Source organism: Anaerosacchariphilus polymeriproducens (assembly GCF_003363435.1).
GTDB lineage: Bacteria > Bacillota > Clostridia > Lachnospirales > Lachnospiraceae > Anaerosacchariphilus > Anaerosacchariphilus polymeriproducens.
The window spans coordinates 57,672-106,774 of sequence record NZ_QRCT01000048.1 but is presented as its reverse complement, the minus strand read 5'-3'; the positions used below and the strand labels follow the sequence as shown (position 1 = coordinate 106,774).

Below are 49,103 nucleotides of genomic sequence, written 5' to 3'. Positions count from 1 at the left end.
ATGTAAGCAAGTGGGAACCTGTAGTTGATGCTTATGGAGATTTAAAAGAGTTTATATGTAGTTGTGGAAGAGGAAGTAAAGAAGCATCAAATTATTGCCCTAATTGCGGAACAAAAATGGATAATTCTAATATTGAAAAAGAAATCAAAGAAGCTATTATCAATGCATTAAATTAGAATTCGGGAGGGATAAAGATGTACGATATTAAAATAGAATTTACGGATGGAACGGAAAAGATAGTGGAGAATGTGGAAGATTGTGAATTAAATTTTAAAACACGTTGTTTCAGCATTGAGAAGGGTGATGACAGGTATTTCGTTCCATGTGAAAACGTTAAATATATAGGCAAGATTTAGAGAGTGAGGTGTAATAGTATGGACACAAATAAAATTTTTACAAAACCAGAAAGACCATTCTTAGTTGTTTCACACTTTGATAGAAGCGAAGAAATAAACATTGCGTGGTGCGAAGACTTAGAAGATGTAAAAGAACACATTAATGGTTATAAAGCCGATTTTAAAGATTTTGTGGTTGATGATATTATTGAGATTGGTTCATGTAGAAGATATTTAGATAGTGAGGTGTAATATGACAGCAAAGGAATACTTATACCAGTTAAAGGATATAGATGACTTAATAAACAGCAATCAGGAGGAAGTGGACAGGCTTAGAGCGTTAGCCACTAACATATCTGTTACATATTCAGACGAGCCACACGGAAGCGGGACAAGTGACAAGGTAGGGAATACAGTAGTAAAGATTGCAGACCTTGAAAATGAGATAAACGACCTGATAGACGAATTAATAGACTTAAAGAGAGAATCAATAAGCATCATAAAGCAGATAAAGGGCATAAGGGAAAGAACAATATTGATTAAGCGGTACATAAATAATAAGACACTGGAACAATCAGCGGTTGAGATGGGAATAAGTTATACATGGACGAAACAATTGCATGGAATAGCGTTATTGGAATTTGATAAGCTAATGAAAGTTAGTGTACGAAAGTGACCATGAGTGTCTTGAAGTGCAATGATATACGTGAGATAATGATAGAGTAATAATAAAACATGCAAGATGTTCCCGAAAAACAGAAAAGCATTTCATATTATTCTTACATCCTCCCTAAAAAGGCTATGCGTTAAAAGCGTGTAGTCTTTTTTATTGGTGTGAGACGCTTTGTTGTGTCGGGTTAAATAAACATTCAAAAAATGTCGAAGGTGGGATAGTGACGGATGTTAAAAGAAATAGAATTTGAAATAAAGAAAGACAGTCGAGGATTTATATTAATACGTAAGGATGGAGAATACTCAATGCATGCACATTTGAAGAACAAGAACACATGCAGGACACTAATACACTTGATACATAATAGGCTTCTCCCTAGAAGTAAGTATTTACAGGGAAGTTGTAAAAGGTTATTGACGGATGAAGAATATAGTCATCTTAAGGAAAAGAAACAACAGTATATAAATATTAATAAAGGAGTCGTGAGAAAATGAATATAGGTGTATTTTTAATATATGTTGTAGTTTATGCGATTATGTGTCTTTTGATGTTTAGGAAAAATATAATTATTGACGAATTGAATCATGAAGCAGAAAAAGACTTGGAGATAATTATTAGGGCATCAATACAAATCAGTGCAATGGAGCAAAGAATAAAAGAGCTAGAAGAAGAAATAGAAAGGTTAAAGGGGTGTAAATAATATGAAATTGTTTGAATCAGAAATAGGAAGTTTTATAAGACCAGATGTGGGACCAGCAAGAATAAACACAATTAAAGAACTAGTTGAATTAAGAGAAGATAACGAAAAGCTTAGAAGGAAAAACAAAAAACTCAAGAAGAAAATAAAAAAGCTAACAGAGACAAAGGAGCGAAACAAACATGACAATCATAGCTTGGATACTTGCTACATTTTACTTAGCAGTAACATATGCGGAGATAAAGGAACTATTGACAGAGAAGAAAGAAGGGGTATTTAGGTATGTGGTCATGATTACTATTTGCATTATGTCCTTCTTATTATGTTTAGATAAGATAGTAGGGTGATAACATGGCAAGGTTAAAGTCATGTCCATATTGCAATAGGATACATGCATCTGACTATATATGCCCAGAGAAGGCTGCTAAGATTAAGGAGAGACAGAGTAAGTACAAAACAACGAGCAAGGATAAGTTCAGGTGGTCTAATGCATGGCAGAAGAAGCGTGAGCAGATAAAGGATAGAGACAACCATCTATGTGTAGTATGTAGGCAAGAGAACAGATATACATATAACAACCTTAGCGTGCATCATATAGAGCCATTAGAAGAATCATATGATCTAAGACTAGATGATGATAACCTAATAACACTATGCGACATGCATCATGAGCAGGCAGAGAAGGGCGAGATAAGTAAGGAGTACTTGAAAGAATTAATAAAAAGGGAATAGTGTTGTAAGTTTGTATTTTACGATTTAAGACATTTACCGATTTAAACGAGGTGTATGTCGAAAAGAATCCCCCCGACTACCAGAGAGGGAAAATATAAAGCCAGAAAACACCGACAGCCCCCATCAGAAAATAAAATATTCCCAAAATAGGTTTTGAAAGGAAGTGAGAAAATGTCGAGACCGAGTAAACCATATGCGGTTATTTCATCCGAGAATAAAGCGCATAGAACAAAGCGAGAATTAAAACAGAGAGAAGAAGGCGAGAAAGCACTTATTAGCGGTGTTGCGCTGAAAGAACACGACAATGTTAAAAAGAATTTAATAGCACATAAGGAGTTTAAAAGGCTTAGTGATATATTCAAGCGGATAGAAAAAAATGACGCTGTATATGAGGGTGTTATCAATAGATATTGTTTGATTTTTGCGGAGTGTATGGAGTTTGAAGAAAAGAGAGAAAAATTCTATCAGCAAATTTGTGACTTTGAAGAAAATAGCGGCGCAGCTATGGAGAAAGGAGAACTGACACAAGGTGAATATTATAAAATCCAGATGCAAATGCAGAAAACACTTATTGATATAGACAAGCAAGTGCAAACAAAAAGAAAAATGCTTTTAGACATAGAAAAAGAAAATGTAATGACGATTGCCGCCGCCTTGCGAAGCATACCAAAAAAAGAAGAACCTAAAAACAATGCTCTATTAAAGGCATTGAATGATGGTTAAAGATTCAAAAGCGTATCAATACGCAAAATGGTGTGTTGAAAAAGGCAATCAAAAGGTGGGAATCTATGTCAAAAAGCAAGCACAGGCATGGCTTAATATAGTTGGAGGGAAAGACGAAGAAGCATATGTGGATGAAAAGGCATATAAAAAGATATGTAAGATATTGCAATTGATGATACATCCTGACTTGCAGTGCTCCATGTATGACGGATTGGAAGATTACGCATGGTTTTTAATCGTTGCAGTGCTTTGTACGAAGCTTAAAAATAGTGAAAATAAAAATATAAGATATTATATTACCGCAGTATTGGAAATAAGTCGTAAGAATTTTAAGACTTTCAATTCGGCGGTTATTTTTATATTGCTTATGTTGACCGAACCACAGTTTTCAAGGTTCTTTTCGGTTGCTCCGGACTTAAAACTGTCTAAAGAATTGCAGCTTGCAATCAGAAAGATTATTAAAGTAAGTCCTGCTTTAGCGGAAGAAGCGTTTAAGGTGTTAAGAAGTGAAATAAGATGCTTGTTAACAGAAAGTGATTATACACCACTAGCATACAGCGAAGATAAAATGGACGGTAAACTTGCCAATGCTTTCTTAGCAGATGAAGCAGGTGCAATGGATAGTTATCCAATAGAAGCAATGAGATCGTCACAGATAACTTTGTTTAATAAATTGGGAATCATAATAAGCACGCAATACCCTAATGATAACAATGCCATGATTGACGAAATAGACATTTCAAAGAAAACCCTAGATGGTTTGACGGATAACAAAAGAAGATTCGCATTATTATATGAACCAGATAGTGAGTTTTTGACAAATGACCAATGGCACAACAACGATTTAATAATTTATCAAAGCAACCCTGTAGCAGTGGCGCATGATTATATATTCGATGCTATCAAAGATATGCGAACAATGGCTGTTTTGTATGAAAACAAGCGCGAGAACTACCTTTGTAAACATAACAACATCAAGTATAAAGGTCTTGGGGTTGAGGGCTATGTGGAAATCACAAAAGTAAAAGAATGTAAAATCAAAGAAGATTTAGATTTTTGGATAGGAAAAAAGGTTTTCTTAGGTGTGGATTTATCACAGACTGACGATAATACATCCGTGGCTATGGTTTGCGAACATAATGGGAGTATATACGCTAAAGTTTGGGGATTCATTCCAATAGAAAAGAAAGAAATAAAAATCAAAAAAGAAAATGTTGACTACAACAAACTGATTAGACAAGGGGTTTGTTTTGAGTGTGGTGACGCAGTAATTGGCTATGATTTCGTAGAAGAACATATAAAAGGCTTAGAGTCAAAGTATGGAGTTGACATTGTACAGGTTGGTTACGACAGAATGAACGCAATAAGCACTGTGCAAAAGTTAGAAGCAGAGGGATATGAGTGTGTTGAAATTAAACAACATTCTTGTGTGCTTCATTCTCCTTCAAAATTATTGAAAGAACAAATACTTAGTAAAAAATTTAGATATGACGAAAATCTTATGCTAGAAATAAACTTTCAAAATGCAAGATGTACGGAAGACACTAACCTTAATAAATATGTAAACAAAAAGAAATCAGCAGGGAAAGTCGACATGGTTGTATCTTTAATCAACGCTATATATTTATTAGAGCAGGAAAATTTATTCGGCAATAATGGATTTGTAGTACAAGTTATTTAGAAAGGTGGTGAGAAAGTGGGATTGTTTAAAAAGAAACAAGTGGAAGAAAGAGCAGACGTGACAGTTGATGATGTGTTATTAAGTGCATTAATAGGGACAAGCGCAATGACTAAGGAAACAGCCTTAAATATTCCAAGCCTTAACGGATGCATTGAATATGTAGCGAATACTATTTCTATGCTCCCTATCAAGTTATATAAAGAGAGCAATGGAAAAGTAAAAGAGGTAAAGGATGATGCAAGATTAAGGCTATTGAACGATGAAACAGGAGACACTTTGGATAGTGCACAGTTTTGGAAAGCAATGATAAGAGATTATTATCTTGGAAAAGGTGGTTATGCGTACATCCGAAAAGAAAAAAATAAAGTAACTGGTCTATATTATGTGGATGAAACACAAGTCAGCATCAATAAAAACACTGATCCGATATTCAAAGACTATAGCATTTTAGTGCATGGGAATACATATAAACCTTTTCAATTCCTTAAAATCCTTAGAAATACAAAAGATGGATGCAAAGGGACGAGCATCACAGAAGAATGTCCTTTAATACTAAGTGTTGGTTATGCAACATTGAAATATGAAGAAACGTTGGTAAAAACAGGTGGGAATAAGAAAGGATTTGTAAAAGCTGCTAATAAGTTAACGCAGGAAGCAAAAGATATTCTCAAAGAAGCGTGGAGAAAGCTATATAGCAACAACACAGAAAATGTTGTCATTCTTGATAATAGCTTAGATTTTAAAGAAGCAAGTAATACATCCGTAGAAATGCAGTTAAATGAAAATAAACAGACAAATGCAGTCGATATATGCAAGATTATGCAAGTGCCGGAGAACATAATCAAGGGCACAGCAACAGAAAGTGATTACATTAAAGGATTTAAAATGGCGGTTATGCCTGTATTAAGAGCCATAGAGTGCGCTTTAAATAAAGACTTTTTACTTGAAAAAGAGAAAGAGTCTTTTTATTTTGCCTTTGATACAAAAGAATTGCTGAAAGGTGATATTAAAGAGCGTTACGCTTCATACTCCGAAGCGGTAAAAGCTGGATGGATTACCAAGAATGAAATACGATACATTGAGGATAAACCTGCAATAGAAGGATTAGACGTAGTTACAATGAGTCTTGGTGAGGTTATATATGACGTTAAAAATAAGACATACTTTACCCCAAATACAAAAACGCTACAAGATAGCGATATGAATAAGGCAGAGCAAGGGGGTGATAAAGATGATTTAGACAAACAAGACGAGCCAGAAGAAGAACAAAAGGAAGGAGCAGACAAAAATGGCGAAGGGGAAATATAAAGCGAGAGTAAGCTTTGTCGGTGCACTATCCATGCACAAAGACGAAGTAATAGAGCATAACAATGATGGAGTTATGCAAGATTTATTAAAGGCTGGATTTATCGAAGAGGTTAAAAATCAAGCCTTAGGGGATGTATCAGGTAAAAAGTTTCTGTTTTTTGGGGACAGTATAACAGCGAATTCAAACGGATATGTGTCAATTTTAACAGATATGTTAGGGATTGAAATTAAAAATATGGCGATCAATGGTGCGACTTGGTGTGATCGTGTTGATTCTACGAATACGATTTATTCGCAGCTAAGAAATGTATTAGAAAACATGCAGGACTATGTTCCGGATTCTATTGTTATATCAGCCGGAACAAACGACAGTATCGCAACCACATACACAAATGACACAATCTATACAGCTATGGAGGCATTTTACACAAGTTCGGGCAATGTAATTGACATTGAAACGGTTGACAGAAAGAATATTTTTGGTGCAACTCGTTACATAGTAGAAACATTAAAAAAGTTATATCCAAATGCAGATATTTTTCTTTTATCCCCTATTCAAAGTGCATTAAGTGTTAAGGGGTATAAAGTCGCATATGCAACAGGGTTTATATTGCAGGAGATAGCGAAAAGGCTTTCCGTTAATTTTATCGATTGCATTAACTGTGGAATCAATAGCCTAAATGCAAGCGAAACGCTAGTGGATGGACTACACCCCAATGCATTAGGGGCGAAATTACAAGGGCAATTCATAGCAAGTAAAATATTAGACTTTTATATAGCACAGAGAGCAACGGTATTTCCAAATGATGCGAAAGGTTTACTTGCTGATTCCTCAAATGTCAGCGTAGCAGTGGGAGCAACGACACAAATAAAGGCTTTTGTATTTCCATACAGTACCGAGAACAAAGAGGTTTTATGGAGTTCCAGCAACACATCTATAGCCACCGTTTCAAATGGCTATGTAACAGGAATAGGAATAGGCAGTTGTACGATAACAGCGAAAGCATCCGTTAATCAAAATATTTCAAAAACATTTAATATAAGTGTGTCAGAAGCGGTTGAGAATGGCTTGATTTTTGAAGCAAACGAATTGGGGGTATCAGAAGGAACATGGAAGGATAACAAAGGCAATATATTGGCGAATTTGGCGAATCCAGTTACAACATCAGGTGGAGTTGTGGTTAATGGAAAGTTTGATTTCAATGTATCAAGCTTAAATCTTGGTACTAAGACGGATTTCGCAGTTGTGGTAGATGCATATATACCAGACGAATTAACAGACGATTCATTATTATTAGCTATTGGCTCTGACACTATATCAGGCGGTGATGAAAACAATAATATTCTATTTTCCGTAGATGCATGGAATTATGACATGGGAAGTTGTCGAGTTATTTCAAACTGGACTTATTCAGACCAAGAAAAGACAACGTACGTTAAAAATGCAAGCAATAAGATAGTGCTTAATGTATCTTTGGCGAACAACACCGTTACTGTTTATACAAATGGTACATTATCTACAACAGTAGCGCATGCAATAAATGCGACACAATTAACAACAATTTCAAATGTATCTGGTAATTCTGTACCATTTAGCGGTAGATACAACAGCATCCAAATATATGATCACTTATTAACAACAGAAGAAATAGCGAACCTATAGAAAGGGGGTGCAAGAATGAATGTTGAAATTAGAGCAGACAGTATACATATTAGTGGTTATGTCAATGTAGTAAAAAGAGAATCCAGACCTGTCATAACATCAAGAGGTAAAGTCATTGAAATGATAGAAGAAAGAGCATTTCAAAGAGCACTAGAAAAGGCTGATAACATACCCATGACATTAGACCATAATAGCAACAGAGTGTTGGCACAGACAAATGACAGTACTTTAGAATTATACGAGGACAATATCGGTTTGAGAGCCGAAGCAGTTATCACGGACGAAGAAGCAGTTAACGGTGCTAAAAATGGAAAGTTAAAAGGCTGGTCGTTCGGCATGAAGAAGATAGTTGATTCAATCGAGGAAAGAGCCGACAAGTTGCCATTACGAACAGTAAAAGATTTTGTACTAGATCATGTGACATTGGTCATGAATCGAAATCCTGTATATGCATCTACATCCATAGAGTTAAGGGCAGATGATGAAATAGAAATGGAGGTAAGAGCTAACGAAACAGAAATAAATATTAAAAACATGGTTGAAACACCTAAGAAACCAGATTTAACGCAGTACAAAAACAGAATAAACAATTTGAAAGTCGGCAAATAGTCGGCTTATTTTATTGCAAAGAAAGAGAGGAAACAATACATGAATTTAAAAGAATTGATTGAAAAGAAAAATGAAAAAATTGAAACTATGCAAGGCATCTTATCAAAGATGGAAACAGAGGAAAGAGCAGAAATGACAGCAGAGGAAAAAGAATCGTTCGACAAGATTGAGACAGAAATCAGAGCATTAGAGGAAACAATCTCTAGAGTAGAAAAAGCGAAATCTCTTGATATTCAAAAAGCGCAAAAAGATGAAGGTGCAAATCAAACAGAAAACAGATCAGATATGGAAGAAAGAGCGTTTGCTGATTATATCCGTGGAGTTGTTACAGAGGAAAGAGCAGATGTTAACTTGACCGTAGGTGACAACGGTGCTGTGATTCCTTCATCAATCGCAAATAAGATTATTAAGAAAGTGTATGATATTTGCCCTATTTATCAATTAGCAACCAGATACAATGTGGGCGGCACTCTTAACATTCCTTACTATGATGAATCAACTCAAAGTATCACTATGGCATACGCTACAGAGTTTGCAGAGTTGGAATCAACTTCTGGAAAATTTGCAAGCATTGAGTTAAAAGGATTCTTAGCTGGAGTATTAAGTAAAATTTCAAAATCATTAATCAATAACTCACAGTTTGATGTTGTTAATTTTACAATTGCAGCTATGGCCGAATCAATCTCCAAGTGGATTGAAAAAGAATTGCTAATCGGTACAACGAATAAAGTAGCAGGATTAAGCACAGTAACTCAAATCAAGACCGCAGCTAGTGCTTCCGCAGTAACAGCAGACGAATTAATTGACTTGCAGGAGTTAGTACCTGATGTTTATCAAGCTGGTTCAATCTTCATTATGAACAAAGCTACTAGAACAGCTATTCGCAAACTTAAAGATGCAGATGGAAATTACCTTTTAAATAGGGACGTATCTGCAAAATGGGGATATACGCTACTTGGCAAAGATGTATATACATCTGATAACATGCCTACAATGGCAACCACCAACACCGCTATTTACTATGGTGATATGTCTGGTTTGGCTGTAAAGTTGTCCGAGGATGTGTCAATCGAAGTATTAAGAGAAAAATTTGCTACACAACATGCTATCGGTGTAGTAGGTTACATTGAAATTGATTCAAAAGTGGAAAATGCGCAGAAAATTGCTAAATTAGTTATGGCATAGGAGGAAATTAGATGGTAGTACGAGCAAAGGTAAGTTTTGCTGGTGCTTTTTCTATGCATAAAGGCGAGGTTAAGGAGTGTAGTGATAAGGCTATACTCCAAGACCTTTTACAAGCCGATTACATAGAAGCAGCCGAAGAAAACAAGCCAAAAAAGGCGGTGGAAAAGAGTGAAAGTAAGCGAAATAACAGTGCAAAACGTAGCTGATTATTTAAGGTTGGATGATGCAACAGACCCTTTTTTATCTTCTATATTAAGTATTTCAAAACAATACATTTCAAACTATACAGGGATTCCAATAACATCCACGGATACAACCATAAAAACATTGGACGATTACGAGGATTTTCACATAGTTGTTTTAGTACTTTGTCAAGATATGTTTGACAATCGTGCTTTGTATGTGGATAAGACAAACCTTAATAAAGTAGTTGATTCAATTTTGGGGATGCATTGCACGAACCTCCTTCCAACACCGGACGAGGTGACAATATGAATGTTAACGCAGGCGAGTTAAATAAGCGGATAAAAATAATTAAAACAACTATAACACAGAATCCCAATGGCTTCGAGGAAGTAACGAAAGAAACAGTTAGAGAATGTTGGGCAAAATTCAATCGTACATCCGGTACAGAAATGTTTAAATCAAATGCGGATTTTGGAGAGGTTAAGACGAGGTTTTTGGTACGTTATTCATCTGTAGAGATTACACGCAAAATGTTAGTAGAGTATGCAGGAAAAACTTACAATATTGCGTATGTGAATAACTATGAGGACAGCAACGAATACATAGAGATATGGTGTGACATAACGGAGGTGGAATAATGGGAAAATTTGATTTTCAGTTTGACCCTGGCTTAATAAAACAAATGGAAAAACTTGCTGACTATGACAATATAGCACCACGTTTATTAGAGGGCGCAGTCCCTATATTGACAACAAGAGTCAAAGCAGAAGCATCAAAGCACAGGCTAACATCAAGTATGTACAACTCCATCAAGGCGAACAAGCCAAAGAAGAATAAATACGGTTGGTTTGTTTCTGTCCGACCTACAGGAGTAGATAAAAATGGCACGAGGAACATGGAAAAAATGATGCACTTAGAGTATGGAACAAGTAAAATCACACCAAAGCCAATGCTCTCAAAAGCCTTGAACAGTGCAGAACAGGAAGTGAATAATAAATTACAAGAACTATTTAATGAGGTGATTGGATGAATGTAAACAGCTTAATAATAAATACCTTAAAGCCTATTGTAAGTGCGGTATATCCAAATAAATACTCTGGTACAGAACAAACGTATATTACATTTAATTACGCAGACGATAGGGCGGTAGAATTTGCAGACGATACACCGCAGATAGATAAGTCAAATATTCAGATTCACCTTTTTACACCAAATGATTATATGGAACTAAAAAAACAAATCCGCTTGAAGCTATTTCAAGGGGGTTTTTCTTATCCGAGTATAACAGATCTATACGAAGATGATACGAAACTAAATCACATTATTTTCGAGTGTGAAATAACAGGAAATTCAGAAACGGAGGAATAAAAACATGGCAAAAGTCGGATTGAAGCATCCAGTTTATGCTTTATACAATGATGCAACAGGAACACCAGTATATACAAATGGTGCAGTAATTGGTAAGGCAATAAAAGAGGAATTGTCAATAGAAAGTAACGAGGTAGCACTTTACGCAGATGATGCGATAGACGAGTTAGACAAATCTTTTAAAAGCGGAAAAGTAACGATTAATATCAATGATTTAACAGTAGAAACACAATCAGTATTATTGGGACATACCATCAATGCGAGTGGTGAATTAGTGGCAAATGCAACTGATTCTTCTCCATATGTAGGGCATGGATTTTATGGACGAACAGTTAAAAATAAAGTAAGTAAATGGCGAGCAGTATGGCTTACAAAAGTACAATTTGCAGAGCCAAATGACTCTCAAGAGACACAGGGCGAAACAATCGCATTCCAGACCCCCACAATCGAAGGTACTATCATGAAAGATATAAACGGAGTTTGGAAAAAGGAAAAAACATTCAACACAGAAGCCGAAGCAGTGGCATGGCTTGAAGCGAAAGCAGTGATTACACCTATTTGTACAACTCCTATCGCAGATGTAGCAAGTGGAACATATGCAGAAGCGCAAACAGTAACATTAACAGCAGGAGCCGGAGAAAGCATTTATTACACAACAAATGGTTTAACTCCTTCCGCTACTATTGGTACATTGTACGCAAGTCCTATTGCAGTGGCTGATGATATGGCAATTCGTGCAATTGCAATCAAGGACGGTTCTAGCAACTCCGAAATAGCAGAGTATGAGTACATAATTCAATAAATCAACAGGGGCGGTTAATCCGTCCCTATTTTAATAAATGGAGGTAATTAAATGAAAGATGTAATGAAGTACATAGAAGCGGAAGGAGTTAAGTACCCTATGGCTTTTAACATAAACGTGGTGGAAGTAATGCAAGAAAAGTTTGGAACAATCCAAAAATGGAGTAACGCTTTAGAAGCAAAAGAGCCAAGAATGAAAGATATTAAATTTACTTTCACGGAATGTATTAACGAAGGTATTGACATTGAGAACGAGAAAAACGGAGAAAATAGACCATTTGTAACTGAAAAGCAAGTCGGTAGAATCTTAGGGGCATTGACAGATGATGCCAACGGAGTAATCAGAGATCTAGTGATAGAGTCAAACGACAATGGTAAAGAAAAAAACTAGATGACCGTGCAGACGATACAGGCGAAGATACACCTGTTAGTATTGCACGGTTGACTTATATAGGAGTAAAAAAGCTTGGATATACAGAAAAAGAAGTCGGGCGCATGACATTAGGAAAGTTTTCAAAGCTATATCAAGCTTACAAGGATGTACACGACGAAGAATTGACTTTAAAACTTAACAGGACACGTTACTGTGATTTAGAGAAAGAAGTCACTCTTGATGATGTTTTACCATTTTAAGAAGGAGGTGAGAAGATGGCTAAAAAAGGAAGTATAGGGGCGAATATTGCACTTGACGGTGAGAAAGAGTTTCGTGCTGCTATCACTAATATAAATTCAAGCATGAAAGTCTTGACTTCTGAAATGAAAAAAGTTTCTGCTGAATTTTCGGATAACAAAAATAGTGTTACTGCATTGACTTCTCAAAATCAAGTTTTAAACAAGCAGATAGAACAGCAAAGACAAAAAGTCGAAACTCTTAAAAAGGCTTTAGAAAATTCTAAAAATCAATACGGAGAAAACGACAAGAAAACAAAAGCGTGGCAAGTTTCATTAAACAATGCAGAAGCCGACTTGATCAAGCTGAATAAAGAAGTAACGGACAACGAAAAAGCATTAGAAGAAGCAGGAAACGCAACAGGGAAAATGTCAAAAGGCTTGAAGGATGTAGGCAACAATGCAGGAGACGCAGAAAAAAAGACTTTAACCTTTTCAAGTGTATTGAAAGCCAACCTTTTATCGAGTGCCATTATTGGCGGTATAAAAAAGCTTGGCAGTGCACTGAATGAAATGGCGAAAGATACCGTTGGTTTTGCAATGGATTCACAAACCGCCTTTAATAAACTGATTTCTAAAACAGGAGCAACAGAAGCGGAGTTTGCAGACTTAAAAGACACTATGAATAATATCTATGCGAGCAACTTCGGCGAAGATATGCAGGACGTAGCGAGTGCTCTGGCAACTGTAAAACAACAAACAGGCTTAGCCGGTGATGCTTTGGAAGATACAACCAAACAAGCTATTACCATGCGTGATACGTTCGATTTTGAAGTAACCGAAAGCATAAGAGCAGCCAATATGTTGATGACTACCTTTGGTGTGTCAAGTGAAGAAGCTTTTAACTTGATTGCGCAAGGAGCACAGGGAGGACTTGACAAGGATGGTGATATGCTTGATTCGCTAAATGAGTATTCAGTACATTTTCAAAATCTTGGACTTGACGCTGAGAACATGTTCAATATGTTAAAAAACGGTGCGAAGGGTGGAGCGTTTAGCATAGACAAGCTTGGTGATGCGGCGAAAGAGTTTGGAATAAAGGTGAAAGATGGTTCAGCAGATGAAGCATTCAAAGAACTGGGATTGAGCGTAGATGAAACAAAAGCCAAATTTGGAGAAGGTGGCGAAGCTGCCAAAAAAGCGTTCCAAGATGTCGCAAGCGCATTGTTTAGTGTAAAAGACCCGATTGCACAAAATAATTTAGGTGTTCAGATGTTTGGCACAATGTGGGAGGATTTAGGCGCAAAGGGAGTCAAGGCAATGACCGACATTGATGGCAATATTTCAACAACTTCAAAATCCTTAGAAAACATTAATAACACCAGATATGACGACATTGGCAGCGCAATGGAGGGACTTGGACGAACAATAAAAACAAAAGTAGTCGAACAGCTTGAGGAGAAGTTGCTGCCTACAATAAAAGATTTGATTAAGCAAGTTGAAAACAATGCTCCAAAAATAATTAGTTCAATAGAAGATATTGCTAAAAAAATTACAAGTGTAGTTACATTTATAACAGATAATAAGGAAGGTGTTATTGCAGCTATAGTTGGGATTACAACCGTTATAGGCTTGTGGAAAGCAGCAATATTGGCGGTCACAATAGCAGAGCAGGCGCACAATATAGCAAAATTGGCTTCCGTAGCTAGTACAGTAGCTAGTACAGTAGCTTTAGGAGCATCTACAGCAGCTACAGGGATAGCAACAGCAGCGCAATGGGCATTAAACGCAGCGCTTTCAGCGAATCCTATTGGAATTATTATAACTTTAGTTGCTGGATTGGTCGCAGCATTGGTTATATTGTGGAATAAAAATGAAGGATTTAGAAATGCGGTTATTAATATTTTTAATACCTTAAAAAATGTTATTTCTGGATTCGTGGAAGGTGTCAAGGGTTTCTTTGGAGCAATTGTTAACTTCGTGAAAAGTAATTGGAAACAACTACTTTTATTAATAGTTAATCCATTCGCCGGAGCATTTGCATTGGTATATAAGCACAATGCCAAATTCAGAAAAGCAGTTGATGATTTGGTTAAAAAGGTAAAAAAACTTATTGTGAACATGGCTACAGGAATGATAAACGCAGTTAAAACCCTTCCAAGTAAATTCTTTAATACAGGGAAAAACATAGTAAAATTCCTGTGGAACGGAATAAGCGGTTTAGTATCTTGGGCATTGGGCAAGCTTGGAGGTTTTGCGACTTCTATCATTAATAAGGTTACAAGTGGAGTAAAAGGAATTGTCGGAGTCGGTAAAAACATAGTCAAAGGTTTGTGGGATGGAATAAGCGGTTTAGTCTCATGGATATATGAGAAGGTTAGCGGATTCGCTGGAACGGTAATAAGTAATATATCAAGTGGCGTAACAGGAATCGCAGACGTAGGCAAGAACTTAATACAAGGTCTTTGGAATGGCATTAATAATATGGCTTCTTGGATAAGGGATAAAATACAAGGCTTTGGAAAAGGAGTGTTGGACAACCTAAAGAACTTCTTTGGTATCCATTCACCGTCAACCGTTTTTAGAGATGAAATCGGTAAGTACTTGGCGCAAGGGTTAGGAATCGGATTCACAAATGAAATGGATGGCATCACAAAAGATATTAATAAATCGATCCCGACCGATTTTGAAATGAGTGCTACATATCAAACCACAAAGATTCAAAAAAATTTAGTGTCAGACACAAGTGTAGAAGGTTTGTACAATCTTGTATCAAGTGCAGTCTCAACAGCCTTAAGTACACAAACCAAAGATACAGAATTGATAGATTATACTAAGATAGGTAAGGCGGTAGGAAATGAAGTAGCAAAAATAAACTTTGGAATTAGTTTGAACGATAGAGAATTTGCAAGAGGTATGAAAGAAATGGGGGTTGCTTTTAAATGACAACGCTTTACTATGAAAATTCAAAAGGGCAAATAATAGACTTTATGACATTCCCTTTTCGATTAATGAGTTATGATGGAGATTCTTACGAATTAGAGTATGAGTTAACAGAATCTTCCTTAGGAAGTAAAATAAATAAATTCAAAAGAACGTTACAAAAAAAGAGCATGACATTATTAATTAAGTCGGACACAATCGAGCAAAGAAGAATAGATATGGATACGTTTTTCGAAATAACGAATTATGATGTAGATAATTTAACCCCTGGTAAGCTGTGGAAAAATAATCAATACATGGAATGTTATTTTATGGCGGTGGATAATGAAGCACTTTCTTCAAATTCTATGTTATTAAAAAAGACAATCGTCATAGTGTCCGAAAATCCTACATGGATAACAGAATCAAAGTTTGAATATGCGATAGCGTCCGAATCGGTAGGTGGTATTGATTTTCCCTTTGATTATGCGCACGATTATGCGACTACGGTTCGTAATGACAGGGTTATAAACAATCATTATGTACCAATAGATTTTGTCATGAGGATATACGGAGCGTGTGACAATCCGTATGTGTACATAGCAGGGCATTTATATCAAGTCAATGTTACTTTATATGATAATGACTACTTAGAGATAGATAGCAAAAAAGGAACAATCATAAACCATAAGTCAAATGGAACTACTATAAATTGTTTCAACATGAGAAATAAACAAAGTTCTGTTTTTGAAAAAATACCGATAGGAAATAACTTTGTAACATGGAGTGGACAATTTAGCTTTGACATTATCCTGCGCATTGAAAGGAGCGAACCAAAGTGGAGTTTATCTTAACCGATAATAATAGGAAAGAACTAAACTATATGCGTCATAATTCAGACATTGATCTCGATATAGGAGATACAAACGATTTTAAAATATCCATGAGTTTTGAAGATTATCTTCATTTCGGTTATGATTTTGGTTATATGTTTTTTGCAGAAAGTACAGAATATGGTGGTATATTTGGGCAAAGGCACACCAACACCGAAACCAATATTGTAGAGTTGAGTGGCTACACCTACAGAGGGTTATTGTCAAAAAAGATAATTGAGCCACCTTCCGGAGTAGCCTACAAAACAGTAACAGGCGAATGTAACAGCATTATATCTAGTATAATAGGTTCTAATTTTGATTCTTTATTCCAAGTTGGATACTACGATTATAACACTCAAACCGTTATCACTGATAGCGGTTTTTCTGTATCAAATTATAGTTTTGACAGGTATACAGATGTTTTGTCAGGCTTGACTAAGATGCTTAAGAGTGTAGGGGCAAAACTACAAATACAATGTGTAAGCGGAAATACTAACGAACCTTTTACAGTGTATTTATCAGCCACACCAATAAATGACTTTTCGGAGGAAATAGAGTATTCGCAGGACAATAAAATAAACTTTATAACAAGCAAAAAGACAAACGGAATTAATCATTTAATATGTTTAGGGCAGGGCGAGTTGACAGCGAGAACCGTTGTACATCTTTATGCAGATGCAGACGGAAATATATCACAAACGAAAACATTTAGCGGAATAAACGAAAGGGCTGCAGTTTATGATTACCCAAGCGCAGAGGATGAAAATACTTTAATAACAGAAGGGAAGGAAAACTTCAAAGAATTAATGAATATGCAGTCAATAGAAATTTCTGTTGATGATTTAAGTGTTGAGTTAGGTGACATTATCGGAGGAAGGGACAGGCTGACAGGTTTCTATATCAAAGAACAAATAACCAATAAAATAGTAAAAATAGATAATGGAAAATTAAGCATTGATTACAAGGTGGGTGAGAGTTAATGAAAATAGTAACAGGATATACAGGACAAGCACATGTAACAAGTCAACAGCAGGCAGACTTATACAAAGCAATTATAGGTACACAAGAAAATTATGTATTGAATATTGGAAGTAAATTCAACTATGAAATTGTGACCGCAAATCTTATAAAAATACATGACGGTATAGCGGTAATGCAAGGAAGAGAGGTGAGCATTGACTTCAACGATTATGACGAAGCAGTCATTTTAAACGGTACGCAAGGGCAAAACAGAAACGATCTAATATGTATTAAATACACAAAGGATTCTAACTCTGGCATTGAAAACGCTGAAACAGTAGTGCTACAAGGAACACCGACAAGCGGAACAGCAACAGACCCTACATATGTGAGCGAAAATATAAGAGAAGGCGGTTATACTTCTTATTATCCACTATACAGAGTTGCTTTAAATGGCATTACTTTGTCAAGTGTAACACCTTTATTCAGCGTAATACATGGTCTTGAAACACTCTATAAAGAAGATTGCAGAATAGAAGGAACAAAAACCTTTGCAGAAGATATTATTATAGAACAAGATGTTCTTTTTAAAGATTTTGAAGAAGAAATTTCAATGCGAAACCTACATACAACTTTATACCCTACTTGGGGGGTTGATACGTTTGCTACTTGGGGAATGTACGGAGTGCTTTTCTATTCTAGTGCGATTCCTTGTCACGATTGTATTAATCGGAATATTTTTTTTATTAGGATAGAATTTAAGTCCAGCGGGGGGACGACATATACATTTGATTTGACAAACCCAGTAGAGGGCGCAGAGATAATAAAAAATCAAAATAGTTTTTCGTTACTGTCTGGCGGGAGGTTAGGCTCTAATAGTTCTTTCATGAATCAAGTATCCACGGATAAAATATCAAAAATAACGTTTAATGCAGAGTAGGGAGGTGAAAAGATGGCTTTAAATATCATAACAGGGACAACTGGAAAAAATCATGTTACGTCACAAGATGCGAGAGATTTACATATGGGGATATGTGGAAATGGCGAGTATGTGCTGAATATTGGTCAGAAGTTGGCTCATGAAGTATTGACAAATACGTCAATACGAATAAAAGACGGGGATATCCTAATGCAAGGTTGCCACGCAAGACTAGTAGATGATGACTATGAGGACTTAAGCATACAGGCAGGTGAAAGTGGTTATAAGAGATACGACTTAATATGTGCTAAGTATGAAAAAGATACAAACACAGAAGTCGAAAGCATGACTTTTGAGGTAGTAACAGGCACACAAACCACAGGCACGCCGACAAATCCGACATATACATCTACGATATTGCGAGAGGGCGGTAATGTTAATTATATGCCACTTTATAGGGTGTATATAGATGGTATTAACATCTCAAGCGTGACTCAATTATTTACAATAACAAAAAGCCTTACAGAGTTGAATACAGGTATTACCCCCATTGATTTTTCAGCGGATATTACATATAACATTGCGAGGACGTCAACAAATGTAAAGGCTTTATTTTATCCAATGCTTAAGCTAGTAGTTATTAATTTTAACATAGTACCTACAAATGTAATAACAGGAGGGGTTGAGACAGGTGTTTTTACAGTTCCTACCGCTTATAAACCTAGTAATATATGCTATGTTCCGCTTGCATCCACAGCAGCAGCGGTGGAAACTCAAGGTTTAATATCAGCAGGCAACCCTACTTTTTCAGTATATTCAGCAGGAAACACGCAGTTGGTTAGAGGTATGCTAGTATATGACACAGTATAGACCTAAAACGGTCTTTTTTTTATTACAAAAAACAGAAAGAGAGGAATCATCATATGGAAAAAATCAACAGTTTTAAAATTATCTTATTAACAGCATTTGGAGTTGCAGGAAGTGGACTATCAAAATTACTTGGAGGATTCGACATGACATTACAAATATTAATAGTTCTTATGATTGCTGACTATGTGACAGGCTTAATTGTGGCAGGAGTATTTAAAAAGTCAGGCAAAACCGAAACAGGAGCATTGGAAAGTAGAGCAGGATGGAAAGGCTTGTGTCGTAAAGGTATGGTTTTATTAATTGTTTTGGTAGCAACTCAACTAGACAAGGTTACAGGAATCGATTTTATAAGAAATACAGTCATTTTAGGATATGTTGCAAATGAAGCTATTAGCATCACAGAAAATGCTGGCTTAATGGGTGTACCTTTACCAGGGGTGCTAACAAACGCAATAAATGTATTAAAACAAAAAGCAGAAAGTGAGGAATAAGAGCATGAGAGACATCACAGCATTACATCCAGAGGTGCAAGTAATAGCGAATAAATTAGTAGAGAAATGCAGAGAACAAGGTTTGATTATTAAAATAACCGATTGTGTGCGTACTAAAGAGGAGCAAGACGCTTTATATGCGCAAGGCAGGACAAGAGCAGGCTCTATTATCACCAATGTTACATATCCCCGATCTAATCATTGTTGGGGGATAGCTTTTGATTTCTGTAGGAATGACGGTACAGGAGCATACAACGACACAGATGGATTCTTTACGAAAGTAGGACAAATAGGAAAGTCACTAGGTTTATTCTGGGGAGGTGATTGGACAAGCATCAAGGATAAACCACATTTTCAACTTGAGACCTATGGAACGTGGAGTAGCCTGCAAGCTAAATATGGCACTCCTAGCCAATATTTTGCATCATGGGGCGGTTCTATTCCTGTGATTCAAAAGGAAGAAGCGAAAGTGGTAGTAAATGACGATATTGTCGCAATAAAAGCCTTGCAAAAATTCTTGAATAAAAAAGGCTTTCGAGACAATGAGGGCAAGAAGTTAGTCGAGGATGGATTAAAAGGCAATAAGACAGTATTTGCAAATACTAAGTTTTTACAAACTATGTTAAATAAAGACGGTCATACGGATGCAGAAGGAAGAAAGCTATATGTAGATGGCTATAAGGGCGAAAAGACAGAGCAAGCTATGAGAAAGGTTATTTGTAAGATGCCTGACAAAGATTCTAAAGGGCGAAACATTTGGAAAGCACCAAAAAATAAAGGCAACGTTGTATTTTACATTCAGACGAACGTCAATACCAAAAATGATAAATATTATGGCTTTAATACTCAAAAAGCTGTAATAAGACAGCAAGCGAATCATAACATATCACAAGATGGTATCACAGGATTCAATACGTTGAATAGTACATTATAATTAGAGAGGGTGGAGAAATCCACCTTCTTTTTTATTACAAATTTTTAAAAAAGTTTATTGGAAAGTATTGACAAAGTACCCCTAGAGTGGTACAATAAATATATCAAATGAAGGAAGGAGAGATATATGATATTCGACAACATGATAAAGGTACTTACAATCATCTGGTTATCAATTCAAATTGCTGGCAAGCTAAAAGAATTAACAGACGATAAATAAGTACCAAACAGGGGAGTAAGACTCCCCACCTCTTCCAGAGGTCATGTTAATTATATCATATGAGTTGATAATATGAAAGATAGAAATGGAAAAAGTGAAACAATCAATATATTAACTGTATTGCTGATTATTTTTATCGAGTTGAAGCTTATAGATTTTAGCAATATGGGAGCATTAGATTATATTATATTGGTCTTTCTAGGAGTTTATATTATTTTAATTATAACGAGCATGTTAAGGAAGTGATCGAATGAAGTTACAAGAAAAGCGAAAAGAAAAAGGATTTTCACAAAGTCAATTATCTGCATTGAGTGATATACCCATTAGGACAATACAACACTACGAGCAAGGAACGAAGGATATTAACAAGGCTCAAGTAGTCACGGTTTTAAAATTAGCCGATGCGCTTGGGTGTGATATCAAGGATATATTGGAATTGGGCGAAAAATAAAAGGGCGGTTCATTGCGAACCGTCTTTTTCAATAAAAAACCCCACGCAATAACGTGGGGAATATATGTGTGTGGAATAGGCTTATTCAGTTGGTGGTTTCTTTTGTAATATTGCTCCAATGATGAATACTCCTGCAAAGATAAAGGAAATAACTGCCCATACCATTAAATCAGGAAAAGTCTTGGATTGTCCGACTGCCAATAAAGCACCTGCAAGGTAAAAGCACCCTGCTGTTATTGCCCCACCTTTTGACTTTCTAGCTGCGATTCCTACGATTCCAGCAACCAAAAGGCATAATGCGAGAAATATACCTGCTGAACCGCTAGTACTTCCGTTCTCCTCTAATGTGTTTGATATTCCTGCTGCACATGATTGTAAAGACACGATTGCAAATGCAATTATCGAAATTATCCCAATCACCAATCTAGCTGTTTTCATAATTCTCTCCTTCTTTCTTCTGTTTCGCAATTAGTTAAATAATTGACTTAAATCCATAATAATACAATTTATTGTGTTTCGTCAACAAGATTTTGCTTATAATGACCAGAATATTCAGCATAAAATACTTAAGATTTTCTTAAGAACGTGAAAACGAACAGTAATTACAGGATATTCAAGAGTTCATTCTCGTTACACTTAACATCTTATTATAACAAAATTCATTTGTTAATTATTCCATTGTCGAAAATCAAACATGCATTGTCGAAAATGCAAGTTAACAAAATAAGTTATTACCAGATATTTGAAAGAAAAGATTACATATTAACATAATTTACAAAAAGAGTATGTAAAATGTGGACTATTTAGTAAAGTATTGCCAAAAGTCTGAAAGCTTGATATAATTTTATCAAGTAAAATACCAATGAAAGAGGGAATGTATATGAATAAAGAATTTGAAGAATTTATTGCATTAAGATGTGACAAAGCCTTAGTTGAATGTAGTGAGTATATAGTAAAAGAGCGAAATTGCAAAACAAATAAAGAAAACTTACATATTTTTGCGGGTATATTATGTTATGATAAGGGTGTAAAAGATACTTTGAAATTTTTAGATGTAAAACAAAAGCTTCATACATTTATTTTAAAAATGCGTGATAATGCAATAATTGAATTTGAAGAACATCTAAAAAAAGAATACAAGACAGGAGTAGATGAAGATTTGCTTGTTGCATCATTTGAAAAAACATGCTATATAAAAGGAATCAAAGATGCATTAAAATTTTTAAGATTGAATTTGATACTATGATATTTTGACGGCAACATTTGACGGCAATATTACATGAATCTACAGTATAATAGAGTTTCAAATATTCAACTATAGTATTATATACATGTATTAAAATGTTAAATATAAATAAAACAGTGAATTTGCGCATGGTTGAAAAAATACAACTTCTAGACTTAGGATCTAGTGGGAGACCGTGCAGGTTCGATTCCTGTCATCCGCATTATAAAAGGGTTTGAAGCGTTTTAAAATCATCCCAAAATGTAAGTAATGCCAAAAATGTAGCCATTAGGTTTTGATTTGAACCTTTTGGCTACATTTATTTCACGAACGTATCATCTAAGTGATTCAAAAGATGACGTATGTTAATCTAATGACATCATTTTTGCATAAGCACAACAAAGTTTTTTTCTAATTCGCCACCTCTATAATGCTTTATGCTTTAAAGATGTGATTAGAACAAGTCATTTAAACTAATAATTTTACTGCCTTTACTTTCATAATAGCGCAGCATTCTAGAAAGATATTAATTGATTCAAAGAGTTATACTTAAGAGAAAGGGATGAGTAATTGAAAAATTTTATTAGTAACAAAAAGAATTTGATAATTTGTTTAATGATTCTTATTATGATTTTCATGGGAACCGCATCTGCTTCCAGCATTCATAAGGTTGAAGATTACAAAAATCAAATCAAGTTAGTTAGAGAGAACCTCTCAAATTATACTGAGGAGTCAAATGATAAAATAAAAGAACTAGAAAAGAAATTAACTAATTTTGAAAGAGTAAAAGCCAAATATGAGGATGATATCGCTGAAAAAGAGAATAAATTACAAACTCTCCAAGCTAAATTAGATTCTTTAGAAGATCAATCAATAAAGATTAAGGAATTAAATAATCAAGTTGAAAGTTTAAAATCAGAAAATGTTTCTTTAAAAGATCAAAATAATAATGTGGCAAATGAATCTTCAAAAACAAAGGAAGAAACTAGTAGTAATAATTCAGAAAGCTCGACAACTGTTCATATAACAAATACTGGTAGTAAGTATCATAATGCAGGATGTAGATATCTAAGTCGAAGTGATATTATGGTAACATTTAGTGAAGCAAAAAGTAGAGGATTAAGTCCATGTAGCGTTTGCCATTAAATTGTTAATGGCTTTAAAGTTCATACGTTTTGTAATAAAGAATAATGAATGGTTTAAGTTAACTAGAGAGGGATCAAACATCAATAACTGGAAAGCTGGTAAATTTCGTAATTGGTTAAAAAACACAGTAGTCAAATTTGTAACGACGACTGTGTTTCATAATTCATTCACTCTAAAACATCAGCAATTCTTTTACTTGCAAATCCATCCCCATATGGATTTTGGGAATGGCTCATTTTGTCATATTCGATTTTATTTTCTAACAAACATTTGAACGAACGATAAATAACTTCTTCCTTTGTGCTTACAAGCTTTAATGTTCCGGCTTCAATACCTTCCGGTCTTTCTGTAGTATCACGCATGACTAGTACAGGCTTTCCTAAACTGGGAGCCTCTTCTTGTATTCCACCGCTATCAGTCAATATTAAATATGATCTAGATAGGAAATTATGAAAATCGATTACATCTAAGGGCTCAATCAATCTTATTCTGTCACAATTATTAAAAATTTCATGAGCAGTCTTTCTTACAACAGGATTCAAATGGATAGGGTAGATTGCCTTAATATCTGGATGTTCCTCTATAATTCGTTTAATTGCATGAAACATATTTTCCATGGGTTCGCCAAGGTTTTCTCTTCTGTGTGCAGTTATCATAATAAGGCGGCTGTCTGCTGCCCAGTTAAGGTGTTCATGAGAATAATCATCCCGCACTGTAATTTTGAGCGCATCAATTGCTGTATTGCCTGTTACGTAAATTGTGTCCACATTTTTCCCTTCTTTAATTAGGTTTTTCTTCGTCATTTCAGTGGGAGTAAAATTATAATTTGCAACGATTCCTACAGCCTGACGGTTGAATTCCTCAGGATATGGAGAGTTGATATTATAAGTTCTTAATCCGGCCTCAACATGACCAACCGGGATATGTAAATAGAAACATGCCAATGCTGTTACAAATGTAGTTGAGGTATCTCCGTGGACTAATACAACATCTGGTCTTATATCGTCTAAAATGGATTTCATTTTATTAAGAATATTTATGGTTATATCAAATAAAGACTGTTGCTCTTTCATGATAGAAAGATTATAATCCGGTTTAACACAAAATACCTCTAATACCTGGTCTAACATTTGTCGGTGCTGTCCGGTAACGCAGACTACAGTTTTTATAGTTTTTCGACTTTTTAATTCCTTTACTAATGGACACATTTTTATAGCTTCAGGTCTAGTTCCGAAAACAAGCATCACCTTCTTCATTGATATTCTCCTTTTCATAGCACCTTTTTATAGTTTATAGGTATTTTCAAGATTACACACATTTTTTGTATCTAAAATAATTTTACCAGCTAATTTATCGATATTTTTCAGAATTTCATCATGTGCAACCATAATTACTACCAAATCGACATCTGCCAAAAACTTGTCAAAATTGTGATATTGATTCTGGTTGATATCATGTTTTACAAAAGGATCATATGTTTTCAATGCGGGGGCCAAATGTTTTTCCATTGTTTCAAGCAATTGTAAGGAAGGACTTTCTCTTACATCGTCTACATTTTCTTTATAAGTCAATCCATATAACCCGACCTTTGTTAAATCTGTCATGTTGTTTTCTTTCATAATATTATGAATTCTTTCCAAAACAAATTCAGGCATCGAATCATTGATTTTTCTTGCTGCTAAAATGATATTGGCAAGCCCTGGGTAATCGCCGACCAAAAACCAAGGATCAACTGAAATGCAATGTCCTCCAACACCTGGTCCAGGTTGTAGAATGTTTACACGAGGATGCATGCTGGCAATTTTAATAATTTCATAAACATCCATATGATCTGCTCTACAGATTTTGGCGAGTTCATTTGCAAATGCTATATTTATGTCTCTGTAAGTATTTTCTACAACCTTTGTCATTTCAGCGACTCTTATATTTGTTACAATGATATTACCTTCACAGAAAGATTCATATAATTTTTTTATTTTCTCTCCAACATTTTTGTCGTCAGCTCCAATAGTACGGGAATTGTATTTAAGTTCATATAACATATTACCAGGAATGATACGTTCTGGTGCATGAACTAAATTAATATCTTCACCTATATGAAATCCATTTTTTTCAACTAAGGGACGTATGAATTTATCTATCGTACCAGGAGAGACAGTTGATTCTATTACAATAGTTGCTCCTTTCGGACATACCTTCATAACATTATTAACAGCTTCTATTACATAACAAGCATCGATTTTTTTACTAAATTTATCATATGGTGTTGGGACTGCTATCATGTAAACATTTGTAGTTATATAATCAGTTGAAAATTGTATTCCTTTTGCGATAGCTTTATCAAATAAATCTTCAAGTCCTTTTTCTTTAAAAGTTATTTTTCCTAATTTCAAAGTTTCTACTAAATTGCTATTATAATCAGTACCGATAACATTTATTCCGTGTGAAGCAAACATTAAAGCTGTTGGTAATCCTATGTAACCTAAACCTATTACGTTGATTACACTCATATCTAATCACCTTTCTTTTTTGAATTATATAGAGTAAAAGTTGTAATAAATAACATCAATAATATCCTTATAATATTAGCAGTGAAAACAGCATAGCAAAATCCCCAAAGACCTTGTTGCCTCATTCCGGTTACGCTTAAAGACAAGTAAGTAAGAAAGTAGGAAATTTGAATGATGGGCTGCCATTTAGTATGACAAAATTTCAATAATGTTGGTTGTATTGTATTTCCTAAAATAAAAACGATGCTTGCTAAATTTGCTATGGCAAAGTAAGGTAAGGCACTATTTATAATGGTTGGGTAAAGGAATTTTGTAATCGGTAGACCAATGAAAAGAATAACCAAATAAAATAAAAAAGATAATCCTAAAAATAAAACCATTCTCTTATAAAATCTAGATATGGTGAGTTTGTTTTCTTTAGCATAGTATGTAAGTAAAACGCCAGTAATTGGAGTCATTATTATTCCAGCAGTTTTTCCTAAAAAAGATGCAACCATATAGATAGATACTTGCTCTGCTCCTAAAATAGGATATATAAAAAATCGATCCATATAAGTCATAAATGTGGATAGAATAGCAGCAAACATAATTAATAGATATTTCATTAGACTTTTTCGTAACAATTCAGTAACTTGGAAATTGTCATGAACAATATGCGCTGTAAAAAAAATATATATACATGAGAATAATTCACCAAAGAAAAATGGAAATATCCATATAGTAGTAATATGTGTCAGGCATAGACCTAAAAAGTAACCAGAAAATCCACAAATACTTGAATAAAGATTCTTCTTGTAATTAATTGTGATTCTATAACTTGCGGAATAATAAGAACGGTACAAAATTAATAACGAAATGATTGTACAGCCAATCATAATACTGTTTGTATCATTAAAGAAAATTGCTGTTAATATAAAAACTATAATAATATCGATGATTGAAATTCCTAAAAATATTATATTATAGTCGCCTTCTAATTTTTTTTTATCATATTCAGATTGCAATAGAATACGAGTATTGTTTAATGGATTACCTAATGCAACGCCGATTGCATTAATTACTCCCATTAAAGTTAGAAGTATACCATAATGATTATTAGACATAATTCTACTTAGATAGGGGTATGTAAAAAGTTGAGTTGCTATTGTAAAAATCATGGAAGCAATAATGTTCAGTATGAAATCCTTAAAAATTGATTTATTAGAACTAAGCATAATTTGATTTAACTTCATTATAGATCCCTTCTAATCTATTACTTTTTCTAGTTTATGACTCATATGGAATTCTTGTTCAAATTTAAGCTTAGAATAAAGATTACGTTGTCTAATATTTGAGTTAATAAAATTAGTAATAGAACCATTACCCCCAATCCTCCTGTAAGAAGGGTTGTTAATAGTGAAGTATCATTTAATACAAACATCATATAACTTAACGAACTAACTACTGTATATAAAGGCAATTCAGTTGTGATAGAATCGATTAAGCGAAATATGATACCTAAGATAATAGTATAAATAAACATACAAAAAAATCCCCCATTAGCAATAGCATCAGAAAAAACTCCGGTATTTGCATTTCCAAAGTTTCTATTGTTAGAATAATATCGTCCAATGTAATATGTGATACCATCAGGATAAGGCTTATCCATTGATAGCACTTTGCCGATAATGGTTTCGGCAAAATATAGTTTATCCCTTACTTTAAAAAAATTGTAATATTGAAATTGGATTTGTGCCGGAATATAAATCATTCTATAAGGAATAGATCTTCTGAGAAAATCCGAAACTTTTAAGATGTCTAATATATAAGAAGTGATATTGATACCGACCATACATAATAAAAAATCTTTTAAAAATCTTCCTCTTTCCATGATTTTAATACACATAATAATGAGTGGGATAGAGAATAAAAAAGCCTTATTCCCAAAACTTAAAAATAATAAGACCTGTAATATTAAAAGAGGAAGAATCATCAACTTCTTTTTTTGGTAGTGGTAGTATATAACAAAAAATGGGAAAAAAACTTTTGCACACCAATTTAATAAATACCCTATAATACCTGATAGTCTATTTTCTGAACGCAGTTCATAAATGGCATCTAAATTAAAAGCACAATAATCTATACCCCCTTGCCTTATAATTAAAAAGATTGTAATCAGCAGATAAGCAGCAAAAAAAAGTTTTATCCATAAAGACGCATACTCTTCTTTAAATATAAGAGACTTTGTATGCTTATTTTGTATAAGTGATAGGATCATGAAGCTAATAGCAATAAATGAAGTATAAATAAAACTTTGATTATTTAACCAGTAATAAGATAACGTAGGAACAAAAATAAAGACTTCCATCATTATATATAAGTATGTAGAAGGATAACTCAAATCCTTCGGTGAAAATAAAGTTATAATTAATAAGTAAAATAAAGAAATAAAAAATCCTACTTTATTTATATTTACAGTTAATCCACTATAATTGTACAGCGGTGAAATATTATATACATAAATAAATTCAATAAGAGTTTTATATAGAAATAAATAGAAAAAAATTGCACTACAACGAAGTATCTTATTTCTTTTTTGTAGACCCCTCAAATTTTTCCACCTCATTTAATAAGATATCGGTATATTGTTTTTCAATTAATGGATAGTCCCAATGAGTTTTTATATAATGAGTTGCATTTTGTTTCAGCTTAGAATAACTCAAGTCATCCATTTTTGAGCAATATAATATTTTTTCCCTTAGATCGTATAAATCTCCACATTTAAAATTAAAGCCATTATCAAACAATAACCTATTTCTATTGATATTATTGTCTTCTGATACTACAGGTAATCCACAAGCTTGTGCATCAAAAAAGCTAAGACTGCATTGCTTAGGAAAAATTGATAAATCAGATGCCTGATAAAACTTAGGTAAATCAAAATATTTTTGCGTGGGAAATTGAAGAATTCTATTTTTTGATTTATGAAATATTTCTTCGACCTCTTTTTCATAATCAGACGTTGTATTTCCTAAGACGATTAAAGTAATATTTTTTTCAGAATCAAATTTTTCTTTGAAAGCGTTTGCCAGTAGTTTACCGCCTTTAACTTCATTTAATTTTCCGGTATAGATCACAACAAATTCATTATGTGGTATATCATGTTCAGCTCTAAACTTTTTTTTTATTTCATCATCAGGATGGAAAAGCGTTGTATCTGTTCCAAACGATATAAAAGGTGTCTGATTTTTAGGGATTCCTAAGCACTTATTTATATATTCGTCATCTTGAGTTCTAATAACTGTCCAATTATTTTTTATGATAATAGGAGTAACAAATTGTCTGAAATAAATTTGAAATAGTTTTCTTAAAGGATTACGTGAAGCCATTTCTAACATATGGTTATCGAAAACAATAGGAAGATTTAGATACTTATATTTCTGTGCAATTCGTATAGAGGATAAGGTGTCATTTGTATGGCACATTAATACGTCCGGATTTAACTCTTTTATTTTTTTTAGATAACCTTTTTTATAAATTACCCGACTGCTTATAACGCCATGTATGGGTAATCTGACAATCTTCACTCCATATTTTTGCTCATATAAATGATCTTCCTCCTGAATATTTTCATTATTTCCAAAACCTGAAAAAGTTGGGTGCTTTTCAATTTTATCTGAAGTAAATATAATGACTTCATGCCCTTTTTTTGCTTGAAAATTAGCTAAGAGATTAATCTGATAACCAAAAGATGGATGGAACATTTCATCCCAATGTAAAATTTTCATAGGTTCACTTCCCTAAACATTTAATTTTGATAGAAATTGTTCAACATTCTCAATGTGATTAGCTGCATCTTTTAAGAATTTAGCATCTTTTTCCCACCATTTTGATTTCAAAAGCAACTCCCTTGTCGATTCATCAAATCGATATCTTATTAGTTTGGCAGGATTCCCTGCTACAATAGCATATGGTTCTACATCTTTGGTAATAACAGCACCTGCACCTAATATAGCACCTGTTCCAATATGGATACCAGACAAAATACATACGTTCATACCAATCCATACATCATTTTCTATAATCGTATTTTTTATCACGGCATAATTCTTATCAGTAAAATTTGTTCTTAACACATTTTTACCTGCATAGAAAGTAGTAGAAGTAGAAATCCATGAGGTCGGATGTGAAGCTAATCCAATATAACAATTATCAGCGATAGAACAAAATTTCCCTATTTGTGCATGGTCCACGAAACACCTGCGTCCCAGATAAGAAAAATTATCAATAGAACTATTATAAAATCGAGTACCGCTAAGTATGGCACTTTTCTTTTCAATTTTACTATTTCTTATCAAAGCTAAAGGTGAAATTTTAGAAAATAATCTGATTGGAAATAATAAGATAGTTTTTAACACTAATTTCATTTTTGTCATTTATTTTCTCCATTCAATTATTTTTTTATTTCTGTTTTTTCTCATCCCTATTTATTTTTGTTCGTTATTCATAAAAATATGTTAATGTAAGAAATTTAGTTTCTTTACAAATACTGGGATACAATCTATAATTTAGAAAAAAGAACAATGGAGGTACCAAAATGAGTAAAATTGATGAAGTAAGAGCAGCTATGGTTGCAGCTATGAAGGCTGGGGACAAAGATAGAAAAGAAACTCTTTCTTTACTTTTGTCAGCATTAAAAAATAAGGCAATTGATAAAAGAAGTGATTTGACTTCAGATGAAGAAAATGAAGTGATTTTAAAAGAGCTTAAGCAGACGAAAGAAACATTAGAACTGACACCATCAGATAGAACTGATATTATTGAAGAATGCAAAAGCCGTATTGCTGTTTTAGAAGAGTTTGCTCCCAAAATGATGAGTGAAGATGAAATCAAAGCTGTAGTGAATGAGGTATTGAACGTTCTTGGCATAGATACACCTACGGCTAAGGATAAAGGAAAAATTATGAAAGAATTAATGCCTAAAGTAAAGGGTGTTGCGGATGGTAAGTTGGTGAATGAAATAGTAGGTGCAATAATGCATTAAAATCATAATTAATATGAATTTTCAACTGATTTTGTTCTTAATTTAAGAGTATCCCTGATGTTTTGATAGAATTTGTTTGCTATTTATTGTATAATGTATTAAATAAGAAACATGATTTTGAAAAAATAAGCAAAAAATACCTAACAAACAAAAAAATCAGACAATATACAAATGATAAATTGTAAGGGGGTACATCTTAATGATTAGAAAGTCTATTCGAAATAAGTTCATTTTAGCAATTTTTATGGGGTGTTTGATTCCATATTTGTTAGGCGGTCTATATCTGAAGTCTTTCATAGAAAAAAAGATGTATCAAACTAGTATTGAGCATTCAAAACAAATACTACAAAAGGTAAGTGAACTGATAGATAATTCATTGATTCATGATATGAAACAAGAAGTCACCTTATTGGCTTCGTTGGATGTTGTAAAGAATGCAGGAAAAAATTTAAACAATTATTCAAAGTATGATGAAACATATATATATGAAGAAACCAAAACAGAGAAAACGATAAAAGAATATTTTAAAGTATTAAAAGAGAGTCATGAGTCTACCAATTTTATATTTCTCGGCATGGAATCAGGTGGGTATATGGAATATCCAAGATTTATACCCACCAAAAGCTACGATCCAAGAACAAGACCTTGGTATAAACAAGCAATTAATAAAGATAAAATAATCATGTCAGACCCATATATAACCAGTAATACGAATGAAATGGTAGTAAGTTTTGCAAAGAAGATACAAAACAAAGCAGAAACGGTTGGAGTAGTTGGGATTTCTGTTAAGTTGGATGAATTGAATCAAAAAATATCAAATACTAAAATTGGAAAGTCTGGATTTGTTTTTGTCATGAGTCCAAACCGTAAGTTTATTGTAAGTCCCAATAATCCTGAATGGATTTTGAAAACTCCGGAAGAATTAGGAATAGAAGGTTTTAAAAATTCTAATTTGGAGAAGGGGGTTAGTTTTACAACCAAGCTAAATAATGTGGAATATGTTTTTAATGCGGTAGTTTCAAAGGAAAGCGGTTTGTATGTTATATCAGCAGCAGATAAAGAAGAGATTCTTAATGAAACGAGAAAAATACCTAACATATTAATTACTATTTATGCAATTACTTATGTCATAGTATTTGTTATAATTTATCAGATTAGTAGACGCATTACCAAACCAATATTAGAAATTTCTTCTGTGATTAATCATATGACGGATTTTGATTTTAACTTTGCTGATAATAAAGAAATACTTCATTATACAAAAAGAATGGATGAGATTGGGATTGTTTCAAAAGCCTTAGTCAATCTGCATGACAATTTTAACGAACTAATGAAGCAAGTAAATATGATAGATGATGAAATCAGAAATATTAATATTGAAGAAAGTAAGAAGTATCAATTGGAAGTTTCTGAAGACAATCCATTTAATGGAGTTATTTGTTCTATGAACGCATTGTTGGATAAAGTCGACTTATATTTTGAAACTTTAAAATCAAAGAATAAGGAAATTATAAAGAATAACGAGCTGCTAACAGCTACAGAAGAAGAATTAAGAGCTCAACTTGATCAGATAAATGAGCAGAAAGAGCATATTAATTTCCTGGCTTATCATGATGCATTGACCGGACTTCCAAATCGTAGAAAATTTGTAGAGAATTTAACGAATAAAATTGCCTCAAAACAAGAAGGTGCTGTTATCCTTTTAGATATTGATGATTTTAAAGGAATTAATGATACTTTGGGTCATGTTTTTGGAGACAAAGTGATCGATACTGTTGCAAAGCGCTTACAAGATATTGCAGTACCCCAAATGTTTATTTCTAGATTTGGAGGAGATGAATTTTTAATTCTTATAGAACATAGGAAAGAAATAGAAGAACTGAATGAATATTTAAATAAAATCTGTTCCATTTTTGATGAAAAAATCCATATTGATGGTAATGATATTGAGATTCGAATAAGTATGGGAATTACATTGTTTCCTCAAAATAGTAAGGATGTGGATCAGCTTGTTATGCAAGCAGATTTGGCGATGTATTCTGTTAAAAATTCGGGAAAAAATGGTTATAAGTATTTTAATTATAGTATGATGGAACATCAAATTACCAAATCAAATATTGAATTTGTTCTGCGGGATGCAATAGAGAATGATGGGTTTAAAATCGTATATCAGCCACAGATAAATGTGAGAAACGGAGAAATAGCAGGTTATGAAGCTTTATTGAGATTGAGAGATTTTGATTTTTCACCGGCGGAATTTATTGATATTGCAGAAAAGAATGGGATGATTATTAAAATCGGAAGGATTGTTACAGAAAAAGTAATAGAGCAATTAAATCAGTGGAAAGAAAAGGGGTTGGAAATCAAACCTGTCGCTATTAATTTTTCAGCTAATCAGCTTCATGATTATGGTTATATCTCCTTTGTTGAATCTTTATTGGAAAAATATCATTTGGATGCGCGGTATATAGAAATAGAAATTACCGAGAATATATTTCTTGAAAATAAACAGGTTACCTTGGCATTCTTAAAAAATCTTAAGCAGATGGGAATCAAGATTGCTATTGACGATTTTGGCACAGGTTATTCATCATTGAATTATTTGACTTTCTTACCGGTTGATATTGTTAAATTAGACCGTTCATTGAATTTGAAATTTTTAGAAATGAATAATGTGAAAGTAATGAATAGTTTGATTTCATTAGTCCATAGTTTAGGATTAGTAGTTATTGCAGAGGGCATTGAAACGCTTGAACAGGTGAAAAAACTGGATGAGGCTTATTGTGATTATATTCAAGGGTATTATTTTAGTAAACCGATAGAAGCGAATCAAATTATTGCTATAAACTCAAAAATATATGATTTATATTAATAATAAATTTAAGAAAATTTAATATTCAAATTATAAGTTTTGTGAGATAATAGTATCTGTTATTTTAATAAGATTGAAAGGTGAATCGTATGGAAAGAAGAAGTTTTAGTTGTGTAAAATGTGGATGTACAGAATATGAAACAGATCAGTTTCAAGCTACAGGAGGGAATTTTGCTAAAGTCTTTGATGTACAGAACAAAAAATTCGTAACAGTAAGTTGTAAGCGATGCGGCTATACAGAACTTTACAAAAAGCAGGGATCGACCGGCTGGGATATCTTTGACTTTTTAACAAACTAACTTTACATAAAATTACTCCCGTGTTATAATTTTCCACGGACTTATGTATTAAGAAAGGAGTGAAGGGTCACTAACTATGAGTTAGTGTATCCATTTACAAATATGAAAATGAAACGAGATATCATGATTTTCCTGAAAGGATTTATTATTGGTTCTTCTATGAGTGTTCCTGGAGTTAGTGGTGGAACGATGGCTATCCTTCTGGGAATTTATGACAGATTAATTAGTGCGATTAGCAATTTTTTAAAAGATGTGAAGGGAAATTTCTTGTTTCTTGCAAAGTTCTGTCTTGGCTCAATCGTAGGAATTGGTTCTTTGGCTTGGGTAATTAAATGGCTGTTAGGAGCTTTTCCGCTACCAGTTTCCTTCTTCTTTTTAGGAGCAGTTATTGGAGGAATACCGGCACTGTATAAAAAGACAAAAGAAACTTCTATTAAAGCATCATCAATTATTTATTTTTTATTAGGACTAATTATGGTAGTCTCAATTGGTTTTATTCCGGCCTTAAAATTTGACTTTAGTTCCGGTACTATCTTTACTCAGATAATTATGATGTTAATTACAGGAATTATAATCGCAATTGCATTAGTTTTACCGGGTATCAGTACCTCTCATATGTTACTTGTACTTGGAATGTACGATACAATGCTTGCTGCGATTACGGATTTTAATATCGTATATTTAGGTGTGATTGGTATAGCTACTCTTGTAGGTGTTTTTTTAACAACGAAGCCATTAGAGTGGACCATGAAAAAATTTCCGCATCAAACATATTGTATGATTATTGGTTTTGTTTTAGGTTCTACGTCAGAAATTTTTCGTGATAAGATTTTGCCTGCAATCCCAGATAATGGTAATGCCATATGGTGGATTACCTCCGTTATTTTATCAATTGCAGCATTTATTCTAGGTATTATGGCAATCATGTTTTTATCTAAGTTTTCAAATGATTAGATGAAATTTAATAAGTTATAGATAGAATGGTCAATGGTGTTTTTAAAATCATTGGCCATTTTTCATTTTTGTTTGATTCTTACGTATATCTACGTTAATTTTTCGTATTGACAACTGTATTATGGAATGATATTGTAAAATACAAGCAAATATATGAGAGTGGTTTGCATAAACAGAAAATTATGGTCTTTTAGGGTAATTAGCAGCAAGTTTACTAAACAATATTATTCTGCTTTTATTTTGAAATGGTAAGACCTATGTTTTTCAGTTGAAAGACATGGGTCTTTCTTTTGAATGAGAAAGAACAACTACTCATAACATATATAAAAGGAGGAAGAGACATGGATTTTTTAGTATCAGGAATTATGAGTATTACCTGGCAGCAGGGTATCATGTACGCGGTAGGAGTCATACTAATTTATTTAGCAATTAAGAAAGAGTTTGAGCCATCATTATTATTGCCGATAGGATTTGGTGCAATATTAGTTAATCTCCCAAATTCCGGAGTAATTAATCAGACTTTAGCAGGGATCGGAGATACGAATGGTATTATTGAATGGTTGTTTCATGTTGGAATTGAAGCATCAGAAGCCCTTCCAATTTTATTATTTATTGGGATTGGCGCAATGATCGATTTCGGACCACTTTTGTCACAGCCAATTATGTTTTTGTTTGGTGCTGCAGCGCAGTTTGGAATTTTTGCAGCAGTTTTATTTGCGTCAATATTAGGATTCGATCTTAAGGATGCTGCTTCTATTGGTATTATTGGTGCAGCTGATGGTCCAACTTCTATTTTAGTTTCACAAATTTTAGGGTCAAAATATGTTGGTGCAATAGCTGTTGCAGCGTATTCTTATATGGCGTTAGTACCGATTATCCAGCCATTTGCCATTCGCTTGGTCACGACTAAAAAAGAACGTTGTATTAAAATGCCATATAATCCTAAGAATGTTTCCAAAACGACTAGGATAGTTTTCCCAATAGCAGTAACTTTTATTGCAGGACTAGTTGCTCCCATGTCAGTAGCTTTAGTTGGATTTTTAATGTTTGGAAATTTGATCAGAGAGTGTGGGGTATTAGAAACCTTATCTGGTGCAGCACAGAATATGCTTGCCAATCTAATTACTTTATTGCTTGGTATTACAATAGCATTTAGTATGAAAGCAGATGCGTTTGTCAATGTGAATACCATTATGATCATGGCAATTGGTCTATTTGCATTTGTATTCGATACCATCGGAGGAGTTCTATTTGCGAAATTTATAAATTTATTCCGGAAGCAGAAACTTAATCCAATGGTCGGTGCAGCAGGTATTTCAGCTTTTCCAATGTCATCACGTGTGGTTCAGAAAATGGCACTTAAAGAAGATCCTACTAATATTCTCATTATGCATGCAGCTGGAGCAAATGTTTCGGGGCAGATAGCTTCTGTTGTTGCCGGCGGAATGATATTGAGTCTGGTTGCTAAATTTATCTGATTGGAGGAAGAACGTATGAATATAGATAATGTTTTAATATCTCTTGATATTATGTGGAAAGGTATGCTGGGGATTTTTACAGTAATAATTCTAATTATGATTTTAGTTATGTTACTTACTAAATTTACAAATTCTTCTGATGATGAAAAAAAATCAGAATAAGTTTCAAATCATAGATAGATAGCGTGGCAGCTGCTTCTTGGAGATAGGAGTAGCTGCCATTTTTATGATGCAAAATAACTGGAATTATATTGCATTTTATAAAAAGTTTGGATTAAAACAGTTCGTATGCTTGCCATTTTTGGTAATAGTTGATATAATTTTATAGATAATTTTTTGGAAAAGTATGAGTAAATTTAAAATATGGACAAGATAAGAGGGGGAATAATCGTGGTAAAATGTATTTTTAAACAAATTTTTTGTGGATTTCTGGCATTTTCAATAGCAATGAGTCCAATTACTGTATACGCATCTGATTCAAAAACACAAGGAAAAGCAGCAGAAATTCAAACAGAAGACCAGACTTCAGATCACTTAAGAAATATTTCGATACAAAAGGAAAATAGTGTAGTAACAAAGACTGCGATTACGATAGCGGATATTGTTATTTCAAATATTCCGAATCAAATATTTACAGGAAAAGCCATTACTCCTGTTCCTGTAGTTTCTATAGAAAATAAAACTCTAGTAAATAATATTGATTATACTTTAAGTTATATGAATAATCTACAGCCGGGAAAAGCGACCATAACAGTGACTGGGATAGGAAATTATGCAGGTAGTAAAACTGTTGATTTTTATATCATGCCGGCAGCACCTTCTCGATTCAAAGTGAGGAAGACCACCGAATCTTCAGTGAAGCTTACTTGGAACAAAGTAAATAATGCGACCGGATATATTATTTATCGTTATAACCAAAAAAGTAAATCTTACCGTGTAATGAAAATAATATCAAATAAAAATATTACCGCATTTACTCATAAAAAAGCTGCTTCCTATACATCATATCGTTATAAGATTGCAAGTTATATAGAAATATCAAATCATAAATATATAGGCACCCAGAGCAGGTCGATTAATGGAAAGACAAAACTGGGAAGGGTAAATTTTAGAAGTGCGATCGGAACCAATACAACTGCAAAGCTGCATTGGGACAAAGAGAAATCTGCAAGAGGATATATGGTTTATATGTCTACTTCTAAAAATAAAGGATATCATAAGATAGCAACTGTGAAAGCAGGAACAACGAGACATACTATAGAAAATTTGAACTCAGGTAGCACTTATTATTTTAAAATAAGAGCTTATGTGAAAGCAAATAAATCAAAACGTTATGGGGCATATTCTAAGGTAAAGAAAGTCAATACAAGAACAGATATCAGGTTAGAAGGAATAGAAAATCAAGTCTTTAATCATATTTGTACGGCAAAGACCAATCAGTATAAAAAATCAAAAAATCAAGTAATGACCAATGCGCATTATTTGGCATTAGAAGAACTATGTGAAAGTTATTCCGGTAATCAAATTTCAGATAACAGCTTATTAAAAAAAGCAAAATCACAAAAATATAAAAAGTATAAAGGAAATAAAAAGGTATCACTAAAATCGTCCAATGCAATGAAATTAGAATTTACTGGAGTACATATGGACCAGATGATAGCAGAGGTACAAGGCAGGATAAAAGGAAAACGAGATTATGTTTTTGTAAGAGTATATTATAATGCTAAAGTCAATACTACAACTGTATATGTTGTGAATGGTGCGATCAAATAATAAAAATTAATTTGAAAAGGAAATGGGGAAGAAATATGAGATATGAAGGAAGAGTTTTTCGCCCTCCAAGTGAGGCATACAGTTTAATAGTACAAGTTACAGTTGGATGCAGTCATAACAAATGTACTTTTTGTGATATGTATAGTGAAAAACAATTTCATATAAGACCGATGAAAGATATATTAGAAGATTTCCAGATGGCAAGAGATGCTTATAAGTATATCGGAAGAGTATTTTTAGCTGATGGTGATGCATTAATAAGAAAAACAGAAGATTTATTGACAATATTGAATTTTATTAAGGATAAGATTCCTGAGTGTGAGCGTGTGACCAGCTACGGAACACCTAAGGCGGTCTTAAATAAAACGCCAGAAGAATTAAAGCAGTTACATGATGCAGGACTCCAAATGATATACATGGGATTAGAGTCCGGCAGTGATAAAGTATTGGAGTATGTAAAAAAAGGTGAAACAGCAGATTCAATTGTTGAGGCCGGCCTAAAAGTGAAAGAAGCTGGTATTAAGTTATCTGTAACGGCTATTTCCGGACTGGGCGGAAAAGCTATGTGGCAGGAACATGCAATTAAGACAGCAGAAGCTTTTACGAAGATGAAGCCGGATTATATCGGATTTTTAACATTAGCCATGGATGGAGAAGTTCCTCTGGTTCAAGAATGGAGGGCAGGACGTTTTGCTCAGCTTACACCGGAAGAAGTGGCTGAAGAAATGCTTTTGTTTATGGAACATGTAGATAGTGAAGGTACTATCTTTAGAGCAAATCATATATCAAATTATGTTAATTTGGCTGGTACATTGAATAAAGATAAAAAAATGATGATTGAACGTCTTAAACTTGCTCTGGATAAAAAAATCCCATTTAAGAGCGAAGATGTACGTAATACTATTTAAAAATACTTGACATTTGGAGCATGGGATAGTAGTATTACGTTTAGGAATAAAGAGGTTCTAGCAAATGTTAGAACGTCTTTTTTCAAATTATAGACTTTAACACTTTAAAAGAGAATTTAAGGAGGAAATTATGAAAAAGTTAGCAAGCTTATTATTAGTTGTTACAATGTCAGCTATGGTATTTAGCGGATGTGGCAATAATGGTTCAAGTTCATCCAAAAAAGATGATTCGACCTTTTTAATTGGAGGAAGTGGTCCGCTTACAGGAAGTGCAGCCACTTATGGTTTGTCTGTGAAACAGGGAGCCGAAGTTGCAGTGAAAGAAATTAATGATGCCGGTGGTGTCAAAGTTGGAGATAAAGCATACAAATTAGATTTAGATTTCCAAGATGATGAGAATAAAGAAGATAAGGCAGTTACCGCATATAATACATTAATGGATAATGATATAAATGCATTTTTAGGAACTGTTACGAGTACGCCTTGTCTTGCATTGACCAAAAATGCGTATGATGATGGAATTCTTTTGGTTACACCATCTGCTTCTGCTTTAGATTGTACGAAGTATGACAATGCATTTAGAATCTGTTTTACAGATCCAATGCAGGGTGAAAAATTAGCAGAATATGCAGTGAAGACATTAGGAAAGAAAAAAATTGGTATCATTTATCATAATGATGATGATTATAGTATTGGATTAGAAAAAGCGTTTACTGAAAAAGTGAAAGAACTGGGAGGAGAAATCGTGGCGAGTGAAGCATCAGCTTCAAAAGATAATGATTTTTCTACACAGTTAACATCAATCAAATCATCAAAAGCTGATCTGATTTTTGCACCTGTATATTATCAGGCAGCAGCTTATATTACGAAACAGGCTTCAGATGCCGGTATGAAAATTCCTTTCATCGGTGGAGATGGATGGGATGGAATATTAGGTGTTGTGACAGAACCTGCTACGGTTGAAGGGGCTGTTTTCTTAACACCATTTACCGCAACAGATTCAAGTGTTGCAGATTTCGTAAAAACTTATGAGGCAGCGTATAAAGAGACACCAAATCAGTTTGCAGCAGATGGTTATGATGGAGTTTATGCAATTGCAGAAGCAATGAAACAGGCTGGAAGTATTAAAAATGAAGATCTAATTGCAGCAATGACAAAAATAACAGTAGATGGTCTTACAGGTAAGATGACATTTGACAAAAGCGGTGAAGCAAACAAAGATGCTAAATTCGTAGAAATAAAAGATGGTAAATATTTAGTAAAATAATCCATTTTTAAACTAGTTTACAAGCACAAGGGAGTCTTTGAACTCCCTTTTATGTTTGTTGAGTTTGTTTTTATTTCAACTGAACAATCTTACTTTTGCTTTTATTTGCTTCATTTATCTTGAGATGTCTTATTAAATTTGAATAATTGAAGGTAAGATTGTTGAATGGAAATAAAGGTGAGATCCAAAGAAAAAGTGGTAGGAAAGAGAAAGGACGTGGGTAGATGAATTTATTTCAGAGTATTATGGAACAATTATTAAATGGATTGCGCACGGGCAGTATCTATGCATTGATAGCATTAGGGTATTCGATGGTCTATGGTATTGCCAAAATGATCAACTTTGCGCATGGGGATGTAATTATGGTAGGTGCGTATGCATTATTTATGGGAATGACGGCATTGTCATTACCATTACCGGTAGCCATTATCTTTACAATTGTTGTATGTGCAGTATTAGGAATAGCAATTGAGAAGGTAGCTTATAAACCATTGAGGAATGCTTCCTCTTTAGCTGTACTTATTACTGCTATCGGTATGAGTTTCTTGCTGCAAAGTTTGGCATTAATTATTTTTTCGGCGACACCTATTCCTTTTAAATCAATTATTTCAATGAAAGGGATTAAAATAGCCGGAGTTGATATTCCGGGAATAACTATCATTACTTTAGTAGTAACTACTGCAATCATGGTTGCATTAACATTATTTATCAATAAGACCAAAGCTGGAAGTGCCATGCGTGCAGTGTCTGAGGATAGAGGTGCTGCTGCACTTATGGGAATTAACGTGAATCGCACTATTTCAATGACTTTTGCAATTGGCTCTGCTTTAGCTGCAGTTGCAGGTATCTTATATATTTGTCAATATCAATCCATTACTCCTACATTAGGCGCGTTACCGGGTATCAAAGCATTTGTGGCGGCGGTTCTTGGAGGAATTGGAAGTATCCCAGGCGCAATGGTTGGTGGAATTTTATTGGGAATAGTAGAAAGTATGTCAAAAGCATATATATCAACAGAGCTGGCAGATGCCATTGTTTTCGGTGTTTTAGTTGTAATTCTTCTGGTGAAACCTTCAGGATTGCTTGGGAAACTTAAGGCCGAGAAAGTGTAGGTGAGAAAAAATGAAGAACGAAAGAAATAAATTTACAAAAGGAAAAATAATAAATATTGTAATTGCAGTTTTAATATATATATTAATTATGGCAGCTCTTAATGGAGGGATGTTGAGCAGACAGATGTCCTCTCTATTAGTACCAATTTGTGTTAATGTTATGCTGGCTGTTTCATTGAATTTAATTACTGGATTTTTAGGGGAACTTACGTTGGGGCATGCTGGATTTATGTCAATTGGTGCTTATGCAGGTTCCTTGTTGACAATATATCTAGATCTGCCTATGTATGTAGAGTTTATAATTGCAATTCTTGTAGGTGGAGCAGTTGCGGCTTTTTTTGGTTTCTTGATTGGTGTACCTGTATTAAGATTGAGAGGCGACTATTTAGCAATTGTAACACTGGCATTTGGTGAAATCATAAAATCAGTTATCAATGTAATAAAAATTACAAATGGAGCAAAAGGATTGAATGATATCCCTTCTTATTCTACTTTTAGAAATTTCACAATCGTATATATATTGGTGATCCTTACCATTATTCTGATCGTTAATTTAGTAAATTCTCGTCATGGCCGAGCAATACGCTCTATTCGTGATAATTATATAGCTGCAGAGTCTGTTGGAATACCGGTTAGTAAGTTTAAGGTTATGGCTTTTGTTATATCTGCTTTTTTCGCTGGGGTAGCAGGAGTAGTTTATGCCCATAATGTAGGAATCATAAAACCTACTACCTTTGATTATAATAAGTCGATTGAAATACTTGTTATCGTAGTTTTAGGTGGTATGGGTAATATCCGGGGCTCAATTATAGCAGCAACGATTTTAACGTTATTACCTGAAATGCTTCGAGGTGCAGATAATCTGCGTATGCTGATATATGCAATAGTTTTAATCGCAATGATGTTGTTCAATGGATCAGGAGCAAAAGAAAGGTTAATATCCAGTAAGTATTTTCCTAAATTTTTAAAACGACAAAAGGGGGTTGAATAAGATGGCTTTATTAGAAGTAACAAACTTAGGTATCTCCTTTGGAGGATTAAGAGCAGTTGATAATTTTAATATAAAAATAGAAAAGGGACAGCTATATGGATTGATTGGTCCGAATGGAGCAGGAAAAACTACTATTTTTAATCTATTGACCGGAGTTTATCAACCTACGGATGGAACGATTGCATTGGATGGCGAAGTATTGAACGGAAAATCGCCTGCACAAATTTGTCAAAGTGGTATTTCAAGAACATTTCAAAATATTCGTTTATTTCATGAAATGACTGTTCTTGATAATGTGAAAGCAGCTCTTCATAATCAAATGACTTACTCGTTAGCAGATACTTTTTTCAGACTACCGAAATATCGTAAGAAAGAAGATGAGATGAACCGGAAGGCAGTAGAAATTTTAAAAGTATTTGATTTGGATTCCCATGCAGATCATTTGGCGGCAAATCTTCCTTATGGAAAGCAGAGAAAATTAGAAATAGCCAGAGCATTAGCAACGAATCCTAAACTACTATTATTAGATGAACCTGCTGCAGGTATGAATCCCAATGAGACAGCGGAGTTAATGGACACAATAAAACTAATAAGAGACCAATTTGATATTACTGTTTTACTGATAGAACATGATATGAAATTAGTTTCAGGTATTTGTGAATATTTAACAGTACTAAATTTTGGAACAGAATTAGCTAGTGGAACTCCAAATGTAGTATTGAATAATCCGGTCGTAATTACAGCATATTTAGGAGAATAGGAGGAAACCCCAAATGGCAATGTTATCAGTAAAAGATTTACAAGTATATTATGGAATGATTCAGGCAATTAAAGGGCTTTCTTTTGAAGTAAACGAAGGAGAAGTAGTTGCATTGATTGGTGCCAATGGAGCAGGGAAAACTACAATTCTTCATACTGTTACCGGTTTAATTCCATCCAAAGAAGGAAAAATCGAATTCCAGGGAAAAGATATTACAAAAGCACCGGGACATAAGATTGTAACTTATGGGATGGCACATGTACCAGAAGGAAGAAGAGTGTTTGCCAATTTATCAGTTTATGAGAATTTAAAACTTGGGGCTTATACTAGAAATGACAAAAAAGAAATTGAAGATACTTTGAAAATGATTTATCAAAGATTCCCACGATTAGAAGAAAGAAAGAATCAGATGGCAGGGACTTTAAGCGGGGGAGAACAGCAAATGTTAGCTATGGGCCGGGCGTTGATGTCACAGCCTAAAATTATTCTTATGGATGAACCCTCGATGGGTCTATCTCCAATATTTGTAGAAGAAATTTTTAAAATCATACAAGATGTAGCAGCAAGTGGTACCACAGTTCTATTAGTAGAACAAAATGCGAAAAAAGCGTTATCAATTGCCAACCGCGCTTATGTTTTAGAAACAGGGAAAATTGTACTGGAAGGCGATGCCAATGTGTTGATGAATGATGAATCTGTTAAAAAAGCATATTTAGGAGAGTAGGTGAAAGTATGGGAAAATACGCCATTACGATTGCAAGAGGTTTTGGAAGTGGAGGAAAAACATTAGGTACGTTGTTAGCCAAGGAATTAGGAATCAATTTTTATGATCGTGAAATATTACGTTTGGCTTCCGATGAAAGTGGAATTAATGAAGCACTATTTGGAAAAGTAGATGAAGAATTAAAGAATACTTCACTTTTCCGTATTGCTAAGAAAGTGTATCATGGGGAAATTATCCCACCTGAGAGTGATGACTTTACATCAAATAATAACTTATTTAATTATCAGGCTAAGGTAATAAAAGGATTGGCAGAAAATGAATCTTGTGTTATTGTCGGGCGTTGTGCTGATTTTATTTTAAAGGATTATGAAAATGTAATAAGATTATATTTTTATGCTCCGATCGAAGATTGTGTGAAGAGAGTACAAAGTCTATCTTCACTTTCTGAAAAAGAAGCGAAGAAGAAGATACAGAAGATTGATAAAAATCGGGCAGAATATTATGCTTATTACACAGGAAAAGCTTGGAATGATGCAAGGAACTATGATTTTTGTTTGAATACATCTTCAATGAGCTATCCAAAACTGGTTGAAATTGTAAAAGGTTACTTAGATGCTTTTTTGAAATGAAATTAAATAATATTGGATATAAAAGTGATAAGTGGTACTCAAAATAACATTAGTTATGATGAGTACTATTTTTTATGGTAAAATTAAAATAGAAGAAGTTTATGAAATACAGTTACAACTTAGTTACAACTTAGAGATAAGTATGAGATAGAATAGCTATATGATGAAATGAGTCAGGGGGAACATATTATGCTTGAACATAAAATTTTAATTATTGAAGATGAAAGACCAATTGCAGACATATTGGAATATGGATTGAAAAAGGAATATCAAGTCCTAAGTGCCTATACAGGCGCAGATGGCTTAAAAGCTGCGAAGGAGTGGAAACCGGATCTTGTTCTACTAGATTGGATGCTGACAGATTTGTCTGGTACTGATGTATGTAAGATGTTAACGGAGCAATATAATATTCCTATTATTATGATAACTGCAAGATCAAGTATGGAAGATAAATTATATGGCTTGGAGGTGGGGGCAGATGATTATATAACTAAGCCATTTGATATACGAGAAGTATTAGCTCGTATTCATATAATTTTACGAAGATATGAAAAAGGAAAGAAGGGTGTATCAGAGAAGGATAATTTAGTAATAGATGATATTACAATATCATTGTCGGAACGTACTGTATATAAAGAGGACGAATACATAGAGCTGACCCCGAAAGAATTTGATTTGTTACTATATTTAGTGAAGCATCCTAAGCAGGTATTTACCAGAGAACTATTATTAGAACAAGTTTGGGGATATGATTATTTAGGAGATACAAGAACCATTGATATTCACGTTCAACGTTTGAGAAAAAAAGTAGGATTAGAAAGTCACTTAATAACTGTGTTTAGGGTAGGGTATAAATATGTTCCGTAAAATGAGAAAAATTAGAATAGGAATCCGGTTAAAGATAACTTTAAGTCTTGTTATTTTGTTTATCACTAGTGGTACATTTCTGTATTGTATTATCAGCAGGCAAATTGACAGTAATATACAAACACAGATAACGAAAGACCTTCAGGAATTAAAAACAAATACAGAAGTATATGTCAGACAGACTTTAATCATGTATAAAGGAAATAATGACGAAGATAGTTATAAAAAACTAATCTATAATATTGTGCAGGAATTATATACAGATTTGAGACAAGATCTGGCAGCCTATACAAAAGAAGGAGAAGTGGTACTATCTACTAAGAAAACTCTTTTTCAGAATGAACGTAAGGATCAGGACTTTCAGTATGCACTTAAAAATAAAAGTGCTTACTCCATGAAGTATTTACCAGATGGAGGGTTAACGGTAGTGTTTTCAATGCCAATTCAAATTGAGAAAAAGGAAATTGGAATTATTCGTTATCAATTGGATTATACTGAGTTGCGGCAACAGGGAAGTAGAACTGCGCAGATGATTTTGAAGGTCATTATAATCGTATTTGCTGTTATCTTTCTTTTGATTTATTGTGTAATTACTCAATTTATAAAACCAATACGTCAGCTTACCCAGACTTCAAATCTTGTAGCAGAGAATCTTATGAATAATCGAATCAATGAGAATATACTGACAACTTGGACAGGTTCAGAAAGAGGAGATGAGATCGGAGAGCTTTCTAAAAACTATAGCATCATGCTGGATACAGTTATTACGCAGTTTCAGAAAATGCAACAAGATCAGGATAGAATTCTTAAGCTTATGAATACAAAACAAGAATTTTATAATAATGTAACTCATGAATTGAAAACGCCATTAACAACTATTTCGGGATTTGCACAATTAATTAAGGAAAATGGAAGAGAAGATGAAGAATTACTTCAAAAAGGAATTGACCATATTATGCATGAGAGCACACGATTGCATCAAATGGTATTACAATTGTTGGAAATGTCAGACTCTACAACAAAACAGAATCTTACAACGATATACTTGGAACGCTTGATAAGAAGCGTTGTAGAAGCTATGAAAATAAAGGCCAACCGATATAACAATGAAATTGTATTACATTTAGAGAAAGGGCTTAGGATACAAGGACAGGAAGCGAAAATTCGTCAAGTTTTCATAAACTTAATTGATAATGCAATAAAATATGGAATGCCCAGAGAAGAGATTGTCATTCATGCTTATTGTAAAGAAGGCTATGTATGGGTTTTGATTACGAATAAAGGAGAAGGAATCGCAAAAGAACATATAATGCATATTTTTGAACCTCTTTACCGTGTTGATAAAAAGGAAGCGAGGGAAAAAGGAAGCACAGGCCTGGGTTTGTCTATTTGTCAGAAGATTATGAAAGAACATAATGCAGAGATTCAAGTATCAAGTGATGGAAAGCAAGAAACTACATTTACATTACGATTTGTTTTTGAAGAAAGGAAAAGTCATGAAAACAAGTAAAATAAATACAATGTGTGTAATAATTGTTATAGTATTGATGCTCTGTGGATGTTCCGATGAGAATAAATCAAAAACAGTATTATTACCTGATAAGTTAGCGAAAGAGAACGGAGATATCTCAACAGATTCAGAGTTTGTATCGCAGAAGATTTATAAATATAATTATCAAACGATGGAGAAAGAAAATTCTAGAATGGCATCTGCTTTTTTAAATGAAGAAGATAAAAATAGCGTATTTGTAAAAGGGTATGATTTGGATAATCTAAAGACAAAGTATGAAAAAGTAGATATCAGGTATGGTTTTCATGAACCGTACTCTAATTATAATAAAAATTTAGATACCTTTGAAGAAATTGCAGTTTCACCTAATGGTTCTTTTGTTTTTGGAGAAATAAAATCTGGAGGAGAAAGGCAGTTTATCATAATTGATCTATATCATAATACAGAGATGGAGTTATTAAGGTTAAATGCAGAGGAATATTCTAATAATTTTTATCATATGAAAGGAATCTGGTCAAAGGATAGTAAAAAATTAATTTATATACTGGAATCCGGTTATCAATCAGAAGATTTCAACTTTATCAGCGTTTTCGATGTTAATAAAAAAAAGACAGTTCAGACAATGAAGAAGACAGAAATTGAAAACTCTCAGTTCTTTAATTACAAACAAATAGTTGTGTCGGATGACGGAAACAAAGTATTGCTTTATGGAATGAATCCGGAAATTTACTTTTTAATTGATTTCTCAAAAGAGAAGCAAATTAAAGTATTATCTCCGCTTGAATCAGAAACAGAAGTTGCTTATTCCATAAAGAATAATAAAATGTATGGATTATCAACTACGGGAAGTCTTTATGTTTATGATTTTGATTCTGGTTTAGATCAATGGAATTTGATAACTTCAGAATTACCTAAGGGCATCTTTGACTACATAATCTGTGATGGAGGAGATACGATTATTACGGCGGAAGAATGTTCAGACAAATCCTATATTGAACATCAAAAAGGTGTAAATATCGATTACATTAATGGAAATGACGGAGTAAAGACAAATATTTACAGTCATTCATTAGTTAACGGGAGTAGTCAATTATTATATAAAGGGAATGGTAGGATTTTCGAACTAACGATTGACCAAAAAGAGAAAAGATTATTGGCAGAATTTAGAACAAAGAATTATTTTTATCAGCATAATATTATGTATGACGTTAATTTAGTTATGATAATGTTTAATTGATACAACTATTTTACATTTTAGTGAATCTATAGAAATAATATCGGTGTAAGTTATATATAGTCAAAAAATGAAGGAGAGATGAAATATGAGTCCTTACAATTATCTACTATATATAACATCTAAAATAGCTACAAAACTCCATGGGGTTATTCTGAGCAATCATCACCCTCCGCATAAAAAGCTGTTTTTCTAAAGAAAAAAATATAGAAAATACAATTAGAAGAAAGTTTTGGGAGAGAAAATTATGTGTGGAATATGCGGATTTATAGGTGAAATAGAAGAGAGAGAAAAAATACTAGAAAATATGATGGAGAAAATTAAGCATAGAGGGCCGGATGCTTCTGGTAAATATTTTGGTACTGAGGCGGCATTGGGCTTTCAGCGCTTAAGCATTGTTGACTTAGAAAACGGTTGTCAGCCAATGTATAATGAGAATAAGGATATTGCAATTGTTTTTAATGGAGAAATCTATAATTTCAAGGAATTAAAACATAAATTGTCTAAAAAGGGGCATATATTTTCGAATGAAGCAGATACAGAATGTCTGGTTCATGAATATGAAGACTATGGAACGGAAATGTTGAATCATATTCGAGGTATGTTTGCT

At 33.6% G+C, this 49,103-nt stretch carries 57 protein-coding genes and 1 tRNA gene (1 of these 58 only partly in view); 51 read left to right on the top strand and 7 right to left on the bottom strand.

Translation table 11 applies throughout. The features are described from left to right. Nucleotides 1-194: 194 nt before the first annotated feature. The 30 genes from DWV06_RS18430 to DWV06_RS13355 all read left to right on the top strand — a co-directional run bounded on the left by DWV06_RS18430 (nucleotide 195) and on the right by DWV06_RS13355 (nucleotide 21,211). On the top strand, nucleotides 195-356 hold the full coding sequence (locus DWV06_RS18430) for a hypothetical protein (protein ID WP_155522638.1): 162 nt from the start codon (nucleotides 195-197) through the stop codon (nucleotides 354-356). 18 nt (nucleotides 357-374) lie between these two features. Continuing rightward, nucleotides 375-587, top strand: a complete 213-nt coding sequence (locus tag DWV06_RS13485) for a hypothetical protein (protein ID WP_115482710.1) — start codon at nucleotides 375-377, stop codon at nucleotides 585-587. Beyond that, nucleotides 577-1,011 (top strand): DUF1492 domain-containing protein, encoded by a 435-nt coding sequence (locus DWV06_RS13480; protein ID WP_235828968.1) that lies wholly within the window; start codon nucleotides 577-579, stop codon nucleotides 1,009-1,011. Before DWV06_RS13485 ends, DWV06_RS13480 begins: the two co-directional genes overlap by 11 nt. A 224-nt stretch (nucleotides 1,012-1,235) precedes the next feature. Further along, the gene (locus tag DWV06_RS13475) at nucleotides 1,236-1,502 is read left to right on the top strand and encodes a hypothetical protein (protein ID WP_115482708.1); all 267 of its coding nucleotides are present in this window, start codon (nucleotides 1,236-1,238) and stop codon (nucleotides 1,500-1,502) included. Beyond that, a complete protein-coding gene (locus DWV06_RS13470) occupies nucleotides 1,499-1,708 on the top strand; it encodes a hypothetical protein (protein WP_115482707.1) in 210 nt (69 codons plus the stop codon). The genes DWV06_RS13475 and DWV06_RS13470 overlap by 4 nt, the downstream gene beginning before the upstream one ends. Nucleotide 1,709: 1 nt before the next feature. Continuing rightward, nucleotides 1,710-1,985, top strand: coding sequence for a hypothetical protein (locus DWV06_RS13465; RefSeq protein WP_115482706.1), 276 nt, complete (start codon nucleotides 1,710-1,712; stop codon nucleotides 1,983-1,985). A 71-nt stretch (nucleotides 1,986-2,056) separates the two neighbouring features. Continuing rightward, nucleotides 2,057-2,437 carry an HNH endonuclease gene (locus tag DWV06_RS13460; RefSeq protein WP_115482705.1) on the top strand — a complete coding sequence of 127 codons (381 nt, stop codon included), beginning with the start codon at nucleotides 2,057-2,059 and terminating at the stop codon, nucleotides 2,435-2,437. Nucleotides 2,438-2,608: 171 nt separating this feature from the next. Further along, nucleotides 2,609-3,160, top strand: coding sequence for a hypothetical protein (locus DWV06_RS13455; RefSeq protein WP_115482704.1), 552 nt, complete (start codon nucleotides 2,609-2,611; stop codon nucleotides 3,158-3,160). Next, nucleotides 3,150-4,841 (top strand): terminase TerL endonuclease subunit, encoded by a 1,692-nt coding sequence (locus tag DWV06_RS13450; RefSeq protein ID WP_115482703.1) that lies wholly within the window; start codon nucleotides 3,150-3,152, stop codon nucleotides 4,839-4,841. The genes DWV06_RS13455 and DWV06_RS13450 overlap by 11 nt, the downstream gene beginning before the upstream one ends. A 15-nt stretch (nucleotides 4,842-4,856) precedes the next feature. Then, on the top strand, nucleotides 4,857-6,149 hold the full coding sequence (locus DWV06_RS13445; RefSeq protein WP_115482702.1) for a phage portal protein: 1,293 nt from the start codon (nucleotides 4,857-4,859) through the stop codon (nucleotides 6,147-6,149). After that, nucleotides 6,130-7,812 carry a GDSL-type esterase/lipase family protein gene (locus tag DWV06_RS13440; RefSeq protein WP_115482701.1) on the top strand — a complete coding sequence of 561 codons (1,683 nt, stop codon included), beginning with the start codon at nucleotides 6,130-6,132 and terminating at the stop codon, nucleotides 7,810-7,812. The genes DWV06_RS13445 and DWV06_RS13440 overlap by 20 nt, the downstream gene beginning before the upstream one ends. Nucleotides 7,813-7,827: 15 nt before the next feature. Beyond that, the gene (locus DWV06_RS13435; protein ID WP_115482700.1) at nucleotides 7,828-8,421 is read left to right on the top strand and encodes an HK97 family phage prohead protease; all 594 of its coding nucleotides are present in this window, start codon (nucleotides 7,828-7,830) and stop codon (nucleotides 8,419-8,421) included. A gap of 39 nt (nucleotides 8,422-8,460) precedes the next feature. Next, nucleotides 8,461-9,606, top strand: coding sequence for a phage major capsid protein (locus DWV06_RS13430; RefSeq protein ID WP_115482699.1), 1,146 nt, complete (start codon nucleotides 8,461-8,463; stop codon nucleotides 9,604-9,606). A gap of 11 nt (nucleotides 9,607-9,617) precedes the next feature. Further along, nucleotides 9,618-9,812 (top strand): hypothetical protein, encoded by a 195-nt coding sequence (locus tag DWV06_RS13425; RefSeq protein WP_115482698.1) that lies wholly within the window; start codon nucleotides 9,618-9,620, stop codon nucleotides 9,810-9,812. Continuing rightward, entirely contained in the window at nucleotides 9,775-10,101 is a 327-nt protein-coding gene (locus tag DWV06_RS13420) for a head-tail connector protein (RefSeq protein ID WP_115482697.1), read from the top strand. The genes DWV06_RS13425 and DWV06_RS13420 overlap by 38 nt, the downstream gene beginning before the upstream one ends. Next, nucleotides 10,098-10,430 carry a phage head closure protein gene (locus tag DWV06_RS13415; protein WP_115482696.1) on the top strand — a complete coding sequence of 111 codons (333 nt, stop codon included), beginning with the start codon at nucleotides 10,098-10,100 and terminating at the stop codon, nucleotides 10,428-10,430. Before DWV06_RS13420 ends, DWV06_RS13415 begins: the two co-directional genes overlap by 4 nt. Next, nucleotides 10,430-10,822, top strand: a complete 393-nt coding sequence (locus tag DWV06_RS13410; RefSeq protein ID WP_115482695.1) for an HK97-gp10 family putative phage morphogenesis protein — start codon at nucleotides 10,430-10,432, stop codon at nucleotides 10,820-10,822. The genes DWV06_RS13415 and DWV06_RS13410 overlap by 1 nt, the downstream gene beginning before the upstream one ends. Continuing rightward, complete coding sequence (locus DWV06_RS13405; protein ID WP_115482694.1) at nucleotides 10,819-11,160, top strand: hypothetical protein; 342 nt, start codon at nucleotides 10,819-10,821, stop codon at nucleotides 11,158-11,160. The genes DWV06_RS13410 and DWV06_RS13405 overlap by 4 nt, the downstream gene beginning before the upstream one ends. A 4-nt stretch (nucleotides 11,161-11,164) precedes the next feature. Next, nucleotides 11,165-11,962: a major tail protein gene (locus tag DWV06_RS13400; protein WP_115482693.1), complete on the top strand. Its 798-nt coding sequence runs from the start codon at nucleotides 11,165-11,167 to the stop codon at nucleotides 11,960-11,962. 51 nt (nucleotides 11,963-12,013) lie between these two features. Next, nucleotides 12,014-12,352: a hypothetical protein gene (locus DWV06_RS13395; RefSeq protein WP_115482692.1), complete on the top strand. Its 339-nt coding sequence runs from the start codon at nucleotides 12,014-12,016 to the stop codon at nucleotides 12,350-12,352. A gap of 104 nt (nucleotides 12,353-12,456) precedes the next feature. Further along, on the top strand, nucleotides 12,457-12,594 hold the full coding sequence (locus tag DWV06_RS18265) for a hypothetical protein (RefSeq protein WP_162300643.1): 138 nt from the start codon (nucleotides 12,457-12,459) through the stop codon (nucleotides 12,592-12,594). Nucleotides 12,595-12,609: 15 nt separating this feature from the next. Beyond that, a complete protein-coding gene (locus tag DWV06_RS13390; RefSeq protein ID WP_115482691.1) occupies nucleotides 12,610-15,516 on the top strand; it encodes a phage tail tape measure protein in 2,907 nt (968 codons plus the stop codon). Continuing rightward, a complete protein-coding gene (locus DWV06_RS13385) occupies nucleotides 15,513-16,346 on the top strand; it encodes a hypothetical protein (RefSeq protein ID WP_115482690.1) in 834 nt (277 codons plus the stop codon). The genes DWV06_RS13390 and DWV06_RS13385 overlap by 4 nt, the downstream gene beginning before the upstream one ends. Next, nucleotides 16,331-17,347 carry a Gp37-like protein gene (locus DWV06_RS13380; RefSeq protein ID WP_115482689.1) on the top strand — a complete coding sequence of 339 codons (1,017 nt, stop codon included), beginning with the start codon at nucleotides 16,331-16,333 and terminating at the stop codon, nucleotides 17,345-17,347. The genes DWV06_RS13385 and DWV06_RS13380 overlap by 16 nt, the downstream gene beginning before the upstream one ends. Beyond that, nucleotides 17,347-18,267 carry a hypothetical protein gene (locus DWV06_RS13375; RefSeq protein ID WP_115482688.1) on the top strand — a complete coding sequence of 307 codons (921 nt, stop codon included), beginning with the start codon at nucleotides 17,347-17,349 and terminating at the stop codon, nucleotides 18,265-18,267. Before DWV06_RS13380 ends, DWV06_RS13375 begins: the two co-directional genes overlap by 1 nt. Nucleotides 18,268-18,279: 12 nt before the next feature. Further along, entirely contained in the window at nucleotides 18,280-19,116 is an 837-nt protein-coding gene (locus DWV06_RS13370) for a hypothetical protein (RefSeq protein ID WP_115482687.1), read from the top strand. A gap of 53 nt (nucleotides 19,117-19,169) precedes the next feature. Then, nucleotides 19,170-19,607 (top strand): phage holin family protein, encoded by a 438-nt coding sequence (locus DWV06_RS13365; protein ID WP_115482686.1) that lies wholly within the window; start codon nucleotides 19,170-19,172, stop codon nucleotides 19,605-19,607. Between the two features lie 4 nt (nucleotides 19,608-19,611). Next, nucleotides 19,612-20,541: a M15 family metallopeptidase gene (locus tag DWV06_RS13360; RefSeq protein WP_115482685.1), complete on the top strand. Its 930-nt coding sequence runs from the start codon at nucleotides 19,612-19,614 to the stop codon at nucleotides 20,539-20,541. Nucleotides 20,542-20,832: 291 nt separating this feature from the next. Beyond that, a complete protein-coding gene (locus DWV06_RS18425) occupies nucleotides 20,833-21,006 on the top strand; it encodes a hypothetical protein (protein ID WP_155522637.1) in 174 nt (57 codons plus the stop codon). 4 nt (nucleotides 21,007-21,010) lie between these two features. After that, nucleotides 21,011-21,211, top strand: coding sequence for a helix-turn-helix domain-containing protein (locus DWV06_RS13355; RefSeq protein ID WP_115482684.1), 201 nt, complete (start codon nucleotides 21,011-21,013; stop codon nucleotides 21,209-21,211). Between the two features lie 81 nt (nucleotides 21,212-21,292). On the opposite strand, the gene DWV06_RS13350 is transcribed toward DWV06_RS13355, so the two are convergent. After that, the gene (locus tag DWV06_RS13350) at nucleotides 21,293-21,649 is read right to left on the bottom strand and encodes a hypothetical protein (RefSeq protein WP_115482683.1); all 357 of its coding nucleotides are present in this window, start codon (nucleotides 21,647-21,649) and stop codon (nucleotides 21,293-21,295) included. 442 nt (nucleotides 21,650-22,091) lie between these two features. Between DWV06_RS13350 and DWV06_RS13345 the strand changes: the two genes are divergently transcribed. The 3 genes from DWV06_RS13345 (at nucleotide 22,092) to DWV06_RS18850 (ending at nucleotide 23,582) form a co-directional block, all read left to right on the top strand. Then, on the top strand, nucleotides 22,092-22,457 hold the full coding sequence (locus DWV06_RS13345; RefSeq protein WP_115482682.1) for a hypothetical protein: 366 nt from the start codon (nucleotides 22,092-22,094) through the stop codon (nucleotides 22,455-22,457). Nucleotides 22,458-22,581: 124 nt separating this feature from the next. Next, a tRNA-Leu gene (locus DWV06_RS18420) sits at nucleotides 22,582-22,659 on the top strand. A 347-nt stretch (nucleotides 22,660-23,006) separates the two neighbouring features. After that, on the top strand, nucleotides 23,007-23,582 hold the full coding sequence (locus DWV06_RS18850) for a hypothetical protein (RefSeq protein ID WP_235828967.1): 576 nt from the start codon (nucleotides 23,007-23,009) through the stop codon (nucleotides 23,580-23,582). Between the two features lie 167 nt (nucleotides 23,583-23,749). Here the strand turns inward: DWV06_RS18850 and wecB are convergent, their stop codons facing one another. The 6 genes from wecB to DWV06_RS13310 form a co-directional block, all read right to left on the bottom strand. Further along, on the bottom strand, nucleotides 23,750-24,838 hold the full coding sequence (gene wecB / locus DWV06_RS13335) for a non-hydrolyzing UDP-N-acetylglucosamine 2-epimerase (protein WP_115482681.1): 1,089 nt from the start codon (nucleotides 24,836-24,838) through the stop codon (nucleotides 23,750-23,752). Between the two features lie 27 nt (nucleotides 24,839-24,865). Beyond that, on the bottom strand, nucleotides 24,866-26,092 hold the full coding sequence (locus DWV06_RS13330) for a nucleotide sugar dehydrogenase (RefSeq protein WP_115482680.1): 1,227 nt from the start codon (nucleotides 26,090-26,092) through the stop codon (nucleotides 24,866-24,868). A gap of 2 nt (nucleotides 26,093-26,094) precedes the next feature. Beyond that, nucleotides 26,095-27,324 carry a lipopolysaccharide biosynthesis protein gene (locus DWV06_RS13325; protein WP_115482679.1) on the bottom strand — a complete coding sequence of 410 codons (1,230 nt, stop codon included), beginning with the start codon at nucleotides 27,322-27,324 and terminating at the stop codon, nucleotides 26,095-26,097. 41 nt (nucleotides 27,325-27,365) lie between these two features. Next, the gene (locus tag DWV06_RS13320) at nucleotides 27,366-28,442 is read right to left on the bottom strand and encodes a hypothetical protein (RefSeq protein ID WP_147289864.1); all 1,077 of its coding nucleotides are present in this window, start codon (nucleotides 28,440-28,442) and stop codon (nucleotides 27,366-27,368) included. Between the two features lie 214 nt (nucleotides 28,443-28,656). Continuing rightward, nucleotides 28,657-29,859: a glycosyltransferase family 4 protein gene (locus DWV06_RS13315; protein WP_115482677.1), complete on the bottom strand. Its 1,203-nt coding sequence runs from the start codon at nucleotides 29,857-29,859 to the stop codon at nucleotides 28,657-28,659. Nucleotides 29,860-29,871: 12 nt separating this feature from the next. Continuing rightward, the gene (locus tag DWV06_RS13310) at nucleotides 29,872-30,507 is read right to left on the bottom strand and encodes a CatB-related O-acetyltransferase (protein ID WP_115482676.1); all 636 of its coding nucleotides are present in this window, start codon (nucleotides 30,505-30,507) and stop codon (nucleotides 29,872-29,874) included. A gap of 161 nt (nucleotides 30,508-30,668) precedes the next feature. Here DWV06_RS13310 and DWV06_RS13305 point away from each other — a divergent pair, with 161 nt between their 5' ends. The 18 genes from DWV06_RS13305 to asnB form a co-directional block, all read left to right on the top strand. Further along, nucleotides 30,669-31,115 (top strand): GatB/YqeY domain-containing protein, encoded by a 447-nt coding sequence (locus DWV06_RS13305; RefSeq protein ID WP_115482675.1) that lies wholly within the window; start codon nucleotides 30,669-30,671, stop codon nucleotides 31,113-31,115. A 199-nt stretch (nucleotides 31,116-31,314) separates the two neighbouring features. After that, nucleotides 31,315-33,987: a bifunctional diguanylate cyclase/phosphodiesterase gene (locus DWV06_RS13300; RefSeq protein ID WP_115482674.1), complete on the top strand. Its 2,673-nt coding sequence runs from the start codon at nucleotides 31,315-31,317 to the stop codon at nucleotides 33,985-33,987. Between the two features lie 89 nt (nucleotides 33,988-34,076). Continuing rightward, nucleotides 34,077-34,286 carry a zinc ribbon domain-containing protein gene (locus DWV06_RS13295; RefSeq protein WP_115482673.1) on the top strand — a complete coding sequence of 70 codons (210 nt, stop codon included), beginning with the start codon at nucleotides 34,077-34,079 and terminating at the stop codon, nucleotides 34,284-34,286. Nucleotides 34,287-34,409: 123 nt separating this feature from the next. Beyond that, complete coding sequence (locus DWV06_RS13290) at nucleotides 34,410-35,240, top strand: DUF368 domain-containing protein (RefSeq protein WP_235828966.1); 831 nt, start codon at nucleotides 34,410-34,412, stop codon at nucleotides 35,238-35,240. Between the two features lie 341 nt (nucleotides 35,241-35,581). Continuing rightward, complete coding sequence (locus DWV06_RS13285; RefSeq protein ID WP_115482672.1) at nucleotides 35,582-36,718, top strand: sodium ion-translocating decarboxylase subunit beta; 1,137 nt, start codon at nucleotides 35,582-35,584, stop codon at nucleotides 36,716-36,718. 15 nt (nucleotides 36,719-36,733) lie between these two features. After that, on the top strand, nucleotides 36,734-36,880 hold the full coding sequence (locus DWV06_RS13280; RefSeq protein ID WP_115482671.1) for a sodium pump decarboxylase gamma subunit: 147 nt from the start codon (nucleotides 36,734-36,736) through the stop codon (nucleotides 36,878-36,880). Nucleotides 36,881-37,108: 228 nt separating this feature from the next. After that, nucleotides 37,109-38,491, top strand: coding sequence for a fibronectin type III domain-containing protein (locus DWV06_RS13275; RefSeq protein WP_162300642.1), 1,383 nt, complete (start codon nucleotides 37,109-37,111; stop codon nucleotides 38,489-38,491). A gap of 35 nt (nucleotides 38,492-38,526) precedes the next feature. Then, complete coding sequence (locus tag DWV06_RS13270) at nucleotides 38,527-39,399, top strand: radical SAM protein (RefSeq protein ID WP_115482669.1); 873 nt, start codon at nucleotides 38,527-38,529, stop codon at nucleotides 39,397-39,399. Nucleotides 39,400-39,529: 130 nt separating this feature from the next. Next, complete coding sequence (locus tag DWV06_RS13265) at nucleotides 39,530-40,666, top strand: ABC transporter substrate-binding protein (RefSeq protein WP_115482668.1); 1,137 nt, start codon at nucleotides 39,530-39,532, stop codon at nucleotides 40,664-40,666. Between the two features lie 224 nt (nucleotides 40,667-40,890). Further along, nucleotides 40,891-41,778, top strand: a complete 888-nt coding sequence (locus DWV06_RS13260) for a branched-chain amino acid ABC transporter permease (protein WP_115482667.1) — start codon at nucleotides 40,891-40,893, stop codon at nucleotides 41,776-41,778. Nucleotides 41,779-41,788: 10 nt separating this feature from the next. Further along, nucleotides 41,789-42,769 carry a branched-chain amino acid ABC transporter permease gene (locus tag DWV06_RS13255; RefSeq protein WP_115482666.1) on the top strand — a complete coding sequence of 327 codons (981 nt, stop codon included), beginning with the start codon at nucleotides 41,789-41,791 and terminating at the stop codon, nucleotides 42,767-42,769. A gap of 1 nt (nucleotide 42,770) precedes the next feature. Continuing rightward, nucleotides 42,771-43,529 (top strand): ABC transporter ATP-binding protein, encoded by a 759-nt coding sequence (locus DWV06_RS13250; protein WP_115482665.1) that lies wholly within the window; start codon nucleotides 42,771-42,773, stop codon nucleotides 43,527-43,529. Between the two features lie 13 nt (nucleotides 43,530-43,542). Then, the gene (locus tag DWV06_RS13245) at nucleotides 43,543-44,253 is read left to right on the top strand and encodes an ABC transporter ATP-binding protein (RefSeq protein ID WP_115482664.1); all 711 of its coding nucleotides are present in this window, start codon (nucleotides 43,543-43,545) and stop codon (nucleotides 44,251-44,253) included. Nucleotides 44,254-44,261: 8 nt separating this feature from the next. Next, on the top strand, nucleotides 44,262-44,882 hold the full coding sequence (locus DWV06_RS13240; protein WP_115482663.1) for a cytidylate kinase-like family protein: 621 nt from the start codon (nucleotides 44,262-44,264) through the stop codon (nucleotides 44,880-44,882). Nucleotides 44,883-45,071: 189 nt separating this feature from the next. Continuing rightward, on the top strand, nucleotides 45,072-45,749 hold the full coding sequence (locus DWV06_RS13235) for a response regulator transcription factor (protein WP_115482662.1): 678 nt from the start codon (nucleotides 45,072-45,074) through the stop codon (nucleotides 45,747-45,749). After that, nucleotides 45,739-47,259: a sensor histidine kinase gene (locus tag DWV06_RS13230; RefSeq protein ID WP_115482661.1), complete on the top strand. Its 1,521-nt coding sequence runs from the start codon at nucleotides 45,739-45,741 to the stop codon at nucleotides 47,257-47,259. Before DWV06_RS13235 ends, DWV06_RS13230 begins: the two co-directional genes overlap by 11 nt. Then, nucleotides 47,246-48,496 (top strand): hypothetical protein, encoded by a 1,251-nt coding sequence (locus DWV06_RS13225; protein ID WP_115482660.1) that lies wholly within the window; start codon nucleotides 47,246-47,248, stop codon nucleotides 48,494-48,496. The genes DWV06_RS13230 and DWV06_RS13225 overlap by 14 nt, the downstream gene beginning before the upstream one ends. A gap of 244 nt (nucleotides 48,497-48,740) precedes the next feature. Continuing rightward, on the top strand, nucleotides 48,741-49,103 hold the beginning of the coding sequence (gene asnB / locus DWV06_RS13220) for an asparagine synthase (glutamine-hydrolyzing) (RefSeq protein WP_115482659.1). 1,494 nt of this gene lie beyond the right edge of the window; 363 of the gene's 1,857 nt are visible here — the first part of the coding sequence; the start codon lies at nucleotides 48,741-48,743; the stop codon falls past the right edge of the window.

What these genes read in the sequence shown, in the direction of transcription:
- DWV06_RS13345 (WP_115482682.1), top strand. Translation starts at nt 22,092, where the DNA reads ATGAATAAAGAATTTGAAGAATTTATTGCATTAAGATGTGACAAAGCC.
- DWV06_RS13485 (WP_115482710.1), top strand. Translation starts at nt 375, where the DNA reads ATGGACACAAATAAAATTTTTACAAAACCAGAAAGACCATTCTTAGTT.
- DWV06_RS13350 (WP_115482683.1), bottom strand. Translation starts at nt 21,649, where the DNA reads ATGAAAACAGCTAGATTGGTGATTGGGATAATTTCGATAATTGCATTT.
- DWV06_RS13455 (WP_115482704.1), top strand. Translation starts at nt 2,609, where the DNA reads ATGTCGAGACCGAGTAAACCATATGCGGTTATTTCATCCGAGAATAAA.
- DWV06_RS13360 (WP_115482685.1), top strand. Translation starts at nt 19,612, where the DNA reads ATGAGAGACATCACAGCATTACATCCAGAGGTGCAAGTAATAGCGAAT.
- DWV06_RS13465 (WP_115482706.1), top strand. Translation starts at nt 1,710, where the DNA reads ATGAAATTGTTTGAATCAGAAATAGGAAGTTTTATAAGACCAGATGTG.
- wecB (WP_115482681.1), bottom strand. Translation starts at nt 24,838, where the DNA reads ATGAAGAAGGTGATGCTTGTTTTCGGAACTAGACCTGAAGCTATAAAA.
- DWV06_RS13290 (WP_235828966.1), top strand. Translation starts at nt 34,410, where the DNA reads ATGATTTTCCTGAAAGGATTTATTATTGGTTCTTCTATGAGTGTTCCT.
- DWV06_RS18265 (WP_162300643.1), top strand. Translation starts at nt 12,457, where the DNA reads ATGACATTAGGAAAGTTTTCAAAGCTATATCAAGCTTACAAGGATGTA.
- DWV06_RS13270 (WP_115482669.1), top strand. Translation starts at nt 38,527, where the DNA reads ATGAGATATGAAGGAAGAGTTTTTCGCCCTCCAAGTGAGGCATACAGT.
- DWV06_RS13405 (WP_115482694.1), top strand. Translation starts at nt 10,819, where the DNA reads ATGAATGTAAACAGCTTAATAATAAATACCTTAAAGCCTATTGTAAGT.
- DWV06_RS13410 (WP_115482695.1), top strand. Translation starts at nt 10,430, where the DNA reads ATGGGAAAATTTGATTTTCAGTTTGACCCTGGCTTAATAAAACAAATG.
- DWV06_RS13475 (WP_115482708.1), top strand. Translation starts at nt 1,236, where the DNA reads ATGTTAAAAGAAATAGAATTTGAAATAAAGAAAGACAGTCGAGGATTT.
- DWV06_RS13305 (WP_115482675.1), top strand. Translation starts at nt 30,669, where the DNA reads ATGAGTAAAATTGATGAAGTAAGAGCAGCTATGGTTGCAGCTATGAAG.
- DWV06_RS13430 (WP_115482699.1), top strand. Translation starts at nt 8,461, where the DNA reads ATGAATTTAAAAGAATTGATTGAAAAGAAAAATGAAAAAATTGAAACT.
- DWV06_RS13385 (WP_115482690.1), top strand. Translation starts at nt 15,513, where the DNA reads ATGACAACGCTTTACTATGAAAATTCAAAAGGGCAAATAATAGACTTT.
- DWV06_RS13230 (WP_115482661.1), top strand. Translation starts at nt 45,739, where the DNA reads ATGTTCCGTAAAATGAGAAAAATTAGAATAGGAATCCGGTTAAAGATA.
- DWV06_RS13225 (WP_115482660.1), top strand. Translation starts at nt 47,246, where the DNA reads ATGAAAACAAGTAAAATAAATACAATGTGTGTAATAATTGTTATAGTA.
- DWV06_RS13295 (WP_115482673.1), top strand. Translation starts at nt 34,077, where the DNA reads ATGGAAAGAAGAAGTTTTAGTTGTGTAAAATGTGGATGTACAGAATAT.
- DWV06_RS13315 (WP_115482677.1), bottom strand. Translation starts at nt 29,859, where the DNA reads ATGAAAATTTTACATTGGGATGAAATGTTCCATCCATCTTTTGGTTAT.
- DWV06_RS13260 (WP_115482667.1), top strand. Translation starts at nt 40,891, where the DNA reads ATGAATTTATTTCAGAGTATTATGGAACAATTATTAAATGGATTGCGC.
- DWV06_RS13330 (WP_115482680.1), bottom strand. Translation starts at nt 26,092, where the DNA reads ATGAGTGTAATCAACGTAATAGGTTTAGGTTACATAGGATTACCAACA.
- DWV06_RS13365 (WP_115482686.1), top strand. Translation starts at nt 19,170, where the DNA reads ATGGAAAAAATCAACAGTTTTAAAATTATCTTATTAACAGCATTTGGA.
- DWV06_RS13250 (WP_115482665.1), top strand. Translation starts at nt 42,771, where the DNA reads ATGGCTTTATTAGAAGTAACAAACTTAGGTATCTCCTTTGGAGGATTA.
- DWV06_RS13470 (WP_115482707.1), top strand. Translation starts at nt 1,499, where the DNA reads ATGAATATAGGTGTATTTTTAATATATGTTGTAGTTTATGCGATTATG.
- DWV06_RS13265 (WP_115482668.1), top strand. Translation starts at nt 39,530, where the DNA reads ATGAAAAAGTTAGCAAGCTTATTATTAGTTGTTACAATGTCAGCTATG.
- DWV06_RS13240 (WP_115482663.1), top strand. Translation starts at nt 44,262, where the DNA reads ATGGGAAAATACGCCATTACGATTGCAAGAGGTTTTGGAAGTGGAGGA.
- DWV06_RS13395 (WP_115482692.1), top strand. Translation starts at nt 12,014, where the DNA reads ATGAAAGATGTAATGAAGTACATAGAAGCGGAAGGAGTTAAGTACCCT.
- DWV06_RS13235 (WP_115482662.1), top strand. Translation starts at nt 45,072, where the DNA reads ATGCTTGAACATAAAATTTTAATTATTGAAGATGAAAGACCAATTGCA.
- DWV06_RS13415 (WP_115482696.1), top strand. Translation starts at nt 10,098, where the DNA reads ATGAATGTTAACGCAGGCGAGTTAAATAAGCGGATAAAAATAATTAAA.
- DWV06_RS13400 (WP_115482693.1), top strand. Translation starts at nt 11,165, where the DNA reads ATGGCAAAAGTCGGATTGAAGCATCCAGTTTATGCTTTATACAATGAT.
- DWV06_RS13370 (WP_115482687.1), top strand. Translation starts at nt 18,280, where the DNA reads ATGGCTTTAAATATCATAACAGGGACAACTGGAAAAAATCATGTTACG.
- DWV06_RS13460 (WP_115482705.1), top strand. Translation starts at nt 2,057, where the DNA reads ATGGCAAGGTTAAAGTCATGTCCATATTGCAATAGGATACATGCATCT.
- DWV06_RS13310 (WP_115482676.1), bottom strand. Translation starts at nt 30,507, where the DNA reads ATGACAAAAATGAAATTAGTGTTAAAAACTATCTTATTATTTCCAATC.
- DWV06_RS13320 (WP_147289864.1), bottom strand. Translation starts at nt 28,442, where the DNA reads ATGATGGAAGTCTTTATTTTTGTTCCTACGTTATCTTATTACTGGTTA.
- DWV06_RS13435 (WP_115482700.1), top strand. Translation starts at nt 7,828, where the DNA reads ATGAATGTTGAAATTAGAGCAGACAGTATACATATTAGTGGTTATGTC.
- DWV06_RS13375 (WP_115482688.1), top strand. Translation starts at nt 17,347, where the DNA reads ATGAAAATAGTAACAGGATATACAGGACAAGCACATGTAACAAGTCAA.
- DWV06_RS13280 (WP_115482671.1), top strand. Translation starts at nt 36,734, where the DNA reads ATGAATATAGATAATGTTTTAATATCTCTTGATATTATGTGGAAAGGT.
- DWV06_RS13285 (WP_115482672.1), top strand. Translation starts at nt 35,582, where the DNA reads ATGGATTTTTTAGTATCAGGAATTATGAGTATTACCTGGCAGCAGGGT.
- DWV06_RS18430 (WP_155522638.1), top strand. Translation starts at nt 195, where the DNA reads ATGTACGATATTAAAATAGAATTTACGGATGGAACGGAAAAGATAGTG.
- DWV06_RS18425 (WP_155522637.1), top strand. Translation starts at nt 20,833, where the DNA reads ATGAAAGATAGAAATGGAAAAAGTGAAACAATCAATATATTAACTGTA.
- DWV06_RS13300 (WP_115482674.1), top strand. Translation starts at nt 31,315, where the DNA reads ATGATTAGAAAGTCTATTCGAAATAAGTTCATTTTAGCAATTTTTATG.
- DWV06_RS13450 (WP_115482703.1), top strand. Translation starts at nt 3,150, where the DNA reads ATGATGGTTAAAGATTCAAAAGCGTATCAATACGCAAAATGGTGTGTT.
- DWV06_RS13425 (WP_115482698.1), top strand. Translation starts at nt 9,618, where the DNA reads ATGGTAGTACGAGCAAAGGTAAGTTTTGCTGGTGCTTTTTCTATGCAT.
- DWV06_RS13325 (WP_115482679.1), bottom strand. Translation starts at nt 27,324, where the DNA reads ATGAAGTTAAATCAAATTATGCTTAGTTCTAATAAATCAATTTTTAAG.
- DWV06_RS13355 (WP_115482684.1), top strand. Translation starts at nt 21,011, where the DNA reads ATGAAGTTACAAGAAAAGCGAAAAGAAAAAGGATTTTCACAAAGTCAA.
- DWV06_RS13440 (WP_115482701.1), top strand. Translation starts at nt 6,130, where the DNA reads ATGGCGAAGGGGAAATATAAAGCGAGAGTAAGCTTTGTCGGTGCACTA.
- DWV06_RS13245 (WP_115482664.1), top strand. Translation starts at nt 43,543, where the DNA reads ATGGCAATGTTATCAGTAAAAGATTTACAAGTATATTATGGAATGATT.
- DWV06_RS13390 (WP_115482691.1), top strand. Translation starts at nt 12,610, where the DNA reads ATGGCTAAAAAAGGAAGTATAGGGGCGAATATTGCACTTGACGGTGAG.
- DWV06_RS13255 (WP_115482666.1), top strand. Translation starts at nt 41,789, where the DNA reads ATGAAGAACGAAAGAAATAAATTTACAAAAGGAAAAATAATAAATATT.